Annotated in this window: 50 protein-coding genes; 19 read left to right on the plus strand and 31 right to left on the minus strand. The window is 62.8% G+C overall.

From position 1 onward, the window contains the following. The first annotated feature begins 413 nt into the window (after window positions 1-413). Window positions 414-1,301 (plus strand): threonine/homoserine exporter RhtA, encoded by an 888-nt coding sequence (gene rhtA, locus M5B42_RS08285; RefSeq protein ID WP_103494776.1) that lies wholly within the window; start codon window positions 414-416, stop codon window positions 1,299-1,301. Window positions 1,302-1,467: 166 nt separating this feature from the next. Then, window positions 1,468-1,791 (plus strand): hypothetical protein, encoded by a 324-nt coding sequence (locus M5B42_RS08290; RefSeq protein WP_103494777.1) that lies wholly within the window; start codon window positions 1,468-1,470, stop codon window positions 1,789-1,791. Here the strand turns inward: M5B42_RS08290 and M5B42_RS08295 are convergent. Beyond that, window positions 1,763-2,326, minus strand: coding sequence for a TetR/AcrR family transcriptional regulator (locus M5B42_RS08295; RefSeq protein ID WP_248745522.1), 564 nt, complete (start codon window positions 2,324-2,326; stop codon window positions 1,763-1,765). The two genes, M5B42_RS08290 and M5B42_RS08295, sit on opposite strands and share 29 nt — an antisense overlap. Window positions 2,327-2,418: 92 nt before the next feature. Here M5B42_RS08295 and M5B42_RS08300 point away from each other — a divergent pair, with 92 nt between their 5' ends. Beyond that, window positions 2,419-3,159: an SDR family oxidoreductase gene (locus M5B42_RS08300; protein WP_152736899.1), complete on the plus strand. Its 741-nt coding sequence runs from the start codon at window positions 2,419-2,421 to the stop codon at window positions 3,157-3,159. 39 nt (window positions 3,160-3,198) lie between these two features. Further along, on the plus strand, window positions 3,199-3,795 hold the full coding sequence (locus M5B42_RS08305; RefSeq protein WP_103494780.1) for a 2-hydroxychromene-2-carboxylate isomerase: 597 nt from the start codon (window positions 3,199-3,201) through the stop codon (window positions 3,793-3,795). A gap of 5 nt (window positions 3,796-3,800) precedes the next feature. Here M5B42_RS08305 and M5B42_RS08310 read toward each other — a convergent pair whose 3' ends face one another. Further along, the gene (locus tag M5B42_RS08310) at window positions 3,801-4,799 is read right to left on the minus strand and encodes a zinc-dependent alcohol dehydrogenase family protein (RefSeq protein ID WP_248745523.1); all 999 of its coding nucleotides are present in this window, start codon (window positions 4,797-4,799) and stop codon (window positions 3,801-3,803) included. A 101-nt stretch (window positions 4,800-4,900) separates the two neighbouring features. On the opposite strand from M5B42_RS08310, the gene M5B42_RS08315 reads away from it, so the two are divergent. Further along, window positions 4,901-5,800, plus strand: coding sequence for a LysR family transcriptional regulator (locus tag M5B42_RS08315; RefSeq protein ID WP_152736902.1), 900 nt, complete (start codon window positions 4,901-4,903; stop codon window positions 5,798-5,800). A 53-nt stretch (window positions 5,801-5,853) separates the two neighbouring features. On the opposite strand, the gene M5B42_RS08320 is transcribed toward M5B42_RS08315, so the two are convergent. The 4 genes from M5B42_RS08320 to M5B42_RS08335 all read right to left on the minus strand — a co-directional run bounded on the left by M5B42_RS08320 (window position 5,854) and on the right by M5B42_RS08335 (window position 10,122). After that, entirely contained in the window at window positions 5,854-7,662 is a 1,809-nt protein-coding gene (locus M5B42_RS08320) for an aminopeptidase P family protein (protein WP_248745524.1), read from the minus strand. Between the two features lie 46 nt (window positions 7,663-7,708). After that, complete coding sequence (locus M5B42_RS08325; RefSeq protein WP_248745525.1) at window positions 7,709-8,878, minus strand: aminotransferase class V-fold PLP-dependent enzyme; 1,170 nt, start codon at window positions 8,876-8,878, stop codon at window positions 7,709-7,711. A 242-nt stretch (window positions 8,879-9,120) separates the two neighbouring features. Beyond that, complete coding sequence (locus tag M5B42_RS08330) at window positions 9,121-9,747, minus strand: LysE family translocator (protein WP_248745526.1); 627 nt, start codon at window positions 9,745-9,747, stop codon at window positions 9,121-9,123. A gap of 105 nt (window positions 9,748-9,852) precedes the next feature. Continuing rightward, the gene (locus tag M5B42_RS08335; protein ID WP_103494786.1) at window positions 9,853-10,122 is read right to left on the minus strand and encodes a hypothetical protein; all 270 of its coding nucleotides are present in this window, start codon (window positions 10,120-10,122) and stop codon (window positions 9,853-9,855) included. A gap of 398 nt (window positions 10,123-10,520) precedes the next feature. Between M5B42_RS08335 and msuE the strand changes: the two genes are divergently transcribed. From msuE to M5B42_RS08355, 4 genes are read left to right on the plus strand one after another with little or no spacing between them, the layout of a single operon-like run. Continuing rightward, the gene (gene msuE, locus M5B42_RS08340; RefSeq protein ID WP_103494787.1) at window positions 10,521-11,084 is read left to right on the plus strand and encodes an FMN reductase; all 564 of its coding nucleotides are present in this window, start codon (window positions 10,521-10,523) and stop codon (window positions 11,082-11,084) included. A 9-nt stretch (window positions 11,085-11,093) separates the two neighbouring features. Further along, the gene (gene ssuD, locus M5B42_RS08345; protein ID WP_248745527.1) at window positions 11,094-12,242 is read left to right on the plus strand and encodes an FMNH2-dependent alkanesulfonate monooxygenase; all 1,149 of its coding nucleotides are present in this window, start codon (window positions 11,094-11,096) and stop codon (window positions 12,240-12,242) included. Between the two features lie 3 nt (window positions 12,243-12,245). Beyond that, a complete protein-coding gene (locus M5B42_RS08350) occupies window positions 12,246-13,433 on the plus strand; it encodes an acyl-CoA dehydrogenase family protein (RefSeq protein ID WP_103494789.1) in 1,188 nt (395 codons plus the stop codon). An 8-nt stretch (window positions 13,434-13,441) separates the two neighbouring features. Then, on the plus strand, window positions 13,442-14,545 hold the full coding sequence (locus M5B42_RS08355) for a sigma-54 dependent transcriptional regulator (RefSeq protein ID WP_248745528.1): 1,104 nt from the start codon (window positions 13,442-13,444) through the stop codon (window positions 14,543-14,545). Here M5B42_RS08355 and M5B42_RS08360 read toward each other — a convergent pair. Continuing rightward, window positions 14,542-14,907: an antibiotic biosynthesis monooxygenase gene (locus M5B42_RS08360; protein WP_103494824.1), complete on the minus strand. Its 366-nt coding sequence runs from the start codon at window positions 14,905-14,907 to the stop codon at window positions 14,542-14,544. The genes M5B42_RS08355 and M5B42_RS08360 overlap by 4 nt on opposite strands. 94 nt (window positions 14,908-15,001) lie before the next feature. Here M5B42_RS08360 and soxR point away from each other — a divergent pair, with 94 nt between their 5' ends. Then, window positions 15,002-15,463 (plus strand): redox-sensitive transcriptional activator SoxR, encoded by a 462-nt coding sequence (soxR, locus tag M5B42_RS08365; RefSeq protein WP_103494791.1) that lies wholly within the window; start codon window positions 15,002-15,004, stop codon window positions 15,461-15,463. Between the two features lie 13 nt (window positions 15,464-15,476). Here soxR and M5B42_RS08370 read toward each other — a convergent pair whose 3' ends face one another. From M5B42_RS08370 to sfnG, 4 genes are all read right to left on the minus strand, one after another. Further along, window positions 15,477-16,247, minus strand: a complete 771-nt coding sequence (locus tag M5B42_RS08370) for a MetQ/NlpA family ABC transporter substrate-binding protein (RefSeq protein WP_100943937.1) — start codon at window positions 16,245-16,247, stop codon at window positions 15,477-15,479. A 79-nt stretch (window positions 16,248-16,326) separates the two neighbouring features. Continuing rightward, a complete protein-coding gene (locus M5B42_RS08375; protein ID WP_248745529.1) occupies window positions 16,327-16,992 on the minus strand; it encodes a methionine ABC transporter permease in 666 nt (221 codons plus the stop codon). 4 nt (window positions 16,993-16,996) lie between these two features. Next, window positions 16,997-18,220: an SfnB family sulfur acquisition oxidoreductase gene (locus M5B42_RS08380; RefSeq protein WP_248745530.1), complete on the minus strand. Its 1,224-nt coding sequence runs from the start codon at window positions 18,218-18,220 to the stop codon at window positions 16,997-16,999. Between the two features lie 167 nt (window positions 18,221-18,387). Continuing rightward, window positions 18,388-19,488, minus strand: a complete 1,101-nt coding sequence (sfnG, locus tag M5B42_RS08385) for a dimethylsulfone monooxygenase SfnG (RefSeq protein ID WP_103494795.1) — start codon at window positions 19,486-19,488, stop codon at window positions 18,388-18,390. 402 nt (window positions 19,489-19,890) lie between these two features. On the opposite strand from sfnG, the gene M5B42_RS08390 reads away from it, so the two are divergent. Beyond that, window positions 19,891-21,132 carry an acyl-CoA dehydrogenase family protein gene (locus tag M5B42_RS08390; protein ID WP_248745531.1) on the plus strand — a complete coding sequence of 414 codons (1,242 nt, stop codon included), beginning with the start codon at window positions 19,891-19,893 and terminating at the stop codon, window positions 21,130-21,132. Between the two features lie 148 nt (window positions 21,133-21,280). After that, window positions 21,281-22,060 carry a TSUP family transporter gene (locus M5B42_RS08395; RefSeq protein WP_103494797.1) on the plus strand — a complete coding sequence of 260 codons (780 nt, stop codon included), beginning with the start codon at window positions 21,281-21,283 and terminating at the stop codon, window positions 22,058-22,060. Window positions 22,061-22,207: 147 nt separating this feature from the next. Here M5B42_RS08395 and nudC read toward each other — a convergent pair whose 3' ends face one another. The 8 genes from nudC to M5B42_RS08435 form a co-directional block, all read right to left on the minus strand. After that, window positions 22,208-23,038 carry an NAD(+) diphosphatase gene (nudC, locus tag M5B42_RS08400; RefSeq protein ID WP_103494798.1) on the minus strand — a complete coding sequence of 277 codons (831 nt, stop codon included), beginning with the start codon at window positions 23,036-23,038 and terminating at the stop codon, window positions 22,208-22,210. A gap of 17 nt (window positions 23,039-23,055) precedes the next feature. Continuing rightward, window positions 23,056-23,868, minus strand: coding sequence for a crotonase/enoyl-CoA hydratase family protein (locus M5B42_RS08405; protein WP_152736911.1), 813 nt, complete (start codon window positions 23,866-23,868; stop codon window positions 23,056-23,058). A gap of 264 nt (window positions 23,869-24,132) precedes the next feature. Then, window positions 24,133-24,957 carry an HAD family hydrolase gene (locus M5B42_RS08410; RefSeq protein WP_248745532.1) on the minus strand — a complete coding sequence of 275 codons (825 nt, stop codon included), beginning with the start codon at window positions 24,955-24,957 and terminating at the stop codon, window positions 24,133-24,135. Continuing rightward, a complete protein-coding gene (zwf, locus tag M5B42_RS08415) occupies window positions 24,954-26,477 on the minus strand; it encodes a glucose-6-phosphate dehydrogenase (RefSeq protein ID WP_248745533.1) in 1,524 nt (507 codons plus the stop codon). The genes M5B42_RS08410 and zwf overlap by 4 nt, the downstream gene beginning before the upstream one ends. Continuing rightward, the gene (gnd, locus tag M5B42_RS08420; protein WP_248745534.1) at window positions 26,474-27,454 is read right to left on the minus strand and encodes a phosphogluconate dehydrogenase (NAD(+)-dependent, decarboxylating); all 981 of its coding nucleotides are present in this window, start codon (window positions 27,452-27,454) and stop codon (window positions 26,474-26,476) included. Before gnd ends, zwf begins: the two co-directional genes overlap by 4 nt. 115 nt (window positions 27,455-27,569) lie before the next feature. Next, window positions 27,570-32,360: a hypothetical protein gene (locus M5B42_RS08425; RefSeq protein WP_248745535.1), complete on the minus strand. Its 4,791-nt coding sequence runs from the start codon at window positions 32,358-32,360 to the stop codon at window positions 27,570-27,572. A gap of 89 nt (window positions 32,361-32,449) precedes the next feature. Further along, window positions 32,450-37,285: a DUF6543 domain-containing protein gene (locus M5B42_RS08430; protein ID WP_248745536.1), complete on the minus strand. Its 4,836-nt coding sequence runs from the start codon at window positions 37,283-37,285 to the stop codon at window positions 32,450-32,452. A gap of 156 nt (window positions 37,286-37,441) precedes the next feature. Further along, window positions 37,442-37,933, minus strand: coding sequence for a GNAT family N-acetyltransferase (locus M5B42_RS08435; protein WP_248745537.1), 492 nt, complete (start codon window positions 37,931-37,933; stop codon window positions 37,442-37,444). 326 nt (window positions 37,934-38,259) lie between these two features. On the opposite strand from M5B42_RS08435, the gene M5B42_RS08440 reads away from it, so the two are divergent. After that, window positions 38,260-39,669, plus strand: coding sequence for a basic amino acid/polyamine antiporter (locus tag M5B42_RS08440; RefSeq protein ID WP_248745728.1), 1,410 nt, complete (start codon window positions 38,260-38,262; stop codon window positions 39,667-39,669). Window positions 39,670-39,742: 73 nt separating this feature from the next. On the opposite strand, the gene M5B42_RS08445 is transcribed toward M5B42_RS08440, so the two are convergent. Beyond that, entirely contained in the window at window positions 39,743-40,630 is an 888-nt protein-coding gene (locus M5B42_RS08445) for a universal stress protein (protein ID WP_248745538.1), read from the minus strand. Window positions 40,631-40,690: 60 nt separating this feature from the next. Beyond that, window positions 40,691-41,611 carry a universal stress protein gene (locus M5B42_RS08450; protein WP_248745539.1) on the minus strand — a complete coding sequence of 307 codons (921 nt, stop codon included), beginning with the start codon at window positions 41,609-41,611 and terminating at the stop codon, window positions 40,691-40,693. Between the two features lie 281 nt (window positions 41,612-41,892). On the opposite strand from M5B42_RS08450, the gene M5B42_RS08455 reads away from it, so the two are divergent. Then, window positions 41,893-42,966, plus strand: a complete 1,074-nt coding sequence (locus tag M5B42_RS08455) for an NAD(P)-dependent alcohol dehydrogenase (RefSeq protein ID WP_103494809.1) — start codon at window positions 41,893-41,895, stop codon at window positions 42,964-42,966. A gap of 54 nt (window positions 42,967-43,020) precedes the next feature. On the opposite strand, the gene M5B42_RS08460 is transcribed toward M5B42_RS08455, so the two are convergent. Then, window positions 43,021-43,923: a universal stress protein gene (locus tag M5B42_RS08460; protein ID WP_248745540.1), complete on the minus strand. Its 903-nt coding sequence runs from the start codon at window positions 43,921-43,923 to the stop codon at window positions 43,021-43,023. Window positions 43,924-44,101: 178 nt separating this feature from the next. On the opposite strand from M5B42_RS08460, the gene fnr reads away from it, so the two are divergent. Next, window positions 44,102-44,863 carry a fumarate/nitrate reduction transcriptional regulator Fnr gene (gene fnr / locus M5B42_RS08465; RefSeq protein WP_248745541.1) on the plus strand — a complete coding sequence of 254 codons (762 nt, stop codon included), beginning with the start codon at window positions 44,102-44,104 and terminating at the stop codon, window positions 44,861-44,863. 111 nt (window positions 44,864-44,974) lie between these two features. Continuing rightward, the gene (locus tag M5B42_RS08470; protein ID WP_248745542.1) at window positions 44,975-45,538 is read left to right on the plus strand and encodes a GNAT family N-acetyltransferase; all 564 of its coding nucleotides are present in this window, start codon (window positions 44,975-44,977) and stop codon (window positions 45,536-45,538) included. Window positions 45,539-45,595: 57 nt separating this feature from the next. Here the strand turns inward: M5B42_RS08470 and M5B42_RS08475 are convergent, their stop codons facing one another. From M5B42_RS08475 to M5B42_RS08500, 6 genes are all read right to left on the minus strand, one after another. Beyond that, window positions 45,596-46,510, minus strand: a complete 915-nt coding sequence (locus M5B42_RS08475; RefSeq protein ID WP_248745543.1) for a universal stress protein — start codon at window positions 46,508-46,510, stop codon at window positions 45,596-45,598. Between the two features lie 155 nt (window positions 46,511-46,665). Further along, on the minus strand, window positions 46,666-47,796 hold the full coding sequence (zapE, locus tag M5B42_RS08480; protein ID WP_248745544.1) for a cell division protein ZapE: 1,131 nt from the start codon (window positions 47,794-47,796) through the stop codon (window positions 46,666-46,668). A 50-nt stretch (window positions 47,797-47,846) separates the two neighbouring features. After that, on the minus strand, window positions 47,847-48,188 hold the full coding sequence (locus M5B42_RS08485; protein WP_040069438.1) for a nuclear transport factor 2 family protein: 342 nt from the start codon (window positions 48,186-48,188) through the stop codon (window positions 47,847-47,849). Between the two features lie 55 nt (window positions 48,189-48,243). Beyond that, a complete protein-coding gene (locus M5B42_RS08490; protein ID WP_248745545.1) occupies window positions 48,244-48,960 on the minus strand; it encodes a YafY family protein in 717 nt (238 codons plus the stop codon). Window positions 48,961-49,193: 233 nt separating this feature from the next. After that, window positions 49,194-49,835 (minus strand): hypothetical protein, encoded by a 642-nt coding sequence (locus M5B42_RS08495; RefSeq protein WP_248745546.1) that lies wholly within the window; start codon window positions 49,833-49,835, stop codon window positions 49,194-49,196. A 15-nt stretch (window positions 49,836-49,850) separates the two neighbouring features. Then, complete coding sequence (locus M5B42_RS08500; RefSeq protein WP_248745547.1) at window positions 49,851-50,624, minus strand: OmpA family protein; 774 nt, start codon at window positions 50,622-50,624, stop codon at window positions 49,851-49,853. A gap of 158 nt (window positions 50,625-50,782) precedes the next feature. Between M5B42_RS08500 and M5B42_RS08505 the strand changes: the two genes are divergently transcribed. After that, window positions 50,783-51,325 carry a GNAT family N-acetyltransferase gene (locus tag M5B42_RS08505; RefSeq protein ID WP_152736923.1) on the plus strand — a complete coding sequence of 181 codons (543 nt, stop codon included), beginning with the start codon at window positions 50,783-50,785 and terminating at the stop codon, window positions 51,323-51,325. Here the strand turns inward: M5B42_RS08505 and M5B42_RS08510 are convergent, their stop codons facing one another. After that, complete coding sequence (locus tag M5B42_RS08510) at window positions 51,326-52,252, minus strand: carbon-nitrogen hydrolase family protein (RefSeq protein ID WP_152736924.1); 927 nt, start codon at window positions 52,250-52,252, stop codon at window positions 51,326-51,328. A gap of 230 nt (window positions 52,253-52,482) precedes the next feature. On the opposite strand from M5B42_RS08510, the gene M5B42_RS08515 reads away from it, so the two are divergent. Then, window positions 52,483-53,484, plus strand: a complete 1,002-nt coding sequence (locus tag M5B42_RS08515; protein WP_152736925.1) for a FecR family protein — start codon at window positions 52,483-52,485, stop codon at window positions 53,482-53,484. A 128-nt stretch (window positions 53,485-53,612) separates the two neighbouring features. On the opposite strand, the gene M5B42_RS08520 is transcribed toward M5B42_RS08515, so the two are convergent. Continuing rightward, a complete protein-coding gene (locus tag M5B42_RS08520; RefSeq protein WP_248745548.1) occupies window positions 53,613-55,937 on the minus strand; it encodes an acylase in 2,325 nt (774 codons plus the stop codon). A gap of 320 nt (window positions 55,938-56,257) precedes the next feature. On the opposite strand from M5B42_RS08520, the gene M5B42_RS08525 reads away from it, so the two are divergent. Next, window positions 56,258-56,665: a fe2+ zn2+ uptake regulation protein gene (locus tag M5B42_RS08525; RefSeq protein ID WP_103494821.1), complete on the plus strand. Its 408-nt coding sequence runs from the start codon at window positions 56,258-56,260 to the stop codon at window positions 56,663-56,665. A 2-nt stretch (window positions 56,666-56,667) separates the two neighbouring features. On the opposite strand, the gene M5B42_RS08530 is transcribed toward M5B42_RS08525, so the two are convergent. Continuing rightward, entirely contained in the window at window positions 56,668-56,856 is a 189-nt protein-coding gene (locus M5B42_RS08530) for a hypothetical protein (protein ID WP_100943910.1), read from the minus strand. Window positions 56,857-57,185 lie beyond the last annotated feature (329 nt).

Here is a 57,185-nt window from a genome sequence, read left to right on the forward strand (position 1 = left end):
CAAAACCCTCAAAACCTTTGTAACTCATTGAATCTCAAAGGTTTTTCCGTTTCGACTGCGCCGGAAGTGGGGCGAATTATAGAGCCACAGGATTTCCCGTCAACGCTTATTTTCACTTTTCTGTCATAAGGGCCGGAAACGCCGTAAACAATAAGGTCTGCGGCGTTAGTACTGACGTCTTCGCGGGCAAGCCCTGCTCCTACAGTCCTCTGTCGTTCCCCAATTTTGTATACGACGCAAACCTGTAGGAGCAGGGCTTGCCCGCGAAGAGGCCCTTAAGCCTTGCTCCACCTATATGAACACCACAGCCAGCGAGCCAACCCAACAAAGTGAGCAATATATTGCTCAATGATGCGTTGTTCCGCATCATATACACCTGCCTCCCTTATATAGCCCCGGATGACACTCTCCCCATGACCCAGCAGTCCCGCAGCCTGGCCTCGACACTTTTCCCCGTCGGCCTGCTGCTTATCGCAATGGCCTCGATTCAATCCGGTGCCTCCCTGGCCAAAAGCATGTTCCCGATTGTCGGTGCCCAGGGCACCACAACCCTGCGCCTGGTATTTGCCAGCATCATCATGGTACTGGTCCTGCGCCCCTGGCGAGCCAAGTTCACCGCCAAATCCCTGCGCACCGTGATCATCTATGGCATCGCCCTGGGTGGCATGAACTTCCTCTTCTATATGTCCTTGAGAAGCGTGCCCCTGGGCATCGGCGTTGCACTGGAGTTCACCGGCCCCCTGGCAGTGGCGATCTACGCCTCACGCAGGGCCATCGACTTTCTCTGGATTGCCCTGGCAGTCAGTGGCCTGCTGCTGTTGATCCCCACCGGCGCCGCCAGCGCCAGCCTTGATCTGCTCGGCGTCAGCTATGCACTGGGAGCGGGTGTCTGCTGGGCGCTGTATATCCTCTATGGCCAGAAAGCCGGCCACGATAATGGCGTTCAAACCGCCGCGCTCGGCGTGGTGATTGCCGCCCTGTTCATCGCCCCGATCGGTATCGTCCACGCCGGTGCCGCGCTGCTCACCCCAGCCCTGATCCCGGCGGCCATCGGCGTTGCCATCCTCTCCACCGCCCTGCCCTACAGCCTCGAGATGGTCGCCCTGACGCGCCTGCCCGCGCGCACCTTCGGCACCTTGATGAGCATCGAACCCTCCTTCGGCGCATTGTCCGGGATGCTGTTCCTCCACGAGTACCTGTCCGTTGCCCAGTGGCTCGCCATCGCCTGCATTATCTGCGCCTCCGTCGGCGCTACCCTGACCCTGCGCAAGGAGTCCGCACCGCCCGTCGCGGTCGATTGAAACAGAGTGTGAGCCAGCGCTGGTATTTACCGCTCAAATAGGACATGTTTACGCCTAACTCAATGCCAGCCTTGGATATTTTGGACAGGGGCATCAAGGAAGAATCAGGCGGCACGAAAAAAGCCAAACCGGACGGATTGATCCGGGGGCAGAGATAGGGAAGGTAATGAAACGCTTCTTGATAGTCCTGGCAGTACTTGCCGTCGCGGGCTGCGCCGCGACCTCGAAACCGATGAAATACGGCAAGCGTGGCGTCCATATCAACTGTTCCGGGCTGACATCCTCCTGGGAAAAGTGCTACACCAAAGCCGCCGACTCCTGCAGCGATAGCGGCTATAAAGTGCTGGCCAAATCCGGCGACGCCGTGGAAGACCCGGGTGATTACCCGTTCGGCCTCAACCCCGCCGGCTATACCAGCCGCAGCATGATCATTATCTGCAAAAAGCCGTCCGCGCTGAGCCCTAAACCGCCCCTGCCAGTTGACGATTGATTTCATCATGGCTGGATTGCAACACCTGGCGCTGAATGTCCGGAGTCACCAGCATTCGCGCCACCACCAGTGCCCCCACGCACTGGGACAGAATCGACCAGGCCCGGCTTTCGCTGCCCAGTGCTTGTGCCCAGCGCTGCTGTAACCGATAGATCCAGTCTTCGGCCTGCTGGCGCACCGCCAGATCCGCCCTCGCGATTTCCGCCCCCAGCGCGGGCAAGGCACAACCATTCTCCGGCTGCTCGACATGGCTCATGCTCAGGTAGAGCTTCAGGCAACGCTTGAGCTGCGCCTGATCGGGCTCCCCCTCCCCGCCCAGCCGCACCAGGCTCTGGCTCAATTCCCGCTCGACAATTGAACTGAACAATTCGTCCTTGGACGAGAAATGGCCATAGAACGCCCCGCCACTGAGGCCGATGGCTTTCATCAGGCCGTCGACGCCGACGCCCGCAAAACCTTCCCGTTTTGCCGACAGCGCGCTGCTTTCGAGCAACCGCTCACGGGTTTGCTGCTTGTGACTGAGGGAATAACGCATGGTGCCGTTCCTGTTGACCGCCTTGACGATGGGTGAATCGTAGCATAACGTTCGTTTAGTTAACGACCGTTTACTAAAAGAGCGATCCACACATGACTACTGCAACCCAGAACAAGAAAGTCGTATTGGTCGTCGGTGCCGGCGACGCTACGGGCGGTGCCATCGCCAAACGTTTTGCCGCCGAAGGGTTTATCGCCTGCGTCACGCGGCGCAGTGCCGACAAGTTGCAACCCTTGGTGGAGGCCATCCAGCAGGCCGGCGGCGAAGCCCATGGGTTTGCCTGCGATGCGCGCAAGGAAGAGGATGTTATCGCCCTGATCGAACAGATCGAGAGCCAGATCGGCCCGATCGAAGCATTCGTCTTTAATATCGGCGCCAATGTGCCCTGCAGCATCCTTGAAGAAACCGCGCGCAAGTACTTCAAGATCTGGGAAATGGCCTGCTTCTCAGGGTTCCTCAATGCCCGTGAAGTCGCCAAGCGCATGGTCACCCGCAAACGCGGCACTATCCTGTTCACTGGTGCCACCGCCGGCCTGCGTGGGGCCGCCGGTTTCGCCGCGTTTGCCGGCGCCAAGCACGGTATCCGGGCCTTGGCCCAGAGCATGGCGCGGGAGTTGGGCCCGCTGAATATTCATGTGGCCCATGTGGTGGTCGACGGAGCCATCGACACCGACTTTATCCGCAGCAACTTCCCGGAAAAGTACGCCCTCAAGGATCAGGACGGCATTCTCGACCCCGCCCATATCGCCGAGAATTATTGGTACCTGCACAGCCAGCCCCGCGATGCCTGGACCTTCGAGCTCGATCTGCGTCCCTGGAATGAACGCTGGTAAGCTCAAGCCCACGACAATAACAACAAGGATGCTTTATCCATGAAAAAAACCGTCGAGTTCTACTTTGACCTGGGTAGCCCGGCCGCCTACCTGGCGTACACCCAGTTGCCCGGCCTCTGTGAACAGACCGGCAGCCAGCTGGTTTATCAGCCAATGCTCCTGGGCGGCGTGTTCAAGGCCACGGGTAATGCCTCTCCGGCCGAGATACCGGCCAAGGGGCGCTATATGATCCAGGACCTGGGGCGCTATGCTCGTCGTTACGGCGTCGCCTTCCTCTACAACCCGCACTTTCCGATCAATACCCTGATGCTGATGCGCGCGACCACTGGCGTGCAGCTGCGCGACCCGGAACGTTTTGTCGAGTTCGTCGACACCCTCTATCACGCCCTCTGGGTCGACGGACGCAACCTGAACGACCCGACCACCGTCGCCCGGGTGTTGGCTGAAAAGGGTTTCGACCCGCAGCGGGTCCTCGCGCTGACCCAGGACGAAGAGGTCAAGGCCGTCCTCAAGGCCAAGACCGAGCAGGCCCTGCAGCGCGGCGTATTTGGCGCGCCGAGCCTGTTTGTCGGCGATCAGCTGTTCTTCGGCCAGGACCGCCTCGACTTCGTCCGCGAAGCCTTGCTCCAGGACTGAATAACCTAGATCTCGATCACCAACCGACCTTGCGCCGCGCCGCCGGCCAGCAAGGTATAAGCCTCCTCGGCGGTTTGCAGGGTAAACCGCCGGGGATCGAGCAAAGGCTTCAATTGACCGGCCTCGATCAAGCGTGCGGCCTGTGCCAGTATCTGCCCGTGATGCTCGCGGCCGTGGCCGGTGAGCAATGGCAGCAGGGTAAACACCCCGGAGTAAGTGGCCCCGCGAAAGGACAACGGTGCCAGGCTGTGTTGCCCCCAACCAAGGCAGCTCAGGACATGCCCGTGATAGATCCGCGCCGCCTGGAACGACCGGTCCAGGGTTTCGCCGCCCACCGTGTCATAGACAATATCGAAGCCCTCGCCGGCGGTATGCAGCGCGACATATTCCTCCACGCCCTGCTGCCGATAATCGATAAAGGTCGCGCCAAAATTCTCGATCTGAGCCTGCTGCATGGCCGAACCGGTGGCGAAGACCCTGGCGCCGAACGCCTTGGCAATCTGCACCGCCACATGGCCGACCCCACCCGCTCCGCCATGAATCAACACTGACTGATCGGCGCCTACCCGGGCGCGATCGACCAAGCCCTCCCAGGCGGTAATCAGTACCAATGGCAATGCCGCGGCCTCGCGCATGCTCAGGTTGGCCGGCTTGCGCGCCAACAGTCGAGCATCGACCGCGGCAAACTCGGCCAGCGAACCCTGGGCACCGCCGATCCCGGTGGCCAACCCGTACACCTCATCCCCCACCGCCCAGCCGCTGACACCTTCGCCCAGGGCTTCAACCACCCCGGCCAGGTCCATGCCCAGGATTGCCGGCAACGGTTGACGGGCATGACCGGCCTGGCCAGCGCGGATCTTGGCATCCAGCGGGTTGATGCCGCTGGCCTTGATACGGACCAGCACCTGACCCGCCGCGGGTGCGGGGCGGTCGATGGAAACCAGGCGCAACGGCGCATTGGCGGCGTCGACCAGCAGAGCGTTCATTTCAAGGGAGTGGGACATGTCGGCGATCTCGATCAGTGGAAGTGAGAGCGATCATGCGCCCCGTCACTCATGCCGATAAGACGCGTTATTGTTATAGTGATCATGCCCTTTTGGCATGAATGAGGCGTCCCGTGGATAAACTCAATGCAATGGCCATTTTTGTCCGGGTCGTCGAGCGCGGCAGTTTTTCCGCCGTGGCCCGGGAACTGCGGACCAGCCAGCCGACCATCAGCAAAATCCTCAAGGCCCTGGAGGTCGAACTGGGCGGCAAGCTGATCGCCCGCAGCACCCGCCAGTTGTCACTGACCGATGAAGGCCAGCGCTACTACGCGCAATGCCGGCAGATCCTCGCCGCCGTGGACAATGCCGAACACAGTTTTCAGTCGGGCCGGGAACAGGTCGCCGGCAGCCTGCGCATCGGCTCCTCGGTGAGTTTCGGGCGTTTGCAGATCGCCAGTCGGCTGCCGGACTTCCTGGCGCGCTATCCGCAGTTGGAGATCGACCTGCAACTCAGCGACCAGAACCAAGACCTGGTCGAGGAAGGCCTGGATGTCAGTCTGCGCATCGGCGAACTGGGCGACAGCAACCTGATCGCCCGGCGCATCGGCGATACCCGGCGGATCACCGTCGCCAGCGCCGCGTACCTGGCGCGCCGGGGCGAACCGCAAACCCCGGAACAACTGAGCGAGCACAACTGCCTGCAATTCAATCTGCTGAGCAGCCAGAACCTCTGGTACTACGAAAAGGACGGGCAGCGCTACAGCGTGCGCATCAAGGGCAATGCCCAGAGCAACAATTCGGAGGCGATTAGGGAAATGGTGCTGGGCGGGCTCGGCATTGCGCTGTCGCCGGTGTGGCTGTTTGCCGAGGATCTGCAGGCGGGGCGGGTTATGGCGATTCTGCCCGACTATCAGACCCAGTCGCTGCCGATTCATGCGGTGTTTCCGGCCAATCGCCGACAGTCCGCCAGGGTCAAGGCGTTTGTCGACTATATGAGCGAAGCCCTGCTGAGCGATTGAACACAGTGCGATCCATTGCGGGAGCCGGCAAGCCGGCTCCTACAAAACCGTGATCAGATCGCGACGGTACGGGTGTTCAACCACTCCAGTGCCGCGCCATCGAGCAACGGGCTCAAGCGCTCGCGCACTTCGGCGTGATAAGCGTTGAACCAGTCACGCTCTTCCTGCGTCAACAACGACGGTTCCAGGCAACGGGTATCGATCGGGCACAGGGTCAGGGTTTCGAACTTGAGGAATTCGCCGAACTCGCTCTTGCCCGCCTCACGGTTCAGCACCAGGTTTTCGATACGCACACCCCAACGGCCCGGACGGTAGGTCCCAGGCTCGATGGAGGTGATCATCCCCGGCTGCATGGCGGTCTGCGGGGCCGGAACCGCCTGATAGGCGATCACCTGCGGACCTTCGTGCACATTGAGGAAGTAACCGACGCCATGGCCGGTGCCATGCCCGTAATCCACGCTTTCGGCCCAGATCGGCGCCCGGGCGATAGGATCCAGCAGCGGCGAAAGAATGCCACGGGGAAACTGCGCCCGGGACAAGGCAATCACGCCCTTCAGTACCCGAGTGCAATCGCGTTTCTGCTCAGCCGTCGGCGTGCCGACCGGCACCATCCGGGTGATGTCCGTGGTGCCGCCCAGGTATTGACCGCCGGAGTCGATCAGCAGCAGGCCGTCGCCCTCGATCAGCGCATGCTCCGCTTCAGTGGCGTGGTAGTGCGGCATCGCCCCATTGGAATTGAACGCGGCAATGGTATTGAAGCTCAGCGACACATAACCCGGACGCCGCGCCCGGGCTGCGCTCAGGCGTTCATCGATGGTCAGTTCGGTGACACGTTCACGGCCCAGCGCGGTTTCCAGCCAGGCAAAAAATTCACACAGGGCCGCGCCATCCTGCTCCATGGCCTGACGGATATGCACCGCGTCATCCAGGCTCTTGCGGGACTTGGCCAAGGTCGTCGGGTTGAGCCCCTCGACCAACTTCACATCCTCGGCAAGGTTGTCCAGCAAACCGACCGTCACGCGCGCCGGATCGACCAGCAGGCCCGCTCCCGCCGGAATGCCGGCCAGCGCCGCGCCGATTTCGCTGTAGTCGCGCAAGGTCACGCCATCGGCCTTGAGCACCTGCACCAACTCGGCACTCACCTTGCCCAGGGACACGAACAGCGTGGCCTGCTCCTGGTTCACCAGGGCAAAGGACACGAACACCGGGTTGAAGGACACATCGGCACCGCGCAGGTTGAACAACCAGGCGATATCATCCAGCGTGGCGATGAAATGCCAGTCGGCGCCACGGGTATTCAACTCCCGGCGCAACTGGGCGAGCTTCTCGCCACGGGAAACCGTCGCTTGCGGCGGCAGGTGCGGGTAGATCGGCTGGTCTGGTAGCACCTCGCGGTCTTCCCAGACCTGGTCGAGCAGATCGATGTCGGTGCGCAGCCGCGCGCCACGCGCCTGCAACTTGTCGCTCAGGGTTCGCGCCGAAGCCAAGGCCATGACGGCGCCATCCACCGCAACCACACCACCAGACGGCAACTGTTCGGCCAGCCAGTCCAAGGGACCGGGTTGCCCCGGCAACAATTTCATCAGCTCGATACCGCTACCGGCCAACTCCTTGGTCGCCTGCTCCCAGTACCGGCTGTCAGCCCAGACGCCGGCAAACTCCGGCGTCACGATCAAGGTGCCGACCGAGCCATGGAAACCAGACAGCCACTGCCGGCCCTGCCAATAGGCCGGCAGGTATTCCGACAAGTGCGGATCGGCCGACGGCACCAGCAAGGCCTGCACGCCTTCACGGCGCATCAGTTCGCGGGTGCGTGCCAGACGCTGGGGAACGGCTCCTTGACTCGGGGTCTGCGTGCTCATCATGTCTCCTGCTAACCACTTATTATTCAATTATCATCCGGCACACTCACGGCTGGGCAATCGCCCAGAACGGTGCCGGTGCACTCAGGCTTGCCTTGATCGCCTTGGCGGCGCGGTCGATGTCCTGCTCAGAGGTAAAACGCCCCAGGCTCAGGCGAATGGTCCGGCCGGCCAGGCGTGCATCGTGCCCCAGTGCCAGCAGCACATGGGACGGCGCCTGGCTCGCGGAGTTACAGGCCGACGTCGCCGAGTAGGCCAGGACCCGACCCAACGCCGCGCCGTCGAACTCGCCTTCGGCAAAGGTCAGACTCAGGGTATGGGGGATGCGTTCAGTCGGGCTGCCGTTCAGGCGCAGGCCCGGGACATCCGCCAGTTGCTCGAGCAAGCGCTGGCGCAGATGAGCGATGCTGGCGATTTCTTCTTCCAGGTGCTCGGTAGCCAGGGCAAAGGCACTGCCCATGCCGGCGATCTGATGGGTGGCCAGGGTGCCGGAGCGCAGGCCGCCTTCATGGCCGCCACCGTGGATCTGCGCGTGCAGCTTCTGCTGCGCGCGTGGGCCGACATACAAGGCACCGATGCCCTTGGGACCGTAGACCTTGTGGGCGGAAAACGACATCAGGTCCACCGGCAAGGCGGCCAGGTCGATTGCCACCTTGCCCGCGCCCTGGGCCGCGTCCACATGAAACAGCGCGCCCTGTTCACGGACCCGCTGGCCGATGGCCGCGATGTCATTGAGGGTACCCAGCTCATTGTTGACCAGCATCAGCGAGACCAGAAAGGTGTCCTCGCGCAGGACCTCACTGACCATCGCCGCGGTGATCAAGCCTTCGGCATTCGGCACCAGGTAGGTGACGGCGACACCGGCTTCCTGCAGTTGCCGGGCGGGATCGAGCACCGCCTTGTGTTCGATCTGGCTGGTGACCACATGCCCGCCGCTGACGCCACGGGCCTGGGCAACGCCCTTGAGGGCCAGGTTGTTCGATTCGGTGGCCCCGGAGGTCCAGACGATCTGCTCGGGGCTCGCCCCCACCAGGCTCGCCACCTGTTGCCGGGCCTGCTCGACCGTCTGCCGGGCGCGCTGGCCGAAGGCATGGGAGCTGGACGCCGGGTTGCCGAAATTGCCGGAAAAGCCGAGACACTCGACCATCACCCGGATCACCCGCTCATCCACCGGCGTGGTAGCGGCATAGTCGAAATACAGAGGAAGTTCATTCATGGCAAAAAGACTCATAAAGCGTGTCCCGCGGATCGATCTCTTGCTGATCACCCACCCTGGTGGTTGGGCGGACAGCTATACCCGATGGAAAACGATTAAAGAAAGATAACTTTCATTTAAAAGTGCGTAGGAACGCTCCTGAAATCCAGCTTACAGGCCCAAGGAAGGTGTTGCGAGTGTCAATCCTGCTGGAACAAGCGGCCCGCTTCAACGGGGGGGCACAGGAAACACACAAGGACGAGTCAACGCAGCAGTTGCCGCGCACTCTCATGCAACATCGGATACAACGAAATCACCAACAGCAGCGCCATACCGATATTGAACAGCCGCAGCCAGCGCGGGTCACGCAGCACATTGCGCAACAGGCTGCCACAGGCCGCCCAGAGACTGACGCTGGGCGCGTTGATCAGGGCGAACACCGCCGCGATCACCCATACATTGCTGGAATAGCCCTGCAATGGCGTGTAGGTGCTGATCGCGCCGACCGCCATCACCCAGGCCTTGGGATTGACCCACTGAAATGCCGCTGCGTTCCAGAACCCGAATGGGCGGCCCGGCCCCTGCTCCGACTCGCTGACCGGGCCGGAGCCGGCGATCTTCCAGGCGAGGTACAGCAGATAGGCCCCACCGATATAACGCAATACCGAGTAGAGCACGGGATAAGCCTCGAATACCGCGCCAAGACCAAGACCCACCGCCAGTACCAGGACAAAAAAGCCGCAGGAAATACCCAGGATATGGGGAATGGAACGGTTGAAACCAAAGTTGACGCCGGACGCCAGCAACATCGCGTTGTTAGGGCCGGGGGTCACTGAAGTCACCAGGGCGAAAAGAGCAAAGCCCAGCAGCAGGTCCAGCGAAAGGGTCATAAATAGCGTCCAGCCACAAGCTCAGTCAGGGACTCAGCCTATCCCACCGACTTGGCGGAACTCACGCACAGTTGGCAAAAACTTGGACCGATACAGTTTTACCTTTCAGCTCTGTGGACTGTGTCTGTTACTGCCGCGATCGGCGCTGATCTCGCCCTGGCCATCAAAACCCTGCACCTTCCGCGGCTGCCCCATCAGTTGCGCCTTCTCCCGCTGGTACTCATCGAAGGACAGCCCGCGACGGTTCAGGGCTTCCAGCGCCAACTCCCGACTCTCTTCAGCGCTATAGGGCCGCAGTTCAGGAGACGAATGACTGGCACAGCCGGCCAGCAACGAAAGACCGAGCAACAGCAAGAGCATGGATGAATGTTTCATGGCGCAACTCCCAAGAACCTGGCGTGAGGCAATAGACACAGGCTACCGGGCGCGCCGACAGGGCAAAAATCACCCGTCTCGATAGTCGCTATCGATCGCCTCGGTCGTTCCGGGATCGGGCACCACATATTCCTTAACGAACTATAAATATGGAAATACGTTCGTTTACGGAATATTAAAAAACCCTTACAACGGTTCTCACACCTTATCCACTGTTGCCCGGGCAACTGTTCGCCCACCAACAGTCGATCAACAAAACAGTCCGCCAGCCAGCACCCGGCACCTCGCTTACCCCGCCAGGTGCCTGCAAACAGGGGATCTGGGCGCTTGGTACAGCTCTTGCTGATGCCCTGTCACTGACCCTGCTCGCTGAGCAACTGTTTGAAAAGGAACTGATCATGTCTCGCGCACTGAAAGTCGTTGCCCTGTCCGGCGGTACCTACCGCCCTTCCCGCACCCTGGTGCTGACCCAGGCCATACTGGCCGAACTGACGCAGCAACTGCCCATCGAAAGCCACCTGATCGAGCTGGGCGATATCGCCCGCCCCCTAGGCTCGGCGCTGTCCCGCAGCGAACTGAGCGCCGAGGTTGAAGCCGAACTGCAGGCCATTGAGAACGCCGACCTGCTGATCGTCGCCGCGCCGGTCTATCGCGGTTCCTATCCGGGCCTGCTCAAGCACCTGTTCGACCTGATCGACCTCAACGCCCTGATCGACACCCCGGTGCTGCTGGCCGCCACCGGCGGCAGCGAACGCCATGCCCTGGTCCTCGATCACCAGTTGCGCCCGCTGTTCAGTTTCTTCCAGGCCCTGACCCTGCCCATCGGTGTCTACGCCACCGAGGCCGACTTCGCCAACTACCAGATCACCAGTGAGCCCTTGAGGGCGCGCATCCGCCTGGCTGCCGACCGCGCCACCGCCCTGTTCGGCGTACACGCCAAACCCCTGCTGAAAATCGCCTGAGGCACTGTCATGGATGTTTTCTGGTTTCTCCCGACCCACGGCGATGGCCATTACCTGGGCACCACCCAGGGCGCGCGCCCGGTCACCCTCAACTACCTGAAACAAGTGGCCCAGGCCGCCGACAACCTCGGCTACCACGGCGTGCTGATTCCCACCGGACGTTCCTGCGAGGACTCCTGGGTCATCGCCTCGGCCCTGGTACCGCTGACCGAGCGCCTGCGTTACCTGGTGGCGATCCGTCCCGGGATCATCTCGCCGACGGTTTCGGCGCGCATGGCCGCGACCCTCGACCGCTTGTCCAACGGCCGTTTGCTGATCAACGTGGTGACCGGCGGCGATCCCGACGAGAACCGTGGCGACGGCAGCTTTCTCGACCATGGCGAACGCTACGAAGTGACCGACGAATTCCTCCAGATCTGGCGCCGGGTATTGCAAGGCGAGGCGGTGGACTTCGAAGGCAAGCACCTGCGGGTGCAGAACGCCAAGGCGCTCTACCCGCCGGTACAGAAACCTTATCCGCCGCTGTATTTCGGCGGCTCGTCCGACGCCGCCCACGACCTGGCCGCCGATCAGGTCGATGTCTACCTGACCTGGGGTGAACCGCCGGCCGCCGTGGCGGCGAAGCTGGCCGATGTGCGTGAGCGCGCCGCTCGCAAGGGTCGCACCGTGCGCTTCGGCATTCGCCTGCATGTCATCGTCCGGGAAACTGCGGAAGATGCCTGGAAAGCCGCGGACAAACTGATCGAACATATCAGTGACGAAACCATCGCCGTCGCGCAGAAATCCTTCTCGCGTTTCGACTCCGAAGGCCAGCGGCGTATGGCCGCGTTGCATGACGGACGGCGTGACAACCTGGAGATCGCGCCGAACCTGTGGGCCGGTGTCGGCCTGGTCCGTGGCGGTGCCGGGACGGCCCTGGTCGGCAATCCACAGCAGGTGGCCGAGCGCATCAAGGAATACGCCGACCTGGGGATCGAGAGCTTCATCTTCTCCGGCTACCCGCACCTGGAAGAAGCCTATCGCTTCGCCGAGCTGGTGTTCCCGTTGCTGCCCGAGCCCTACGCCAGCCTGGCCGGACGCGGCATCACCAACCTGACCGGGCCGTTTGGCGAAATGATCGCCAACGATGTGTTGCCAACCCAAGCCACAGGATCCTGAACCGTGACTGCCCAGCCACGCAACGCCCTGTTGACCCCTCTGCAAACCGCCCGGCAACTGGCCGCCGATTTTGCCCTGACCGCCGTCGAGCGCGACGAACGCGGCGGCACGCCAAAAGCCGAACGTGACGCCTTGCGCCACAGCGGCCTGCTGGCCCTGAGCATCCCCACCCAGTACGGCGGCCTCGGCGGCCGTTGGAGCGAGACACTGGACGTGGTCCGCGAATTCGCCAAGGTCGACAGCTCGATTGCCCATGTCTTCGGCTTCCATCACCTGATGCTGGCCACCGTGCGCCTGTTCTCCCGTCCCGAACAATGGCAACCCTGGTTCGAACAGACCGCACGCAAGAACTGGTTCTGGGGCAATGCCCTCAATCCCCTGGACACCCGCACGGTGGTGCGCAACCTCGGCGGCTGGCGCGAATTCTCCGGCAAGAAAAGCTTCTGCTCCGGCGCCAGCGACTCGCAGATGCTGATCGCCTCGGCAGTGGACGAAAGCGCCGGCGGCAAGTTGCTGATCGCCGCCATTCCCAGCGGGCGCAGTGGCATCACCCTGCATGACGACTGGCACAACATGGGCCAGCGCCAGACCGACAGCGGCAGCGCCAGCTTCGAGCGGGTGCGGGTCGAGGAATCCGAACTGCTGCTCGACCCCGGCCCCTTGAGCACACCTTTCGCCTGCCTGCGGCCCCTGATCGCGCAACTGACCCTGACCCATATGTTCCTCGGCATTGCCGAAGGGGCTTTCGAAGAGGCTCGGCAATACACCCTCGAAGAAACCCGGCCCTGGTTCAAATCCACAGCCCGGGATATTCGCCAGGACCCTTACGTGCTCAACCACTACGGCGACTTCTGGGTCGCCCTCGAAGGTGTCCGCCTGCTGGTGGAGCGCGCCGCCGGGTTGCTGGACCAGGCCTGGGCCAAGGGCCAGAACCTCAGCGGCGAGGAGCGCGGCAACCTGGCCATCGCCATCGCCACGGCCAAGGTCGCCGCCAACCGCGAAGGCCTGGCCCTGTGCAGCAAGTTGTTCGAAGTCACCGGTGCCCGCTCGACCCATGCCTCCCTGCGCCTGGACCGCCATTGGCGCAACCTGCGGACCCAGAGCCTGCACGACCCGCTGGACTACAAACTCCAGGAACTCGGCGACTGGGCTTTGAACCAGACGCTGCCGATCCCCACTTTTTATTCCTAGAGAAGCCTATGCAGCTGCTAACGTTACCGCCCTCGCCGGCCCTGGCCACCTCCATCCGCGCCACCGCCCAGGTCTTCGAAGACCCCAAGTCCCAGGCCCTGCTCGCCCACCTGCAACAAGTGGCGCCGAGCGAAGCCAGCGTGCTGATCATCGGTGAAACCGGCACCGGCAAGGAGCTGGTGGCCCGGCATATCCATAACCTCAGCGCCCGGCGTAACCGCCCGTTTGTCGCGGTCAACTGCGGGGCCTTCTCCGAATCCCTGGTGGAAGCCGAGCTGTTCGGCCATGAAAAAGGCGCATTTACCGGCGCCCTCAGCGCCAAGGCCGGCTGGTTCGAAGAGGCCGACGGCGGCACCCTGTTCCTCGACGAGATCGGCGACCTGCCGATGCCGATCCAGGTCAAGCTGCTGCGGGTCCTGCAGGAACGCGAAGTGGTGCGCCTGGGCTCGCGTAAAAGCATCCCGATCAATGTGCGGGTGCTGGCGGCCACCAATGTGCAGCTGGAAAAAGCCATCAACGCCGGGCACTTTCGCGAAGACCTGTATTACCGCCTCAACGTCGTCAGCCTGGAGCTCAGCCCCCTGCGCGAACGCCCCGGCGATATCCTGCCGCTGACCCGGCACTTTATCGAGAGCTACAGCCAGCGCCTGGGTTATGGCGATATCCGCATCAGCCCCGGTGCCGAACAGAAGCTCAGGAGCTACGGCTGGCCGGGCAATATCCGTGAGCTGGAAAACGTCATTCATCACACCTTGCTGATCTGCCATGACGGCGTGATCGAGCGCGACGACCTGCGTCTGTCGAACCTGCGCATCGAGCGCCAGGACGACAGCGGCAGCGCTCTCGATGACTCGGTCGAGGCCTTGCTCAACCGGGCTTTTCAGAAACTCTTCGAGGAGCAGGCCGGCGCGTTGCATGAAAAGGTCGAGGATGCGTTGCTACGCGCCGCCTACCGTTTCAGCCACTACAACCAGGTGCACACCGCCGCCCTGCTGGGCCTGAGCCGCAATGTGACACGCACGCGGCTGATCAAGATCGGCGAGTTGGCGGTGAACAAGCGCCGGGCAGGCGAAAACGTCCAGGGTGACCGGATGTTGCAACTGTCCATCTAGCCCACCAGGGCACACTGCAAGGCGTCGTCCTGGCTGCGCTCGATGCTGCGCAGCACCTGGAACGAATCGAAGCTCACCGCCTTGGCGTGGTGGGCGCGGATCAGTGCCCAGAAATCCTCTTCGCCGCTTTCGAAACGGGCAAATGCCGCTTCGCCATCTTCCCTGGAACGCCATTGCAGTGTGTTGAGCACACGCCGACCGTCGTCGCTGGCCTGCACCGTGCCGCTGATAAAGCCACCCTCGACCCGGGCCAGTCGCTCGGTCTGCCTGGACAAGGCAGAGACCAGCGCCTCCAGTTGGACAGGCTCGATCTCGAACTGGATCAATTGAGTAAAACTGCGATTTTGTTCTGTCGACGGCATGAAAAGGTTCCCCGTGAAGTCAGACAGGATCTTGTGATCCGAGGCCACGCAGGGTAAAACCTCCAGTTAACTCAAGGTCAAGAGATTTCTCGCCATGGCAACACCAAAACCCCTGCCCACGGACAAGGCCCTGACGGTCGGCCAACTGGCGGCCCGCAGCGGCGTGGCGGTGACCGCCCTGCACTTCTATGAATCCAAAGGCCTGATCCAGAGCTATCGCAATGCCGGTAACCAGCGTCGTTATCCGCGCGAGGTGTTGCGCCGGGTCTCCCTGATCAAGGTCGCCCAGCGCCTGGGTATTCCGTTGGCGGAGATTCACCAGGCCTTGCAGAGCCTGCCCGAAGGCCGCACGCCGACGGCCGAAGACTGGAAGCGCCTGTCGGAAAACTGGAGGAGCGGACTGGACGAACGCATCGCCCAGTTGACCCGGTTGCGGGACAAGCTCAACGGTTGTATCGGCTGCGGTTGCCTGTCGATGGAGAACTGCCCGCTGCGCAACTATGGCGATATGTTGGGTGCCCATGGGACAGGCGCGCGGCTGCTGGAGCCGCGGTGAGCCTGTCCATGGTTCAGAACCCCGGGGCGATCTGACCCTTGTAGCGGGTCAGGATAAACTGCCGCACGGCATCGGAATTCAGCGCCTTGGCCAGTTTCTGGATACGCGGGTCATTGATATTGTCCGGCCGCGCCACCAGGAACTCGACATACAGGTCCTTGCCCTTCTCGACGATCAACGCGCTATGGGTGTCGATCCCGGCTTCCAGCGCGTAGTTGGCAAACACGAACGCCAGATCCACCTGGCTCACCGACCGGGCCAGCATCGCCCCTTCCAGTTCGCGGATCTTCAGGTGCTTGGGGTTCTCGACGATATCGTGCTGGGTCGCCAGGGTATTGCTCGGGTCCTTGAGCTTGATCAAACCCGCTTCGTGCAGCAGCACCAAGGCCCGCCCGGTGTTCACCGGATCATTGGGAATCGACACCGAGGCGCCGTCCTTCAGTTCGGAGATGTTCTTGATCTTGGTCGAGTAAGCCCCGAACGGCTCGATATGCACGCCGACCACCGGCACCAGGTTGGTGTGGCGGGTCTTGTTGTAGTCATCAAGGAACGGCCGGTACTGGTAGTAGTTGGCATCCAGGTTCTTCAGCGCCAACTGCTGGTTGGGCTGGATAAAGTCATTGAACACCTTGATTTCCAGATCGACGCCTTCCTTGGCCAGTTCCGGTTTGACGAACTCGAGGATCTCCGCGTGGGGCACCGGGGTGGCGCCGACAATCAGTTTTTCATTGGCGTGAACCGCCAGGGACATCAGGGCAGCCAGGATGGCCAGGGTCTTTTTCATGCTGTGCTCCAGAGAGGCAAAAGGGGCCGGCGTGTGGCGGACGTTGGGCCTGGGTTGTTCAGGGTTATGGGTAATGAATTCAACGATGGCTGTAGCGGGCCACCAGACGATCACCGGTCATTTGCAGGCCCTGGACCAGGACCAGCAGCAGGATCACGGTGACCACCATCACATCGGTCTGGAAACGCTGGTAGCCGTAGCGGATCGCCAGGTCCCCCAGTCCGCCGCCGCCGATCACTCCGGCCATGGCGGTGTAGTCCACCAGCACGATGGCGGTCACCGTCACCGCCGCCAGCAAACCCGCGCGGGCTTCGGGTAACAGGGTGTGGCGGATCACCTGCCAGGTGCTGGCGCCCATGGCCTGGGTCGCCTCGACCACGCCACGGTCGACTTCGCGCAAGGCGGTTTCCACCAGCCGGGCGAAGAACGGCGTGCAACCCACCACCAGCGGCGGGATGGTCCCCGGCACCCCGAGGGACGTGCCCACCAGCAAGGTGGTCAGGGGAATCAGCACGATCAGCAGGATGATGAACGGCAGCGAACGCAGGATATTCACCAGCACCGACAAGGTGCGGTACACCAGCAGGGTTTCATGCAACTGGCGCTTGCCGGTGAGAAACAGCAGCACCCCCAGGGGCAGGCCCAGCAGTACGGTGAAACCCAGGGCCGCCGCGAGCATGCTCAGGGTGTCGAGGCAGGCCTGGGCGATGTCCGCCCAGTAGATATTTTTCAACCATTCAGCCATGGACTCAGGACCAGTCGTGACGCGGTGGCTTGATGCCGTTGAGCAACCAGTTGCCGACCACGTGGTACTTCCAGCGCACCGGGTCGTGCAGGGTGTGAACCCGGGCATTGCGCCAGTGGCGATCGAAGTTGTGCTTTTTCAAGGTCGAACGGGTGCCGCCCAGTTCGAAGAGCTTGTTGCTGGCCTCGATGGCAATCTCGGTGGTCAGCACCTTGGCCTTGGCCACCGCCAGCGAGGCCCGGGCGACATTGCCTTCATCGGGGGCCGGACGCGCGGCATCCAGGGCCTTGCCGGCTCGTTCGAGCAAGGCTTCGGCGGCTTCGAGGCGGATCTCCAGGCCGCCGATCTGAATGATGGTCAGGGGGTCTTCGCTGGCCTTGTCCACCCCGGAGTCGATCCACGGACGGGCGTATTCGCGTACAAAAGCCACGGTATCGCGTAGAGCCGCGCGGGCAATGCCGGCATCGATGGCGGCGGTGGTCAGTTGGGCGAAAGGCCCGGCCAGGGTCGGGCTTTCGTAGGAGCGATACGTGGGGAACAGGTTGAAGGCCGGCACCTTCAGATCCTCGGCCAGCACCGTGCCGCTGGAAGTGGTGCGCTGGCCGATGCTGTCCCAGTCATCGACGATCACCAGGCCCGGCGTACCGCGCTGAACAAACGCCAGTTGGCCTTTCTGCTCTTCGTCCAGGGCCAGTACCGCCAGCCAGTGGGCGTACAACGAGCCGGTGCAGTAGCCCTTGCGAGCGTTGATCACATGCCCGTCGCCGTGACGACGAATCGTCGCCTGGATGTCCTGGACATTCTTGCCGCCGGTTTCCGACAGGGCATTGGCAAATCGATGGCCCTGCAGGGCCAGGGCGAAGAAATGCGCTTGCTGCTCGGGGGTGCCTTGCAGGCGGATGTCTTCCAGCAGGCAGTAGTGGTTCTGCGGGATCTGCCCCAGGGACGGATCGGCCGCCGAGATGATCGCAATCACTTCGGCCAATACCGCATAGGAAACCTGAGCGCCGCCGAATTCGCGCGGCACGCTGATGCCCCAGAGACCACTGTTGGAATAGCGATCCACCACTTCGGCGGGCACCTGGCGGGTGCGATCACGCTCTGCGTCGTGCTCCAGCAGATAAGCGGCAACGCCGTGGGCAACCGCGAGCGCTTCGGCCTCGTCACGGATCAGGTGGGCATTGGGGGAATGGATCGGGTAAACGGCGGATTCAGGCAAGGACGACATGGAACGCTCTCGGGCGAATAATGTTGCCTGGGTTATTGCAGCTTCTGTGCCTGAATTATTATTTGTTGATTTTCATAGGGTTATGGCGTTTACCCAGCAATAGCGCGGCGCACGCAGAAGAACACAATGCCGCTTCACTGTTGCTGGGTGAACACCTGGACGAGACCTCAGGCCAGCGCTTCCTCCGCCCTTGCGACCTTCTTCGCTTCCAGCTCCCGCACCAGCGGCAACACCCGTTTGCCGAAGTACTCCACCTCTTCCTGGAAGTGCAGGAATCCCGCCAGCACCAGGTCCACGCCCACGGCTTTCAAGGCAACGATCCGTTCGGCGATCTGCTGCGGCGTGCCGATCAGGTTGGTCTTGAAGCCGTCGTTGTATTGCACCAGGTCCTCGAAGCTGGACTTGGCCCAGTTACCTTCGCCTTCCGGCGACGACTTGCCCGCCTGTTTCGCCGCATCGCCAAAGGCGCCGACGGCCTCGGGGTCGGCCTTGTCGATGATTTCCGCCAGCACCGCACGGGCCTCTTCCTCGGTGTCGCGGGCGATGACAAAGGCGTTCACCCCGACTTTTACCGAGTGGCCGTTGGCGGCCGCCTTGGCGCGAATATCATCGACCTGGGCCTTGATCCCTTCGGGCGTGTTGCCGTTGGTGAAATACCAATCCGAGACCCGCGCCGCCATATCCCGCGCCGCCCGGGAACTGCCGCCCTGAAAAATCTCCGGGTGTGGTTGGCTGAGGGGCTTGGGTTTGAGGCTGTAGTCGTTGAAACGGTAGAAATCGCCCTTGAAGGTGAACTGCTCTTCGGTCCAGATGCCTTTCAGCGCACGGATGAACTCTTCGGAGCGGCGATAGCGCTCGTCGTGTTCCAGCCAGTGTTCGCCGATGGCGTGGAACTCACCGCGAAACCAGCCGCTGACGATATTGACGGCGATCCGGCCGCCGGTGAGTTGATCGATGGTCGCCAGCTGCTTGGCCGCCAGCGCCGGCTGCCAGGGGCCGGGCAGGATCGCGGCAATCACCTTCAGCCTGGTGGTCGCGGCCAGCAGGGCATGGCTGAAGGCGACCGACTCATGCTGGTATTCGGCGCCGTAGCCAGCGGTGAAACGGATCTGGGTCAGGCCGTATTCGAACCCGGCCTCTTCCGCCAACTGCGCCAGCTTGCGGTTGTAGTCGATATCCCAACGGGTGCGCTGTTCGATCTTGCTGACCACCAGCCCACCGCTGACATTGGGCACCCAGTAGGCGAATTTTACGGCTTGCTGACTCATGGTATCTGACCTCGGACCGGGGAATGTCAGAGGGTCAGAGCAGCAAGCGTGCCAGTGACCGGGAACCCTCCTGGCAGAAAGAGGCCTCAGTGGAGGAAGTGTTTATGCGGGAGCGACGTTTATGTGGAAGCGGAGCTTGCCCGCGAAGGCGTACTCAAGGCCGCCAAGAGCTTCGCGGGCAAGCTCCTCTCCCACAAAAGCGCGCTACCCACACGGGATCGATACACCCCGGGCGCTGTGGCCTGGCGGACGATTTGTTGAAGCGCTGTGCATCAGGCAACAGTTGTCCCTCACCCGCCCACGGCAACCGCCCGCGCCACCGGGCCTGGCGCTCTCGGCATGGACCCTGCAACCGCTCCTGGCAATCGCATTTTTCTCTGCCTGCCCTCAAGGAGCTGTCCCATGACCGAACACCAGGTGATCAACCCGCTGTCCCTTGGCGTCGACTACGAATCCCTGGCCGAACGCTTTCGGCCGATCTTCGCCCGTATCGCCGCCGGGGCGCTGGAACGGGAGCAATCGAGCAACCTGCCCCACGAGCCGATCCAGTGGCTCAAGCAGGCCGGTTTCGGCGCCGTGCGGGTGCCGCTGGAATATGGCGGTGGCGGTGCTTCCCTGCCCCAGCTGTTCCAATTGCTGATCGAACTGGCCGAAGCCGACTCCAACGTGCCCCAGGCCTTGCGCGGACATTTCGCCTTTGCCGAGGACCGCTTGAATGCCGCGCCCGGGCCGAATCGCGACCTGTGGTTCAAGCGCTTCGTCGACGGCGATATCGTCGGCTGCGCCTGGACCGAAATCGGCAACGTGGTGATTGGCGATGTCGGCACCCAAGTCACTCCGGATGGCGAACACTGGCGCCTCAATGGCGAGAAGTTCTACAGCACCGGGAGCATTTTTGCCGACTGGATCGACGTCTACGCCCGCCGCAGCGACACCGGTGGCAATGTCATCGCCGCCGTGCGCGCACGCCAGCCGGGGGTCGAACACAGCGACGACTGGGATGGTTTCGGCCAGCGCACCACCGGCAGCGGGACCTCGCGTTTTATCGATGCCCCGGTGGAAGCCGGGCATGTGATCGACTTCGCCACCCGCTTCAAATACCAGACCGCGTTCTATCAGTTGGTGTTGCTGGCGACCCTCGCCGGGATCGGCCGGGCGGCGTTGAAGGATGTGGCGCATCAGGTCCGCGAGCGCAAACGGATCTACAGCCATGGCAATGCCCCCCATGTCAGTGGCGACGCCCAGGTGCAGCAGGTGGTGGGCGAAGTCGCCGCCCTGGTGTATGCCGCCGAAGCCAGTGCGGTGCGGGCCGCGCATCCGGCGCAACGGGCTTATATTGCCCGGTTCGGTGCTGACACCGAGGCTGAACGGCAAGCCAATGTGGACGCGGAAATCGAATCGGCCACGGCCCAGGTGGTGGTGTCCGAGTTGATCCAGCGGGCCACCAGTGAATTGTTCAATGCCCTGGGTGCTTCGGATGTCCGCCAGGGCAAGGCGCTGGACCGGCATTGGCGCAATGCGCGGACGGTGTCGTCGCACAATCCGGCGATCTACAAGGCAAGGATTGTCGGGGATTGGCGGATCAACGGCACTGAGCCGCCCTATGATTGGCAGATCGGTAACGGCCCGCAATCAAAGTCATAGTCAACATTTGTGGTGCCTGGTCCACCGCCGCGAAGGCGTCAGAACAAGCACCCCATGGGATAAGGTCGCAGCAACATTCGGTAATGGGTAAGATGACGGCCTTTCGGCGCGGCCCTGCCGCGCCACCTGCCGATAGTAAGCCGACCCCATGCCTTTCGATCTCAGCGTAGACCTGACCACCCTCGCCATTCTCACCGTCGTTGCCTTTATCGCCGGATTTATCGACGCCATCGCCGGCGGCGGCGGGCTGCTCACCACCCCGGCCCTGCTCACCGCGGGGCTACCGCCGCATCTGGTGCTGGGCACCAACAAACTCAGTTCGACCTTCGGCTCCGCCACCGCCGGTTTCACCTTCTATCGGCGCAAGCTGTTTCAGCCAGGGCAATGGAAACTGGCGATTCTCGGCACCTTCGTCGGCGCGCTGATCGGTGCCGTGACCGCGCACTTCATGCCCGCCGAATGGCTGAACAAGATGCTCCCGGTGATCGTCTTCGCCTGCGGCCTGTACCTGTTGTTCGGCGGCACGCCCAAGGCGCCGCTGGACAGCAACGCGCCGATCAAGAAGAAACGGCAATTGCCCCAGGGCCTCGCCCTGGGCTTCTATGACGGCGTGGCCGGTCCCGGCACCGGTGCCTTCTGGACCGTCAGCAGCCTGCTGCTCTACCCCATCGACCTGGTCAAGGCCAGCGGCGTGGCCCGCAGCCTGAACTTCGTCAGCAATGCCGCCGCACTCTCGGTGTTCGTGTTTTCCGGCCAGGTGGACTGGGTGATCGGCCTGTGCATGGGCATATCGGTGATGGTCGGTGCCTTCTTCGGTGCCCGCACCGCCATCAGCGGCGGCGCGAAGTTTATCCGCCCGGTGTTTATCACCGTGGTCCTCGGCCTGACCGTACGCCTGGCCTGGCAACACTGGTTCAGCGTGGCCTGAATCCAGAGAACACCCCATAACCTGTACAAACCGGCTTGCTGGCGATAGCGATTTTCCAGGCGACGATGATGTCGGCTATCAGATCCCATCGCCAGCAAACCGGCTCCTACAAGGACGGTGCATGGCCATGAATTGAACGGTGTAAGGCTAGACCGGCAGCAACGGTTCCGCATACCCCAGGCGCCTGGCCAGGTACAGGTCGATCAGGTAACGGGCGATTGAACGCGAAGCCGGCAACGGCGGCATATCGTGGATGCTGAACCATTGCGCGTCCTCGATCTCATCCGCCTGGGGAACAATCTCGCCACCGGCATACTCGGCGTGAAACCCCAGCATCATCGAGTGCGGGAACGGCCAGCACTGGCTGCCCATGTACTGGATATTCTTCACCTCGACCTGCACTTCCTCGCGCACTTCCCGAATCAGGCATTCCTCCGCCGACTCACCCGGCTCGGCGAAACCGGCCAGGGTACTGTAGACCCCGGGCACAAAACGCGGCGAACGGGCCAGCAGCACTTCGTCGCCCCGGGTCACCAGCACGATCATGCTCGGCGAAATCCGCGGGTAACTGCGCAAGTCACAGGACTGGCAGAACATCGCCCGCTCCAGAGGCACCTGGGTCATGGCCTGGCCGCAACTGCCGCAGAAGCGGTGCTCGCGGGCCCAGGTCGCGATCTGCGCGGCATAACCGAGCATGCGATAGAGCGTGTGATCGCCCTCGAGCATGAATGTCCGCAGGCCCTGCCAGCGACCGCCCGGCAGTTCGAAGCCGGACTTCAACTCCAGCAGATAGACCGGCTCGCCGTCCAGATGCCCGATGCCATGCTCGGCCAACAGCGACAGGTCCTGGCGCTTGAGCCACTCGCGAGGAAACAGCACCCCATTGTCGTCCAGCAGAAAACCGGCGGGGCTATGCACCACGGCCCAGCCGCCGGTCTGCTCGATATCCAGTACTGCGGTTGTCCAGCGTTGAGTCATCGGGAGAGTCCTAGGCGTCAATCAGGGAATTCGGCTTTCTGCTTGCTCATGTGCGCGGCGATGGCGACGCGCAAGTCAGTGGATTGCAACATGGCGGCGTTCCAGGTGGCAACGTATTCCAGACCGTCATCGATCCGATGGTCGCGCATATAGCTGACCATCGCCTTGGTTCCGGTGACGGCAATCGGCGATTTAGCGGCAATTTCCCGGGCAATGCCCAGCACACCGTCGAGCAAGGCCGCCTGATCGGGGTAGACGCGATTGACCAGGCCGATGCGGATCGCTTCGTCGGCACCGAAGTGGCGACCGGTATACGCCAGCTCGCGGAGCATGCCGTCGCCGATGATACGGGGCAAACGTTGCAGAGTGCCGACATCGGCGGCCATGCCGATATCCACTTCCTTGATGGAAAACTGCACGTCCTCGGCACAGTAGCGCATGTCACAGGCGGCGATCAGGTCGACGGCACCGCCCAGGCAGTAACCCTGGATCGCCGCCAGGACCGGCTTGCGGCAGTTGTCGACAGCATTGAAGGATGCTTGCAACTCCTGGATCTTGCGCCGTAGCAGGCGGGCGTTGCGGCCGACATCCTTGCCCAGTTCGTTGGCCACCGAGGCCAGCATCATCAGGTCGATCCCGGAGGAGAAGTGTTTGCCGTTGCCGCTGATGACCACCACGCGCACGGCGTCGGTGTCTTCGATCCACTGGAAGATCTCGATGATTTCGCTCCAGAAGGCGGCGTTCATCGAGTTGATCTTTTCCGGGCGATTGATCCGGACATGGGCGATGTTGTCTACCAGTTCGACGTGGAAGGCTTGGTATTCGGACATGACGGGCATCCTTGGCAGGGCGAAAAGAGATTCGTCACTATAGCAAGGGCCCGCGTCGGGCTATAGGAAGCGGATATGCCAAAAGCCGGACGATGCATTGTCAGTCCAGGGTGAATGGCCGCCTGCGGCGGTTCGTCGGAACGCCGCCCGGACCAAGCCCTGCTCCTACAGGTTTTTTGTCATACGCAAAAACCGGAATCGACGCAAACATTGTAGGAGCAGGGCTTGCCCGCGAACCGCCATGGGCGGCCATCCACCGCGGATTTATCGGCTGACCAGAATAAACCGCTCGATGGCCTGCGCCGCGCCATCCTCGCTATTGCTGCCGGTCACCACATCCGCCTGACGCTTGACCACCTCCTCCGCCTGCCCCATGGCAATCGCCAACCCCGCCCGGTGGAACATCGCCGGGTCGTTGCCGCCATCGCCGATGGCCGCCGTCTGCTCCAGCGGCACGCCGAGGTATTTCGCCAACGTCAGCAACGCCTCGCCCTTGTTCGCCTGCATCGCGGTGATATCCAGATAGGAACGCTGTGATCGACTGGCCAGCGCCTGCTCCGCCACCAACGGCTGCAACACCGACTCCAGGTCAATCAGCAATTGTCCGTTGCCACTGGCGCCGACAATCTTGTCGATACGGTCGAGGTACGCCGTGAAGTCGTCCACCACCGTCGGCGCATAACCCAGTGCATGCTGTTCCCGAGGGACCATGGTGCCGTGGGGGTTACGCAGCAGCCAATGGTTGTCGGCAAACACCCAGACCTCAACCTCCTCATGCCGCGACAACAACTCCAGGGTGATCACCGCCGCCTCGCGGGGGATGTAATGCGTCACCAGATAACTGCCGTCGGGGTTGACCAGCGTGCCGCCATTGAACGCCGCAGTGGGAATATCCACCCCCAGCGCCTCGATCTGCTGGCGCATGGCCCGCGGCGGGCGTCCGGTGGCGAGGCTGAAAAACACCCCCGCCGCGCGCAACGCCTCCACGGCCTCGACCGTGCGCGGACTGAGGCTGTGATCAGGCCCCAACAAGGTGCCGTCCATATCGCTGAGCAGCAAACGGATCGGATACCGCACCACCGCCTTCATCCGAGGCTGCGCCAGACACGGCCGTCACGGGCCAGCAACTCGTCGGCGGCTTCGGGACCGTTTTCCCCGGCCTTGTAGCCCTGCACCTGATCGTCCTCGCCCCAGGCATCGAGGAACGGCTGCACCGCCCGCCAGCCGTTCTCGATATTGTCGGCGCGCTGGAACAGCGTCTGGTCGCCGGTCAGGCAATCGTAGATCAGGGTTTCATAGCCGGTGGACGGCTGCATCTCGAAGAAGTCCTTGTAGGCAAAACCCAGCTCGACATTGGTCATTTCCAGTGCCGGCCCCGGACGCTTGGCCAACAGGTCGAACCACATGCCTTCGTTGGGCTGGATCTGGATCTTCAGGTAGGTCGGCTGCAGGCGCTCGACCTCGGTGTCGCGGAACTGCGCATAGGGCGCCGGCTTGAAGCAGATGGCGATTTCCGTGTTGCGCACGTTCATGCGCTTGCCGGTGCGCAGATAGAACGGCACGCCGACCCAGCGCCAGTTGTCGATCATCACCTTGAGCGCGACATAGGTCTCGGTGTTGCTATCGGGCGCCACGTTGCTTTCTTCACGATAACCGGGCACGGCCTTGCCGCCCAGTTCGCCGGCCTGGTACTGGCCGCGCACCGAATTGGCCCGGGCCTCCTCGACCGTCCAGGGACGGATCGCGCCGACCACCTTGGCCTTTTCACCGCGTACCGCATCGGCACCGAACGCCGCCGGTGGCTCCATCGCCACCATCGCCAGCAACTGGAACAGGTGATTGGGCACCATGTCCCGCAGGGCGCCGGTGTGTTCGTAGAAACTGCCACGGGTCTCGACGCCGACGGTCTCGGCGGCGGTGATCTGCACATGGTCGATGTAATGGTTGTTCCAGAACGCTTCGAACAGACCGCTGGAGAAACGGCTGACCAGGATGTTTTGCACGGTTTCCTTGCCCAGGTAATGGTCGATGCGATAGATCTGCTTCTCGCTCATCACCTTGAGCAGGCGGGCGTTCAAGGCTTCGGCGGTGGCCAGGTCGGAACCGAAGGGTTTTTCGATCACCACCCGGCGAAACACCCCGTCGCTTTCCTCCAGCAAGCCGGCCGCGCCCAGGCGCCGCGCCACTTCGCTGAAGAAGCGCGGCGCGGTGGCCAGGTAGAACATCGCATTGCCCGTGCCGCTGGCGATGATTTTCTCGCCCAGGGCGACATAGGTCGCGTCGTCGAGGAAGTCGCCCTGCACGTAACTGATGTGTTTGGCCAGGCGCTTCCAGAGTTCGGCATCCAGCGCGGTCTCCGCGCCTTCCCCGGTCTTGGCCGCGACTTCGGCGCGACTGAAGTCCTCGAGTTTCTTGGCGAAATCGGCATCGCTGATGGCGTTGTGATCGACCCCGACGATATGCAGATTATCGCCCAGCAGACCATCGCGGGTCAGGTTGTAGAGCGCCGGCATCAACAAGCGCTTGACCAGGTCCCCATGGGCACCGAACAGAAACAGCGTGGTCGGCGGCGGGGGCTCTACCTTGCGCTTGCTACGGGAGGCATTCATTTTTTCGGGGTCTCCACATGGCCGCCGAAACCGAAGCGCATGGCCGACAGCAGTTTGTCACCATAGGTGCTTTGCTGGCGGGAGCGGAAGCGGGCAAACAGCGAATTGGACAGCACCGGGACCGGCACCGCTTGTTCCATGGCCGCCTCGATGGTCCAGCGCCCTTCGCCGCTGTCGGCCACCGCGCCGCTGTAACCGTCGAGTTTCGGGTCACTGGCCAGGGCATCGGCGGTCAGGTCCAGCAGCCAGGACGAAACCACGCTGCCGCGCCGCCAGACTTCGGCGATATCCCCCAGGTTCAGGTCGAAACGCTGGTCCTCGGGCAGGCTCGGCGAGTTCTTGGTCTTGAGGATGTCGAAGCCCTCGGCGAAGGCCTGCATCATGCCGTACTCGATGCCGTTGTGGATCATCTTGACGAAGTGCCCGGAGCCCGGCGGGCCGGCATGGATATAACCGCGCTCGGCGCGGTCGTCGGCGCTGACCCGGTCGCGGGTGCGGGGAATGCTGCCGATCCCGGGGGCCAGGCTGGCGAACAACGGATCGAGGCGTTCGACCACCTTGGCGTCACCGCCGATCATCATGCAGTAACCGCGCTCCAGGCCCCAGACCCCACCGGAAGTGCCGACGTCGATATAGTCGATGCCCTTTTGCTCCAGCTCCTGGCCGCGACGGATATCGTCCTTGTAGAAAGTATTGCCGCCGTCGATGATCACATCGCCGGCGTCCAGCAGTTTACTCAGCTCGGCAATGGTGTCCTCGGTCGGCGCACCGGCCGGCAGCATCACCCAGACCGCGCGCGGTTTATCCAGGCCGGCCACCAGTGCCGACAGGTCGGCGACGCCGCTGGCGCCCTCTTTAGCCAGGGTGCTGACGAAGTCGGTATTGCGGTCATACACCACTGTCTGATGGCCATCAAGCATCAGGCGCCGCGCGATATTGCCGCCCATGCGGCCCAGTCCGATGATTCCCAGTTGCATGCAGGGTACTCCCGATATCGATGAAAAAGCTCTGACACACCTTAGCCCAGCGGCAGGCGGATGTCTGTCTCGATATCGGTCGGGACACTGATTGCAGACGCCAAGCGGCCTGTTTTCAAGCGGCTCTATCCACTTCGCCAGTATTGAAAAACAGCGCCTGGGCCACAGGCTTGTCGAGGATCTGGCCCCGGTGGATATCCAGCGTCAACTGCGCCCGGCCGCCCTGCCCGGCCTCGATCCTCGCCGCCGCCCGTTGCCGGGCCGTGGCCTGGGCCTTGCTGCCCAGGCGCCGTTGCGCAAGGGGCTTGAGATGCGCGCTGACAAACCCGGCATCCGCCGTGGTGGCTGCCGGGTAATGGAAATGCGCGTACCACAGGGGACGGCCATCCTTGTGGCTGACCACATACTCTTGCAGGAAACCACCCTGTTCCTGCGCCTGTCGCCCGCCGGCGCGGTGAATATCCACCTGGTCCTGCTCTTTCAGATACTGCAGACGCGCCAACTGCGGGGGGTTGCGTTTGATCGCGGCGATACGCGCCTGACGCCCTTCGGCGATCAGCCCGGCGGCTTCGCGGCGCAAGCTGTCCTTGAGCGTTTGAGCGGTTTTCATGGGCGCCGATGTCCCGCCGCTCTCAGTGAGGGCCTGTTGGATATCGTCCGCCAAGGCGTTCAGTTTCTGCGCCTTCAGCTCCAGGATACCTTGCAGGTCGCGGGGGTCCTTGGAGGTTCCGGTCAACGCCATCACCTGGCGAATCAAGGCCTCGACACCCTCGCGCTCGGCCTGACCCTGGGTCACCAGCCGGGACAGTCCGACCTTGCGCGGGATCGGCGGCGCCGGCTCGGCCTTCACTTCCTCCCAGAAGGTGTCCTGGGCATCCTCCTTGTTCTCCTTGAAGGCCGACACCAGTGCGCCGTTGGGATCGGTGATCTCAACGATCTCATCCTCCTGTTCGGGCGTACGCTCGCGTACCCGGCCGACAAACACTTCACGGTTGCGGGTGCGGATAAACTTCTTGCGCGTGCCGCCAGCCACCGGAGCGGGCCTGGGCACGGGATCGGGTTCGGCCGGCGCGGTCTCTTCCCATAATTCGAACAGTCTGTTCAGCGCCCCTTCACGCAACTGCGCCAGCAGCCCCGACAGGCGCGTGGCGTATTCGAACAGGCGCTGTTGCGGCATCAGGCCCTGCAAATAATTCAGCAAGTCGTGGGTCTCATCGTAGCGATTGACGGCCGTCAGCAAGGCATCGATACGGTCCTGGCGCGGATCTTCGGCACTCAGGCGATTGATGGTGTTGGTCACGTACCGGGTTTGCTCGGCGCTGTGCTTGATGGCCGCGAAAATCTGATCGTCCATTTGCAAGGTGATCTGCAAGGGCAGTTCGTCCAGGGTCAAGGCCAGCAGGGTCGACAGTTGCACCGCCTGCCAATCCAAGGGTGTGAACGGCTGCACCGGCGCCTGCTGCAGTGCGGCGGCTTGCGCCGGCCCCGGTTCGGGAAGCGCCCGCAACTCATCGAGCGCGGCATATTCCCGGGTGCTCCAGAGGATCTGCTTGTCGGTGATCTCGACATTGTTCTTCAGGTTGGCGACGACCTGGGCATAACGGGCATCCGAGTCGGCGGCGATCATCTCGTTGATCTCCCGGGCACTCAGGCTGCCTTCGCGGCCCACCGCCAGGGACAGGTTCAACAATGTCCGGCAATTGCGCACGCTGTCGGCCAAGGCGGCCACCAGCGTCGCCGATTTGGGCACCACCTGGCGATTGTCATTGAACGCCTTGATAAGGCGGATCTTTTCTTCGAGGGCCACCTGCAAGCCCTCCAGCTTGCCCAGGTATTCGCGACGTTTGTCACTGCGCTGTCGGTCGCTGAAGTTCTTCGCGGTCTTGCCCTCGCTCATGGTCTCAAGACGCTTGCGCAGTATTTCGGCCTCGTTCAACAGGGTGCCGATGCGCGCCGAAGCCTGGGTCATTTGCTCGTGCAGCGCGCTGGCCCGGTCGCGCAGCTTGCGCTGCAGGCGCGCCTGCACGGTTTCGCGGCCGCTGCCACCGCGCAGGCGCAGACGCAGATCGAAGCGCCAGCGACCTTGCTCATCGCGCTCCAGAAACGGCCCCGGAACGCCCGAAGCATCGACCACACGGGGACCGTCATCACTCCACGCGACCTGATACAGGGCATTCTCGATCAGCGCGTGCCAGCCCGTGTCCCCGGGGCCCCCGAGATGCACCAGTCCCTTGTTCGGACCGCTTGCGGAAACCGAACCAAGGCTATCGAGTCGCGGCGGCGTGTCGAAGCCCCTGACACTGAACTTCTCCAGGGCTTTGCGCGAGGCCATCGACAGGGCCTGGCGCGGATTCGACCAGGACAAGTCGAAAGGCAGTGGTGGCGAATCGTCGGAAGTCGGAGGCGCTGTGATCCGCTCAAGCGACACCTCCCCCTCGATCGCCAAGGGCTCGCGCTGATCCGCCGACTCCGGGGTGGTAAACGACTCCGGCAACGGCTCGCGCTCATCCGCCGTCACCTCATGCAACAGAACCGCCGCCAGGTTGCTCAGCATATCGGCCCAGCCCTGGGCCCGGGCATCCTCGTCGTCGCCCTGCAACCCCGGCAGGTCCTGGCGAATACCCCGGTAGAGCATGATCAACCAGCTGGCCTGGGTCAACGGGCCGCTGGCAAACATCAGCATTGAGCTGAACAGTTGCCATCCGCTGTCCTTCAAGCGCGCCCAACGTTTTTCCGCATTCGACCACAACTGCATATCGGCCTGGCGGATCACCGCGTTGATGCAGGCATGAAACAGATGGTGGACATAGTCCTCGGCGACTTCCTCGTCGCCCAGGGTTGCCGGTGCCGCCGGTGCCGGCAACGGCGCGGCTTCATCACCCGGCAGGACCGAGCCGAGATGGGGCTGACGGAAACCGCCGTTGGCATACACCGCACGTCGATTGGCGGGGAGCCCGGCCAACACACTGTCCTGCAAGGCTCCCGATTGCCCGACTGCCTCCAGCAGCGCCGGCCGGCAGACATACTCGCCCAGGGGCGGGTCGAACAGCGGACGGTAAAGCAGATGCGGGCCCCGGCGGGTATCCCGGGGTTCGATAAGAAACATGCCCGCAGCCTTGTCCGGGCTCGCCCCAGGACTGGCCAGAAAGGCCAGCGGCCGGAGCACGATCGGCAGGCCGTCGACCTGGCGATCACGGGCGTCGAACGCCAACATCGCCCTGACCAGCCGATAGCCCATTTCGGTCATACCCTGTTCGCCTCGGAGCTTGAGCTCCAATGCCGCCAAGGGCAGTTGGGCCTGGATCTGGTGAAAAAAGCGTTGCTGGCGGAACACCGCATACCGCGTATCGTCCAACAGTCGCTGCCGCAGGTAGGCCGGGTAGCCGGCACCGATATCCACCTCGGTGATCAGTTCCAGCAGATAGTCGGCCGTCATCCAATCCGGCAGCGGCACATCAGCGGCGAGCCGGACACGCATCCGCGTCGCGCCGAAACGAAAATCATCGAGGTTTTCCAGCGCCAGTTCGGGCAGCGTCAACTGGACTTCCTCGAACTCACCCAGCACGTCCGGCAACAGCGGCTTGCGCCGGTACTTCTCCAGCGTCAGGAGGATGTCCTGCATGCGGATCTCCGGCATCCGCGGATGCCGCCGCGCCATGGCCGCCCTCAGCGCCTGTCGGCTAAAGCGCGACAGCGAAGCCACCTCGTCGAAAATACTGTGGGACGATGACTTGCCCAGTGCCGCGACCAAGGTCGATAACAGCCCGGCATAACCGCGCCGGTCCGCCTCTGCGGCGTTCAGCAGCCACAGCGGCGCCGCCTCGCGCACCCGCCGTTGCAGAGGGGTGAGCGGCGCGGGTGCGGGCGTAGCAAACCAGTCTCCCGGATCGGTGATGCGCTCGACGCGCGCCGACCAGGACTCGCCCGCTCCCTGCGTAACGCCGCGCGGCAAACGCTCCAGCGCGCGCAACTGGTTTTCCAGCAAGGCCCCGGCCAGGTTGTCGAAGACATTCAGCTGCGAGGGGATCAGGTCGACCTTCCCGGGGTCCGGCACCTGACCACGCAATAGCGTCCAGAGCTCATCGACTGGCTGCAAGCGCTGTACATCATGACCCGGGCGGAGCAGGAAATAGGCAAAGTCCGAGGCTGACAGCTGGCGGGCGAAAACCACCGCGACGGGCGTGACGCCAAGCCGTTGCCGCCGACCCTTGGCATGCAACAGATAAGCCGCCAGGGCATTCTTGCCCAGCAGGCTGTCACGGATCGACTGGTCTTCGCTGACCAGCGCCTTGGGCAACCTCTGGCTAGCCTGGAGCGCCTGGCTATTGGGCATGCTGCCGGTGCCGTACATCGAAACGAACAGCAGGTTCGAGAGGGCCGCGCAACGGCTGGGAATCTCCGGCGCGTGCCGATCCCAACCAGGCACCCAGGCGTCCGAGCCCGGGACCTTGCCCGCCCAGTCGGGCACCGGTTCATTCCAGAACGCAACCAGTTGTGCCTTGAAGACTTCGAGCAGGGCATCGCCCCAATCATCAAGCGTCGCGCCCAACCGTTTCAGGTCCACCGTCGTGACCGCAACCTCCACCGGCGAGCCGGGTGCCCGGCTCACCAGTATCGAATCGGGAGCGTCATAACGCGGGCTCCAGCCTTCGCTGAAGCGCCGCAACAGGACTTCGGACAAGCCGCTGTATCGATAGCGGGAGGCCGGCTCCCGCTCTCCGAGCCAGAGGGTTTCAGCCTGGATCCGTTGCCCCTGAACCCTGAGGTCGGGAGCCTGTTGGTCCAGCGCCGCCTGCACCAGCGAGTCCACCACCGACGACAGTGTCGGTCGAGCGGCGAAAAGCGTGCGGGCGGTGTTTCGGTAGTGTTGAAGTGAAGTCTCCAGCGAGGTCGGCAGGGAGATCATGAGGCCGCAATCCTTGACATGGGAAAGCGGCCAGCTAACAGGAACCGGTCAGCCCTCGCGCGGTAGCGGGCTATACCGCGTCACGCGGTTCAATCAATCGGGTTCGCCGGCACCGGGAAAAAATACTGTTGCGCCGCCGCCAGGTCGATCCGGCTGCGATAGATCTGCAACGCCACGTTGGCACTGCCACCCTTCCCCGTCTGGATCTTCTTGAAGGCCTTTTCCTGCTCCAGCGACTGGTACTTGCCGCCGAGCTTGCGCTGCTCGAGGGTTTTCAAGTGGGCGGCACCGAAGGCCGAGTCGAGTGCCGACAGGCTCGGGTAATGAAAGTGCGCGTACCACAGCGGCTTGCCGTCCTTGTCGAGCAAAGCATACTCCTGCAGGAAATCATTCTTGCCGAGCGGGATCCGCTCGCCTTCCTTGCGGATGCTCACTTCGCCCAGCCCCAACAGGTAGTCGATACGCGGCATTTCCGGTGGATTGGCCTTGATCGCGAGGATCCGTGCGTACTGCCCGGAAGCCCGCAATCTCGGGGCCGCGTCACGCAGTTGCCGCACCACCGCCAGGGCGTTCCTGACCCGCTCCGGATTGCGCGGCGGCGTTTGCGCCACGCCGAGGAGCTTGTCGATCTCCGTGGCCTGGTGCTCCATCGCCTCGGCCTGCAAGCGCAGGATGTCCTCCTGCGCCCTGGGCGCATTGGAGCGCACGGCCTGGCGCATGACCCGATCGATCGCCGACGCTTCGTCGTTGAGCAGTTGGCGCGCGTTGGACACCCGTTTTTCCAGTCCGACCTCGGGCCTGATCACCGCCGGCCTGGCCGGTTTGTCCGGGGCGACGACCGCTTCCCAGAGCCCATCAGCGGTATTTTTCCGATAGGTCTCGATCACCTGCCCATAGACATCGCTGACCTGCACGGTCTCTTCGCCATCCGCCGACGCCGGTGCCTGGACCTCACCGGACAACAGTTGCCGGTGGCGCGTACGGATGACTTTTCTCGTGGTCTTCTTGGCCGATGGGCCAGCAACAGGCATCGGCGGCAGCTCCCAATCATCCTGGCCCAGCAACAGGCGCAGATCTTCCCGGGTCTCCTGCCCGAGTGCCTTCAGTGCCGCGAGCACCTGGTCGAGTTTTTCCGTGGGCAAGCGACGACTGACCAAGGTCGCCAGATAGAACTCGAGCTTTTCCTGTAGATCACTGGATTGCTCGACAACCGACTCCAGCAGCTCGATACGCTCGCCGGCCAACAATTTGACCTCATCAAGGGCATCGAGAGAGGAGTAATAGGACACATACGAGCGATGGATCTGATCCCAGATGTCCTCAAACATTTCCTGCCCGAGATGCTCGGGCGTCAGCTCGCCCAGGGCAAAACGGTTCTTCAACTGCGCAATCTTCCAGGCGCGGACTTCCACCTCGATGGAGCCCCAGCCGACCGTTTTAATCAGCCGCTGATAGTTTTCCCGGCCGTCGCGTATCTGTCTCAGTTGATCGAGCCAGTCCTTCTGCCAAAGGGCCCAGTCGACCGCCTTATCAGTGGCCGTGGCATCACGCTCCCACTCGGCCTGGACCAAAGCCGGTGCCAACTGCTCTGCTTCAGGCAGTTGGGAAGCCCTCGAATAGGGCATACCCAGTCGTTCCAACAACCAGGTTTGCTGGGCATGGAGCAAGGTCTGCAGTCCCATCACCCCATTGTCCAGCGCATTGATCTGAAAGGGCCGCGCTGCCTTGATCAGCCGGGTATCGGTCATCAACTTTTTGCTCAGGTCCAGCTGTTGGCGGTAGTTCTGCAGATTTTCCTCCAGCAAGACGGTCATCTCGCCAAGCAGTGCGGTTCGACGTTCGTAGGTGACCCGCTTGGCCGTCTCGCCCTCGGTCGCCAGCCTCCAGCGCTTGACACTGCTGCTGATCGACGGCTCGCTATCCTTGGTCTGCTGGTTGAGAGCTATCAGTGTCTCGCGCGCCTCGACGAGGTTTTGCCCTCCACCGGCCTGGGCCCGCTTGGGAGGACTGCCACCGCGTAAACGCATATCCAGGCTCCAGCGCCCCTGTTCGTCGCTGCGCACCCAGGGTCCGGCATTGCCGTGCTCGTCTACGACTCTGATGCCCTCCTCGTCGGCCTCCCAGGCCACCTCGTAAAGATCACCCTGGATCAAGGCGCACCATTTGCCCTTGCCGGCATTCTCGATATGGACCAATCCCCGAGCCGGCCCCGAGTCCGCCACGCGACCCAGTTCGGTCAAGGCCGATGCCGGCTTGTCAAACGCACGCAGACGATAGGCGCGGACCCGCCTCATCAGCGAATCGGGGATTGGCCAACCCGACATCGACCACGCACTCAGTTCGGCACGGGGCAAGTCGGGCGCCCGCGCGATGGTCGGCGCGGGCAACGCTTCCGCGCGCGGCGGCGCAGGCCTGGGCAACGGTGGCGCCTCGGTTTCACCCGGGGCGGAAGCGGCGCGATAGTGCAGCAGCAAGGCCGCGAGATTGAACAACAGGTCCGCCGCTCCCGCCGACTGTTCCGCCCGATTGTCGCTGTCCAGTGCCCGTAGATCGTCGTGACCGATCTTCAGGACCACCAGCCAGCCGAGCACCTCCACCAGACGCCCGACATAAGGCAGCAGGCCGGCAAACGGTAGTTGGGTGATGCCCAGCAGCACCCGCCAGGCGCCCTCCTTCCAGTCCGCCCAGCGCTGCTCGGCATTCGACACCGACTGCCGGTCGGCCTGCTCGACCTGCGCCTTGACCATGGCGGCGAAGATCGCCGGCAGATAGTCACCTTCGATGATGCCCTCGGCGAGCGTTGCGGGGACGGGCCTGGACGGTGCCGGCGCGAACTCGTCGCCGCCGAGGAATTGCTCGATATGCGCTGCATCGAAACCGCCATGGTCATAACGCTGTCGTGCCGTTTCGCTCATCCAGGTCAAGACGCTGCGCTGCAGATCGCCGGGCTGGCGGATCGCGGCGAGCAACGCCTGGCGGGTTTCGAATTGGCGCAGCGGTTGTTGCAGGAACAACGGGCGGTACAGGATCAACGGGCCGCGGCTCATATCCCGTGGACCGATCAGGAACATCGCCTGCACCTCGTCCGCCTGCCAGTCGTCCCTGGCCTTGAACGCCAGGGGCCGCAGGACGATTTCCACGGTATCGACAAAGCGCCCCGGACCCGCCGGTTGGACCAGCGCCTGCACGTAACGAAAGCCGTCGAGGCTGAAACCCGACGCCCCCTTGATCTTCAACTCCAGGGCCTGGAGCGGCAAACGCACCCGCCACTGCGCAACGAACAATGCCTCGCGCCGCCGGGCCTCGGCGACATCAGTGATCAAATGCTCCTTGAGCAGGTCCGGGTAAGCCTGGCCAATGTCGGCGCGGGTCACCAGGCCGCGCAGGTAATCCGCAGTCATCCACTGCGGGACGGGCTCCGGCAACCCGCGCACCTCGATGCGAATCCGCATACCGGTATGGCGCATGCCCCCCAGGTTGGCCAGCGCCAGTTCCACCAGCGTCATATCGACCGGCACCGTGACCTGTGCCTGTTGCGGGTCAAGGGTCTGGGTAGCGCTATAGTCGAGTTTGTCGATAGTGAGCTTGATTGCATTCGGGTCGATGACACGGGTCCCGGGATAGTCCTGGAGCATCAGCGCCTGCAATCGCCGCGCGGCGAATTCATTGAGGGTGCCGATATCTTCGAGGAAATGCCGGCCTCCAGACTCACACTGCTGACGTGCCAGTTCCCGCAGCAAAGCGCTGTAGCTTGAACGATCGGCAAGCGAGGCCCCCAGTAGCCAGTCGGGCAGCGATTCGCTGGTCAGCCCCAGGGCCGCCGGGCCGCAGCGCTCCTGCCTGAGCACCTGGAAACGACTGGCATCCTGGGTCCTCGCGGGCACGGCGAACCACTTGCCCGGATCGGTAATATCGTCCACCCAACGCTGAAGGTGCGCCCGGGCCTCCCAGTCGCCCGGCGGCGTCGCGCTCAGCGCCTGCAATTGATATTCGAGCAAGCCTTTTGCCAGGCTGTCGCCGATCACTTCGGCCGGTTCATTCCAGCGCCAGACGAGGGACTCCCTTATTTCCAGATTGCGCCCGGCGGTCCGGCTGCCGATCAGCATCGCGACCAGCTCGGCACTGTCCATCTTGCCCTGGCGCAGGCCGCCCTCTCCCGGATGGAAATAGAGCGGATAGGGCAATGGCTGTAGATTTTCTTCATAGCGCAGGAAGTCGATCACCGGAAACAGCTCCGGGTAGCGTCGGCCCTGGGCATCCACGCTGAAGACCCGGGTTTCGAAGGCGCGAATATCCAGAGTCGGGCTTTCGCCCTGCGCATCGCCAGGCGCATAACCCATGTAGAACGGCAAGCGACTCAGGTCGGGAAGCCCTCTGCGGCCAGGCGTCTGTCCCGGAACGAGCAAGCGTCCGATCGCCGCCGCCAGCCGCGCCCAGCGGCTCGGCCCGTGCCCCTCCGGCGACTGATTCCAGCGCTCGATCAGTTGCTGCTTCAGGTTCTCCAGCAGCCGTGATCGCGCCGCCTGGTCCAGGCGCTTGAGCAGCCCGTCGAGATCGATCGCCAGGGGTTTCCGCGCGGCCGGTGGCTGCTCGCGCCAGAGCAGGTTATGGGTTTCCAGGCGCGGGCTCCTGGAAGCCCCCCAGACCGGAACCCGCAAGGCGAAGCGCTCGACCATGACCTCGCTGAGGCTGTAATAGTTATGCCCTGCCGGGGCACCGTCGATACCCTGGGCCAAGACCCAATAGGGCACGGCGAGGCGTACCCGCTCGGCCGACAGTTCGAATTCGCCATAGTGCTCGTCCAACACCGCCTGAACCAGCGGTGTCGCGACCGAGAGCAAACTGGGGCGATCGGCGAAAAGTGCCTTGGCGACCGAAGTCGGATCCATCGGTTGACTGTCCGGAACCGGCGACTGCGTTGACATGGTTGACGTCCTCGTTCGAATGATAGGAACGAGTCGTTACCGGGTGCATCGGTTTGCCGGCCACGACTCCAGGAGGATTCAAACCTCCCGGCAGGCATCGTGTGCGGTAGATGGATAGGCCCTCTCCGGCAGAGGGCCATGGGTGGTGCAACGGGACTAGAGGGACTTGTTCCAGAACAGCATCTGGCCGTGTTCCGGATCGAGCTGCGCCCCGCTGAAACCGAATTTCTTGTAGGAGGCCCGGGCCACGCCGTTGCCTTCCAGCACCTCCAGGGTGATCTTGCAGCAGCCGCGCTGACGGGCGATGTCCTCGACCTTCTGCAGCATCTTCTGGCTCAGTCCGAGGCCGCGAAACTTGCTCACCACCGAGACATCATGCACGTTCACCAGGGGCCGGCAGGCAAAGGTGGAAAAGCCTTCGAAGCAGTTCACCAGCCCGGCCGGCTCACCGCCGACAAAGGCCAGTACGCTGAAGGCGTGGGGCCGCTTGGCCAGTTCGCCGGGCAGCTGTTGCAGCACATCCGGCGCGAGGCCCTGGCCGCCGCCCATCGGGTCTTCGGCATAGTGATTGAGCACCAGTCCAATCGCCTCGGCGTGTACCGGGTTGGTGTAACTCGCTTGCAATACCAGTATGTCTGCAACGTCCATGTCAGTCCTCGGCGAAACCATTAAAGGGAGCTCTTGCGTGTCAGGAGCCCCGATTGTAACCATGCCCGAGGCGGGGAAAGGAAGAAAATTCATGCATCGACCTCTGCTACAGGAGACAGCCACGCCTATCCATTCAAGTCTTGATAAAAATCAACAGCCCCAGGGCCCCATGCGCAGACATTCACCCCATGCGTTCAGACCGTACCGCCTTTGCTGATCGGTGCACCCGAACGTCCCGTCCCGACCCTGGAGGTGTCATCATGGCAACGCCCTTGCAACAGAGCTCATCCCCCGGCACGACCACACCCTCATTGAAACCGGCGACGCTGGCACAATCGGCGCGCCTGTCCCTGAGCCTGTTGATCGCCCTGGTAGTGGGCTCCATCATCGGTAGCGGCGCCTACAGCCTGCCGCAGAACATGGCCGCCGGTGCCGGTGCCGGCGCGATCCTGATTGGCTGGCTGGTCACCGGGGTCGGCATGCTGTCCCTGGCCCTGGTCTACCAGATGCTGTCCAACCGCAAGCCGGAACTGGACAACGGCGTCTTCGCCTACGCCAAGGCCCTGGGCGGCGACTTCGTCGGCTTCAACTCGGCCTGGGGCTACTGGATCAGCGCCTGGATCGGCAACGTCGGCTACCTGGTCATCCTGTTCGCCGCCGCCAGCTATTTTTTCCCGGCCTTCGGCGACGGTAACAACAAGGTGGCGATCATTGCCGCCTCGCTGCTGCTCTGGGCGATGCACTTCATGATCCTGCGTGGCATACGCACCGCGGCGCGGGCCAATGCCATCACCACCATCGCCAAGATCGTGCCGATCCTGGTGTTTGTCGGCTGCGCCGCGCTCGCCTTTCATCCTGACACCTTCGTTGCAGGTTTCTGGGGAGCACCGGCCCTGGGCTCGATTCTCGACCAGGTCAAGAGCACCATGCTGGTCACCGTCTGGGTCTTTATCGGTATCGAAGGCGCCAATGTCTATTCCGCCCGGGCGGCGGAACGGGTCAACGTCGGCCGGGCCACTATCATTGGCTTTGCCATTACCTTGTTGTTGCTGATTTCGGTCTCGCTGCTGTCGCTGGGCATCCTCGGCCAGCCCGAACTGGCGGCCATGAAAAACCCCTCCACCGCCGGTGTGCTGCAAGCCATCGCCGGCCCCTGGGGCGGCATGATGATCAGCCTCGGCTTGATGGTTTCCGTGGGCGGCGCCCTGCTGGCCTGGACCCTGCTCTCGGCCGAGTCGCTGTTCAGCCCGGCCAAGACCAGTGTGATGCCAAAGGTCCTGTCCAAGGAAAACGGCCAGGGCGTACCGGCCAATGCACTGTGGGTCACCAACGGTTGCATTCAGCTGTTCCTGATCCTCACGTTGTATGCCAATGCCACCTACCTGGCACTGATCTCCCTGGCCACCTCGATGATCCTGCTGCCCTATCTGTTCAGCGGCCTCTATGCGCTCAAGGTCAGTTGGCTGGACCGTGGCCAGGCCGGGCGCGACAGCCTCAGCGGCCGCGACCTGGCGATTTCCCTGGTGGCCAGCGTCTACTGCTTCTGGCTGTTGTACGCGGCCGGTCCCAAGTACCTGCTGCTCAGTGCCCTGCTCTACGCCCCCGGCTCGCTGATCTACCTGCTGACCCCGGGGCGCAAGCCGCTCAACGGTTTCGCCAAGGGCCTGCTGGTGCTGATCTGGCTGGCGGCGGCGGTGGCCGCCTGGATGCTCTGGCAGGGTCTGCTGAGCCTCTGACACGCTCGGCCCCGACGTTATGAAAAAGCCCCTTGCCGGTTACCGGCAAGGGGCTTTTCAGTTAACCCCGGGTTCAGTCGGGCCTGACCGTCAGTACACTGCATTCGGGAATCAGCAGGATCCGCTCGGTGGTATCGCCGATCAGCTTGCCCAGGCCCTTGGGCTGGACCGCCCCCATCACCACCACATCGATCCCATTGGCCTGCACGTAGTCGGCGATCACCCCCACCGGCATGCCCATCAGGAAATGTCGGCGCTCGGCCGGCACGCCATAGTCGTCCGCCAACCGGGTGAACGGCTCCAGCAGCGCGGCACGCAGCTCATCGATCCAGACCACGGTGACACTGGGGTCGGCCATAAACGCCGGCGACAAGTCGTAGGCATACAACAAGTGCAGTTCGGCGTCACATTGTAGCGCCAGGGCTTCGGCCTCACGGATGATCTTGCGGTTGAACTCGGTGATGCCTTCGTCCCCCGTGGAGGTGTCGACAGCCGCCACTACCCGCCGGGGCAATGCCGAGGCGATCTGGTTGACCAGGTGCACCGGCACCGGACTTTCCTGCAATAGCTGCCAATCCAGCGGGGTGGTAAAGACCCGCCTGAGCAGCGGCTCCAGGTAGACGTCCTTGATCAGCAGGTCGGGTTTGATCTCGCGGGCGTGAACCAGGATGTCGCGCAAGGGCTGGGTGGTCCACAGCGCTTCGGTGGTCAGTTGCAGGCCACTACCGCGCAAACTTTCGGTCGCCCCCTCCAGCCAGGCCCGGTATTTATCCGTGTACGCCGCACGGGCCTGTTCATCCATGCCCGATTCGATCAGGTGGATACGCGGCGGTGGCTGGACCAGCGCGGTGATATGCAAGGCCGCGCCGCTGGCCGCCGCCAGCGCGGCGGCACGCTTGGCGGCCGGGGAATGGGGCAGGTGCTGATCGGTGATCAGCAGCAGGCGCTGGTATTGACTCATGACACACCTCCATGGGGCAGGACGTTCGGAGCGCCGGACAGCCGCTCGCTGTTCATCGATTTACTGGGCGAAATCCGGCAGTTCGACAGGCTTGATCACCAGCAGGCTGCAGGGGGGTTGATACAACAGGCTTTCGGTGGTGCTGCCCAACAGCTTGTTGAGCGAGCGGTGGGTCACGGTACCGATGACCAGCACATCAAAGACGTCCTGGCCGACAAACTCGACGATGGCCTTTCCCGGCGTGCCGACAATGAAATGCCGGTTGTCCTTGTGCAGGGCATGTTTGTCGGCCAGGTGCAGGAATTTGGCCTTGCGCTCGTCATAGCTGGGGCTGACCGAAACGGGCACCTTGCCGATGCCGATATCGGCGAGATACAGGGCCGTCCAGTCATAGACCCCGAGCAGGTGCAGCGGGCACTTGCAGTGCGTGGCGAAGCGGGCGGCCTGGTCGATGATCCGGTCGTTGAGTTCCCGCGTCGCGACGTCATCGCGCAACACATCGACGCAGGCCAGTACCTTGCGCGGTATGGGCAGGCCCTGGGCGGTGACCAGGTGGATCGGCGCCCGGCTGTCACACAGCAAACGCCAGTCCAGTGGGGTGAAGAAAACCCGCTTGAGGGCCGATTCCTGATGGGCATCCTTGATCAGCAGATCCGGATGCTGCGAACGCACGTAACCGGACAAGGCACTCAGCGACGGCTGGTCCCACTTGACCTCGGTCGTCACCTCGATCCCCTCGCCGCGCATGGCCTCGGCCTCCTGTTCCAGCCATTGGCGATAGCGCTGCAGATAGGCCTCGCGAATCTCCGCCTGCCGGTCGGCGTCAAGCAGATCGAGCTGCTGCAACCCATCGAGATAGACGAAGGCCACCAGGGTCAGCGTGGCGTTCATGGCCTTGGCCAGCGCCAGGGCCCGGTCAAAGGCCGGGCTGTGGGTCATTTCGGACGGAGCAACCAGGAGCAAACGTGGACGTGAAGACAAGGGACACCTCCAAGGCACGCCCTGTCGAGCGCACCGGGTAGCGGGCGACGACTTCACGAGACAAGTATTGAAGGGGGTCACCCGAAGAGAATCGGTCATCTCCGATTCTGCGGTGCCCGCCCGGCCGGCCCTTGATTTACATCAAGTGCCGATGGTTTGCCCGCGTGCTCACCAATGATCGCCACCCGCCGGCAAGCCCGGCTTGATCTGTATCAAACCGCCGCAAGCACATTGTCGCAGCATGCTGTTTCAATCCGATCCTGCTCATGGAGAGTGAAATCATGGCGATGATGAAAGCGGCGGTATTTGTTGAAAAAAACCGGATCGTGCTACAGGACAAGCCGGTCCCGTCCATCGGCCCCCTGGATGCGCTGATCCGTATCACCACCACCACGATCTGCGGCACCGACGTGCATATCCTCAAGGGCGAATACCCAGTGGCGCCGGGGCTGATCATCGGCCATGAACCGGTGGGCATCATCGAGAAGCTCGGCTCGGCGGTCAGTGGCTTCCACGAAGGCCAGCGGGTCATCGCCGGCGCCATCACCCCCAGCGGTCACAGCTACGCCTGCCTGTGCGGTTGCTCGTCCCAGGACGGCCCGGACACCGCCCACGGATTCAAGGCCACCGGCGGCTGGAAGTTCGGCAACCTGATCGATGGCTGCCAGGCCGAGTACGTGCGGGTCCCCGACGCCATGGCCAACCTCAGCCCGGTGCCGGATGGCCTGAGCGACGAAGAAGTGCTGATGTGTCCGGACATCATGTCCACCGGTTTCAGCGGCGCCGAACGGGCCGGGATCCAGATCGGCGACAGCGTGGTGGTCTTCGCCCTCGGCCCCATCGGCCTGTGCGCCGTGGCCGGGGCCAAGCTCAAGGGCGCGAGCACCATCATCGGCGTCGACTCGATCAAGGCCCGCCAGGACATGGCCCGCCGCCTGGGCGCGACCCATATCGTCGACTTCACCCAGGGCGATCCGGTCGAGCAGATCATGGCCCTGACCCGCGGCCGGGGCGTCGACGCCGCCATCGAGGCCCTGGGCACCCAGACCACGTTCGAATCCGCCCTGCGGGTCCTGCGCCCGGGCGGCTGTCTTTCGAGCCTGGGGGTCTACTCCTCCGACCTGCGGATTCCGCTGGATGCCTTCAATGCCGGGCTGGGGGACAAGCAGATCATCACCACCCTCTGCCCCGGCGGCAAGGAACGCATGCGCCGGCTTATGGACGTGGTGGCCGCCGGCAGCGTCGACCTCAAGCCGCTGGTCACCCACCGCTTCAAACTGGACGATATCGAGGCGGCCTATGAGCTGTTCGCCCACCAGCGCGACGGTGTGATGAAAATCGCGATCACCCCGTGAACAATAGTGCCCGCCGGCCGGATCGCTCCGGTCGGCGGGCACCGGATTGAACGCTCAGAGCGAGTCGGTACCGAGGGTCAGCACGGAACAGGGTGGCTGCGACAGCAGCGACTCGGCAAAGCTGCCCAGCCAGGGAAAGGCATCGGCCTGGGAGCGACCGATGACCAGGGTGTCCACTTCGCGTTCGCGCACAAACTCCTCCACCCGCTGGATTGCCTGCCCCAGCAGGAAATGGCGGCGGCGGCCGGGTACCTGATGCGCCCTGGCCAAGTCGTCGAAAGCCTGGCTACGCAATTTCTGCAGGGCCGCCGCGGCATCCGAATCCCACGGGTACTCCTGCATCAGCTCATAACCGGCGAGAATATCGCAGGCGTGCAGCAGTTCCAGGTCCGCGTCGCAGATCATCGCCAGTTCGCTGGCCAGGTGAATCACCTGATCGTCGCGAGTCGTCTCGCCGTCGCCGACATTCTCCAGGGCCACCGCCGCGACGAAATTCTTCGGCCGTGGCGGCGCATCGTGCCGGACCAGCATCACCGGCTTGCTGCACTGGCGCACCAGGTGCCAGTCGGTGGGACCGAGCAACGCGCATTTGAGCTGCGACTCGACCTGCAGGTCCTTGACCACCAGGTCGACCTCGATGTCCTTGACGTAGTCGCGAATGGCCGCATGGGGATGTTGCGACCAGACCACGTCGTAGCTCACCTCCAGGCCCTGGTTGGTGAGGCTGTGGGACAGTTCGGCGAGTTTTTCACGCTTTTTGTCCAGGTAACCTTCCCGGGCCAGGGTGCCGGCGCCGTGATTGAACAGGGTCATTGCCGCGATGGACTCGACAAAATCGAAGAGCACCAGGTGCACAGCCGCCTTGCTGGCGCGTGCCAGGGTGGCCGCGCGATGCAGGGCGGGGGTCGCCCGGCAGTGGGTATCGGTAATCAGCAGAATACGTTGATAGTCGCTCATGACGGGGGCTCCAAGGAGGAACAATGGACAATCGATCCTGTAGCTTCACCCTGCTTATAAAACGCCCGCTTGATTTATCTCAAACAACCCGCTACACCTGCTAGGCTCGTCTGACGGCCCCTGTTTTATCGGTGTTTCTACCCGATTTGGACGCCCTCTTCCCGACATAGAGGCCACCATGAACGATCACGACAAACTCGCACTCAATCTCAAGCCCTTGGGACTGAAGTCCGCCTGTGCCAGTTGCAGCGTGCTGGAACTGTGCCTGCCGCTGGGTTTGAACGATTCCGAGGTCAAACGCCTGGACGACCTGATCGTCCAGCGCGTCAAGATCAAGAAAGGCAACACCCTCTACCGCCAGGGTGATCCGCTGCATGCCCTGTACGCGGTACGCCTGGGCTTTTTCAAGACCACCCTGACCTCGGAAGATGGCCGCGAGCAGGTCACCGGCTTCCAGATGACCGGGGAAATGCTCGGTATGGATGCCATCAGCGAAGACCGCCACGCCTGCAATGCCGTGGCGCTGGAGGACAGCGAAGTCTGCCCGATCCACTTCTCCCAGCTGGAGCGCTTGTCCCGGGACCTGCCCTCCCTGCAGCACAACCTGAACAAACTGATGAGCCGGGAAATCGTCAGGGACCACAGTTTGCTGCTGATGATGGGCAATATGAACTCGGACGAGCGCCTGGCGGCGTTCTTCCTCAATCTCTCGCAACGCTTGTCCCTGCGTGGTTACTCGCCATACAGCTTCATCCTGCGCATGCGCCGCGAAGAAATCGGCTCCTACCTGGGGCTGCGCCTGGAAACCATCAGCCGCGGGATCGCCCGGCTGCGGGAGCTGAACCTGTTGGAAGTGCACGCACGGGAAGTGAAAATCCTTGACCCGGTGGGCCTGAAAGCCCTGATCGCCGGCTGCGGCCACCACGGTAACCCGTTGTAACCAGGCAGTTGTGCCCGTGTTTGACTTGAATCAAGCGCGGGCACCCGCCATGGCGTAGAAACAGAACACCGATACCGGCCCACGACCGTACCTGTTCGAGGAGTTCTGATCATGCCCGACCTCAATAGCCCCATCCTGAACCTGCCCGACTTTTCCTCGGTGACAGGCGAACACTGGATCGAAAGCCTGCAGGACGGTACCCACGTCCTGATCCGGCCCTTGCGTGTCGAGGACCGTGAGCGGGAAAAGGCCTTTATCCAGCGACTGTCCCCGGAATCCCGTCACCAGCGCTTTCTCGGTGAAATCGTCGATCCCAGCCCCGTCCTGATGAACCAGTTGATGAATGTCGACACCCACAACCGCGTCGCCTACGTGGCTCTTGCCCATGACAATGGCCAACTGCGTGAAGTGGGGATCAGCCGCTATGCCGCCTCGGGTGCCGAGAATGAATGCGAGTGCGCCATTACCGTTGCCGACGACTGGCAACATCGCGGCCTGGGCACGGTCCTGATGAAACACCTGATCGAAGCCGCGCGGCGCAATCATTTCACCCGGATGTATTCCATCGACAGCGCCTCCAACGTGCACATGCGCCAACTGGCCGACACCCTGCACTTCAGCCGCGAACGCGACCCCGACGATGCCACCCAGGTCATTCATCGGCTGTCGCTGTAAAGCCTCCCGCTCCACCATGGCGCGGCCCGTTGTTCGCGGCTCGCGCCAGATCCCCCTTCAGACAAGACGTTCCGGGCTCAGGGCCAGCAGGCTGCAAGTGCTGCGATAGAGGATATTTTCCGCCGTGCTGCCGAGGATGCCGTCCAGGCCGTGGGAATGGCGGGTGCCCATCACCATCACATCCACCCCGTTGTGCTCGACGAACTGGCCAAGGGTGTCGATAACCGATCCCGTGAGGAAATGCCGCTGGTTCTTGCCGACCCCGTTGCGCTCCGCCAGGGCCTTGAACCCCTGCTGCTCATCGGCACGGCTGGCCATTTCCAGGCCCTCGGCCATCGGCAAGGTGCCCCAGCCCATCTCGTGGACATAGGAGCGGGACTTGTCATGCACATGCACCAGGCTGAACGTCGCCGCGCATTGCCGGGCAAACGCCTGCCCGGCCTGGACCAGCGTGTCGTTGAAGCACTCCTCGGCCCTTTCCCTCCCCAGATCCACCGCCACCAGAACATGACGCGGCAATGGATGGCTGCAACCCGCCACCAGATGTACCGGGACCGGACAATCACGTAGCAACTGCCAGTCCAGCGGGGTGGCGAACAGCCGCTTGAGCCCCGATTCCAGGTGGACATCCTTGATCAGCAGGTCGATATTCAGATCACGGACGTACTCGATGATCGGTTGCAGCGGATGATGACGCCAGAAAATATTGCAACTCACATCCAGGCCACGGCCCCGCAGGCGATCCGTCTCATGGTGCAGCCAGCGGCGATGCAGGTCCAGGTAGCCCTCGCGGGCCTGGGTCATGGCTTTCTGGTCGAATAGCGTGGCCACATCAAGGGTCGGCACATAATCGAAGGCCAGGATATGCAAGGCGGCCCCCGTGGACAGGGCCAGCTCGGTGGCCCGCTCGAAGGCGGGGCTGCGGTTCATCTCGGCGGGAGCCAGCAAAAGAATACGATGGTAGTCGGACATGGCGCACCTCTGGGGCAACAGGTTCCCCGCCCACAGTGGCAATGGTTGAAGAGCACCGGGCAAATCTCGCCGTCATCGGGAGATCGGGACATTGCATGCATGATGGCGCCCCCCGGCTGCACAGGCTTGATTTACATCAAGGCGCACCGGCAGCTTTATTCGGCACCGGCAGATCCCTGGCCGAAACGCTGCAACTGCATCTCGCGCAAACGACTGAGGGTGCGGCGAAACGGGAATGCCAGGTAGCCTTCGGTGTACAACGCCTCCAACGGCACCTGGGTGGCGATGTACAGCGGCACCTTGCGGTCGTAACACTCGTCCACCAGGGCGATAAAGCGCCGTACGCTATCGTCATGGACCGACAGCTGCGGTAACTCACGGTCACCGGCATCGACGCGGCGCGCCGCGTCCTCGGTGCCGCGGGCGATCCGCCCGGGACGCTGGCGGGCACTGAGGTTGGGCACCTCACTCAAGAAAATCGCCGTGTAACGATCACACAGCGCCATGAAATCCATGGCCGCCAGGGGCTGCTCGCACAGCTCGGCATAGCGGCACCAGAGCACCGTCGGCGAGGCCCGCACCACCGCCAGGGTCCGATACCCCATGGCGACCGGTTCAGCGGACAGCGGCTGCCCGGCGGTCAGCACCTTGAATGCTTCGACCAACTCCGCCGACTGCCCCTCGGGGTCGACCCAGTAACGCTGCACGCCGGCACCCGGATGCAGGCGGTGGTCCTCGCCGCCGTCGACATCCACCACCTCCATATGCTGCTCGATGGCGGCAATCGCCGGCAGGAAACGCTCGCGATTGAAGCCATCGGCATAGAGCTGTCGCGGTGGCTGGTTGGAGGTGGCAACGATCACCACGCCCTCGTCGAACATCACCTGGAACAGCCTTCCGAGGATGATCGCGTCGCCGATATCGCTGACGAACAGCTCATCGAAGCACAGCACGCGGACCTCCCCGGCCAGCTCACGGGCCAGGGCCCGCAGCGGGTCGGCGATACCGCTGAGCTGGAACGAGCGCTGGTGGACCCAGCCCATGAAGTGATGGAAATGCTGGCGCCGCGACGGCACGCGCAAGGTCTGGTGGAATTGATCCATCAGCCAGGTCTTGCCGCGCCCGACCGGCCCCCAGAGGTAAACGCCCTTGGGCACCAGGCCCTGGTGCAACGCCTCGTGGCAGCGCTGCAAGGCCTGCACCGCCTGCCATTGGGCCTGGTCGTGGAGAAAGCCGCGCTGCTCGACGGCAGCGCGGTAGGCACTCAGGGGAGAATCGGCAGTCATGGCGTCGGGCAGGCTCGCAACCGGGAAGCCGTGCAGTATGCCAGCTTGTCCTAGAGGGAAATATCCAACCGCGCGATCTTGCCCTGCTCATTGAGCCGGAACACGTAGCGCAGCTCCACCGAGCCGCCGGGAAAAGTCCCCGAGACCAACTGCTTGACCAGCACCTTGCCAGTGCGTTGCGCGACGTCGAGGACTTCGACCCGGGGTTGGTATTTACGCGCCGTCTCATCCATCCATTGGGCGATGGCGAGGGTGCCGACGCGATGATGGCCTTCATCGAAGACGTTCGCGTCTTCGGCGAAGAAACTCGCCACCGCCGAACTGTCGCGGGCATTGGCAGCGCTGATATAGGCCTCGATGGCCGGGGCGAGCACCGAAGTTTGAGTGGTCATGCTGTTCACAGCTCCTTGCTGGTAGAAGGTAGAGCCATCCTAGAACAGGGCTCCGTCAGTTCTTGTCAGGAGTGAAGCGCTCGTGTTCGTCCTGGTCGAACAGCTTGCGCCATTGCCTTAGCAGGTCACTGCGCCGGCCCGGATAACGTTCGCCCTGCTCCCGGGCCGTGGCGATGCGGTCGGTGCGAAAGGTCCGGAAGGCCTGGCGCAACTCACACCAGGCGACCACCACCCGCGCCTCGTTCATAAAGCCCAGGGCCAGGGGCCAGATCAGCCGCTGGCTGGGCACCCTGTTCACATCGGCGTAGTCGATGTGCAACTTGGCCTGGTCACGGATGGCCTGACGAAACACATTCAACGGCACCGCATTGTCCGGGTAGCCACAGCCCCGCGGCCCCGGCAGCAGGGTCGGATTGCGCAGCGCCTCCTGGGCGGCCGGCGCCAGCACCGCGGCGATCTTGGCCAGGGCATCGGAAGCGGCCTTGCTCAGCACCTCGTCACCCCGTTGATCGACATATTGCAGGCCGAGGACGATGGCCTCGGTTTCATCGGCATTGAGCATCAGCGGTGGCAGGAACAAACCGCTGCGCAGGACGTAGCCGACGCCCGCCTCGCCCTGGATCGGCGCACCGAGGGCGGTGAGTTCGGCAATATCGCGATAGACCGTGCGCTCGGAAATCTCCAGCTCGCAGGCCAGGGCCGCGGCGGTGGCCGGGCGGCTTTTGGCGCGCAATACCTGGAGCAAGGTGAGTAAACGCGAAGTGCGGGACACGGTGGACGACCTCTGGCCGGATCAAGGGCCGCAGCTTAGCAGAGCCCCCTGTCAGAAATTGTCAGTAGCGCAGCGGCCTGGATGAAGTCGGCGCGCTGGCATTGCAGAGCAAGGCCAGATACCCGAATTTTGAAGCGAAAACGGTCTTGCAGCGAACGGGCTTGCCCGCTCGCCACAAGACCGCGTTCACCCCTCAGGTGTTCTTAACCACCGGGCGACCGGGCATCGGGGCCTCAATCTTCAGACGTATCGACTTCACCCAGTCTCACCCGCTTGGCAAACTCGGTCTCGATACCTTGCGCCAGTATCCGCGCCTGACCTCGCCAATCCTCGCGCTCGACCCGTCCCGGAAAGCTGAAGTAATGCTCGATCCAGTGCACCTGCGGCTCCGTCCACTGGGCAATCTGGGAAAACCGGTAAATGCCCAGCTCGTGCAGCACGGCTTCATTTTTATGGCCTACCCCGGAAATCAACTTCAGGTTATCGAGGGGGCCGGTGGGTTGCTCCATGACCAGCGGACGACTGCCCACTCCGGCGGCATCGGTGGCCGCCGCCCGGGTTCCTGGTTGCGAGCCCGTGGTGCTGGTGGCGGCATCGGCCGCCAGCATCGAGCGAATCCAGGCACTGAACCAGCAACCGACCAGGTAAGCCGCAAACAGCAGCAAGGCCATTTCCAGCCACAAGCCGGCGCGCCCCGGTAACAACTTGAGCACGGCAACCACTATGCCGATGGCAAAGATCCATAACGCCCCATGCAACCAGCCGGCGACCCAGCGGACATGGCGCTCGGTCTGAGTGACGATCCAGCCCACCAGCAAACCGAGAACCCCGGCCACCAGCATCCAGCCCCAATACTGTTCAAGTAAATAACTCATGATGGTTGCTCCTGGTTATTTAGCGTCAGTCGGGGCGGGCACAGGGTTGTCATCCGTTACTTTTATTTCTATCCGACGATTTTGTGCCTGGCCTTCCGGCGTATCGTTGGACGCCACCGGATCAGCCTCGCCAAATCCCGCAGCCTTCAGATGTTCCCGGGTAACGCCATGTTTGGCCAGATAACTGACCACGGCGTCGGCCCGGCGCTTGGACAGTCCCAGGTTGAAGGCGGCGTTGCCGGTATTGTCGGTATAACCATCGACTTCAAACTGCTCGTCGGGACACTGTTTGGCCGTGGCCACCAGTGCATCCAGCGCCGTTTGCGAAGCCGGTGACAAGATGTCCTGGGCGGTGTCGAACAGCACTTTGTATTGATTCAGGGCCGCATCGAACTGTTGCTCGCAGGCCTTGGCATCAATAATGCCGACTGAACTCGGTGGATTGGCCTGGGACTCATCGACAACAGGCGGCGTCGGTGCCACCGGCGCGGGAGGGACAACTTCGGGAGGAGTGCCGATCTCACTATCGGCCGGTTTCACCGGCTGGTCGGCCAGGGTACCGACAACCTGTCTGACACCATACGTCTGATCCGCCGCGTTGCGGTTTTGTGATGTTGCATTGGGCAGGGTCACGTCACGTCCGGCGACAACAATGGGAGCGCTATCGGTTGCACTCCCCACGCGGGTCTGCAAATCCTGTTCGACTTCAGGCGTTGTTATCCAAAGAGCGGCCAACCACAGCAAAGCGAGTAACGGCAAACCCCACCACCAGTTTTTCGAGCGAGCCATTTGTCTTCTCCTTAACGTAGAAAAACTAACGGACTGCGAAAAATGCTGTAGCAGGTGATATTCAAGTGTAGGTAATAGTGGCGGACCGTCAATATAACGGCAATTTCCATCCAATGTGTCAAACTAATGTCCCACTCGACAAGGAAGCCGAAACCCTTATGAACACTCCCGAACTCCGTACCGAACGACTACGGCTACGACCCTTGCAACAGGATGATGCCGCCGCCATCCAGCAACTCTTTCCCCACTGGGAAGTGGTGCGGTTTCTCAACGCCCGGGTGCCCTGGCCTTATCCCGAAGATGGCGCCCTGAGCTATCTGCGCGACGTCGCCCTGCCCGCTGTCGAACGCGGCGTGGAATGGCACTGGTCGATCCGCCTGCGCGCGGCCCCGGAACAGATGATCGGCGCCATCAGCCTGATGGACGAAGCCGACAACAACCGCGGCTTCTGGCTCGCTCCCCAATGGCAGGGCCAGGGCCTGATCGGCGAAGCCAGTACCGCCGTCACCGCGTATTGGTTCGAGACCCTCGGCCGCGAGCGGATGCGCGTGCCCAAGGCCGCCTCCAACCTGGCCTCGCGGCGGGTCTCGGAACGTGAGGGCATGCGCCTGCTGCACAGCGAGGAACGGGATTTCGTCAGCGGGCGTTTACCCTGTGATATCTGGGAAATCACCCGCGAAGAGTGGCAGCGGTTGCGCTGATCAGTCCTGGATAAAACGCACGCCTGGCTTGGCTCGCTCATCGACCTGCAACTCGAACACATCCGGGCGGGCATAGTGGCCGGTGACGTCAAAATCATAACGGGCGCGGACCAGCTGCTCGGTGTCGATCTGCGCGGTCAGCAGGCCGGCCTCGCCGACCAACGGCCCGGCCAGCACCTCGCCCATGGGCCCGACAATCAGGCTGCCACCGTTGATCAGCGGACGTTCCGCCGGCCAATTGACCACCTCCACGCCCAGTGCCTGCGGCGAAGGCTGGACCTGGCAGGCGCTGATCACAAAGCAGCGGCCTTCACAGGCGATATGGCGCATCGTCACCTGCCACATCTCCCGCTCATCCACCGTCGGCGCGCACCAGACCTCAACGCCCTTGGCGTACATGGCCGTGCGCAGCAGCGGCATATAGTTTTCCCAACAGACCGCCGAACCGATCCGCCCGGCCTTGCCTTCCACCACCGGCAACGTCGAACCATCGCCCTTGCCCCAGATCAGCCGCTCGGTACCGGTGGGCATCAGCTTGCGGTGTTTGGCCACCAGCCCGCCCTGGGGTTCGAAGAACAACACCGTGCAATACAAGGTAGAACCCGCGCGTTCGATGACCCCGAGCACCAGGCTCGCCCCGGTGCGAGCGGACAACTGCGCCAGCGCGTCGGTTTCGGCGCCCGGGACATCGATGGCATTGGCGTGATAACGGGCGAAGGCCTCACGGCCCTCGGGCAGCCGATAACCCAACTGGGTGCCGAAGGTTTCGCCCTTGGGATAGCCACCCAACAGGGCTTCGGGCATCACCACCAGGCAGGCGCCGGACTCGATGATCGCGCGCTCATAGCCGAGGATCTGTTCCAGGGTGTCACCCTTGCCCCCCGGCAAGGAACCGATTTGCAACGCGGCAACGATGGACTTGGGCATGACGTGAACTCCATGAAAGTGTGCTGCCGATTGTCATGCCGGCCGACATCATGAATAAAGCCACCTTCGGAACTGAATGATATTAACCAAATAAATATCGAACCCGGACGTCTCAACCTGTTCCAGGATCCTCGAAGCACAGTGCGCGCTATCAAATTGATCTGTTTGCCATCCACTGTTCTCGACAGAGACTGCCGAGGGTTAGAATGGCCGAAACCAGGGAAGAATTCATGAGCGAACCGATCCTTTCAGAAGCCGAGTACGACGCCATCACCGACGCTGCCGCGCATTGGTGCATGCGGCTGCATGAAGAGGATTGCACCAGCGCCGAACGCGAAGCCTTCGCCGCCTGGCTCAAGGCCGACCCGCTGCATGCCGTCGAATACGAGGCCATGCTGGAAATCTGGGACGTGGCCGATCAACTACCGCCGACGGCCGTGCCCCAGGTGGTGGCCCTGATAGCGAAGCGCCGTCGCTGGCAAGGCTACGCCATGGCCGCGACCATCAGCCTGCTGGCCGTGCCCGTCGTCGGCTACCTGGGTTGGAGCCTCGGTTGGATTCCCAATGCCTACCAGAGCTTCGAAACTTCGAACCAGTTGCGCCAGGTCACCCTGGCCGATGGCAGCCAGGTGGAATTGAACCTGGGAACGCGGCTGACCTACAGCAACTACAAGGATCAGCGTCGGGTGACCTTGAAAAAGGGCGAAGCCTATTTCGAGGTGCGCCACGACGCCGAGCACCCCTTCGTGGTGAAGGCCGCCGAGGGTCAGGTACGGGTCACCGGAACCCAGTTCAACGTGTGGATGTATCAGGATCAGGTTCGCGTGACCTTGCTGCAAGGCTCGGTGCTGGTCAGCAGCAATACCACCCACCCTGGTGACGGTTATCGCCTGGACCCGGGCATGCAGGCGCGCTACAAATCCGGCGACCATGAGCCGCAGATCAGCCAGACCTATGCGCAAGACGCCAACCTGGCCTGGCGCGATGGCAAACTGGTCCTCGATAACCTGATGCTGAGCGATGCCCTGCCGTTGATCAACCGCTACCTTGAGCGCCCGGCGCTGCTGGCCGACAAGAACACCGGGACGATTCGCATCGGCGGGATCTACAGCACCGGGGAAGTGCAGCGGTTGCTGACCTCCCTGCCCAAGGTGCTGCCGGTGTACCTGACGCAGAACAAGGAAGGCCAGGCGGTGATCAACGCGATCCCGCAGGATACCCCGAAGGGCTGACGGGATCTTGAAAGCACCGTGAAACCTGTAGGAGCTTGGCTTGCCAGCGAAGCTTTTGCCGCCCTGAAGGACGCCATCGCCGGCAAGCCGGTTCCTACAAGGGACCGCGTTCAGCCTCACCACGAATGTTACTTCTGCGGTTCGCGAATCACCTGCGCCTGATACTCGGCATCCGCCCTGATCTGCTGTTCGGTGAACGGCAACACACTCCATTGCTTCTTCGAGAACGCTTCGGTCTGGTCGCGGAAATGCGGCGATGCCGGATCAGTAGACAGCGAAAACGCCAGCAACCCCAGTGCCTGAGGCCCCTTGTCGTCAAAACTCACCACCTGCAGATAGCTGGTGCCACCGACGACTTCGCGCTTGCCGCCCTCCCCCGGCACACTCTGAATCGCGTTGTACACGCCCAGGGTCGCCGGGCCGCCATGCACCGGCACCGGCTGCCCGCCCCGGCTGACCTGCTGCACATCGCCCCAGTGACTGGCGGCCGTCAGTCCCGCCGCCTTCACCTGTTCCAGCGACGCCAGCATCGCTCCGTGCAGCGCCCTGGCCACCTTGATCTGCTCGAAGGCCAGGCCGCGCGGGGTGTGCTGCGGATCAGCCGGATCAAACCTGACCCGCCAGAAATTCTCGCCTTCGGACAAGTGCGCCATGATGTTCTGGAAATGCACCATGCCCAGCCCGCTTTGCAGGTTCGCATGAGCGTCCCAGTCCTTGAGGCTGGCGCACACCGGCGCCAACGTCGTGGCATCGCTGCCCAGGTCGCCGGCGCAGAAGCGCAGCAGGTCCGGCAGCACCAATCCGGCCAGGTACACCTGATCGTCCATCACCATCGCCTGCAGGTCCGCAACCTTGATCGCCGCGGGCCGATCCAGCCGTGCCAGGCGCTCAAGGGCAAAGCGCGCCCGTGGCCCGAGGGGCTCGCCCTCACGACTGACCAGCGGCGAAAAGCCCGTGAGCGGCGCCCGCGGATTGACCATCCAGGCCGAATCGTTGGAGTTCTGCAGATAGTCGCCGCGTTCCAGTTGCGGCAACTGGTCCGCCGGGAAGATACCCTTCTGCGCGGCATTCGCCGCCACGTTCCAGGCACAGGCGGCGCGCGAGCCGTCGAGCACCACCAGCGGCCCGCTGCCATGGGGATCGCCGCACAAGGCCAGCTTGGCCGCATCCACGTAAGGCACCACCGACAGGTTCAGGTACAGCGCCTTCCCCTGGTCATCCACCGCCAGGGTGTTGACCCAGGGAATGCCCTGAATCCGCTGCACCGATGCCTGCAACGCCTGAAGGTTGTCGGCATGGTTCATCGCATACCACTGCTGCAACACCCGGTCGTTGTCCTGGTTGGCATCGCGCAGGCTGAACGCCACGTCACGGTTCCAGTCGAGCTTGCCGGGCCATTGCACCACCGGCCCGAACACCGAGCTGTAGAGCACCCGTTCAACGGTCCTGGTGCTGCCATCGGCCTGCTTGACCTCGACCTTGACCAGGCGCTTGTCCAGCGCCGTGGATTGTCCGTCGAGCAGGTAACGGGTCGGATCCTTGGGATCGAGTTGCAGCCGATACAGGGTGAAATGCCTGGACGTGTCCACCGTGTGGGTCCAGGCCAGGTGCCGGTTGAAACCGATATTGATCATCGGCAGACCCGGCAAGGCCGCCCCCATCACGTCAAGCTGACCGGGAATGGTCAGGTGCATCTGGTAGAAACGCAGGCCACCGACCCAAGGGAAATGCGGGTTGCCGAGCAACAGGCCACGGCCGTTGAACGAACGCTCGCCGCCGACCGCCAGCGCATTGCTGCCGCGGTCCAGGGCGAAACGCTGCAGGCGTTCGGCCGCCAGCTGGAACGACGCACTCGACACCTGGGCAGTCTGCCGCGGTGGTGTGGCGGCGGCCAGGGCTTCGGCGAACTGCCCGACACCGCCTTCGACCAGCAGGCGCCGGGTCAACCTGACCAGGTCCTGCGGCGTGATCGGCCGCACCCACTGCCCTCGGCACTGCTCCGGCAAGCCCCCGGCCTGGCGCTCGCCGAGCTGGCGGTTGTAACCGGCGACATAACCCTCGATCAATTGCGTGACCTGCGGGGTTTGCGCCTGCCAGAAAGCCGCCACCGCCTCGGGCGTATTGAGCCAGTTGAAAAACAGGTCGCTGGTGAGGTTGTCACGCCGTTCGACGGTCATCTGTTCGGGGCCGAAGTAGCGCGAGCGCTGGCCGTTGACCGTGACGATTTCGTTGGCCAGCAGGCACAGATTGTCCTGGGCATAGGCATAGCCGATGCCGTAGCCCAGCCCGCGCTCGTCGCTGGCGCGAATATGCGGCACGCCAAAGGTGGTACGACGGATCTCGGCGTTCAGCTCGCGACTCGCGTCGCCAGCCTCGCGGGCCTGGCCGTGGCTGCCCAGGCCGATCAACAACGTCGCCAGGCACAGCCTGGATAGCGAACGGGTAATAATCACACTGACTCCTGATGGAATATCGAACACCAGGCGACCGCATGCGCAACAGCGAACGGCAACCCGGAAAAGCGGCCACCGAGGGAAATAAACAAGGGACGGCCGATGCCTGCCCATGAAAGACGAGTCTGAATATGAAAATTTAGGGATATACAGGCGTCTGAACATGAAACTTGAAGGATATCCAGGTGCTATCACCTGTCTGCGACTTGATACCGACAAATTTTCTACATTCGAGGCTTCATGATTTATCCGTCTCGCTCGTCCTTATCAAGGAGAGCCGACATCACATTCCTGATCAGGCTCTGAAAAGGAGTTTTTGCATGTACGACCAGCACAGGTCAACGGACGGTAATTCTTTGCAACGCGATCCTTCCTACAGCTCGGGCGCCATGTTGGCCAAACCTGCCGAACGCAGTGGTAATAACCGCATCCGTCAGTTGCTCAAACACTTCGGTTTGCGCACCAGCCTGATCCGACTCAAAGTCATCGACGCCCTGCTGAGCGCCGACGAGGATCAGCGCCGGCTGGGTGTGCGCGGGGTTCACAGTCATTTGCTGGAATTGGGCATTCCCCTGTCCTTTCTCAGCGTGCGCGAGGTGCTCAAGCGCCTGTGCAGCGAGGGCGTCGTGGTGCTCAACGCGGACAAGAGCTACAGCCTGCACCCGGATGCGACCGCGGCCCTGGAGTTACAGGACTCCATGCCGCAGAGCGCGCAGATCGGCGACTGAGTTCAGGGCTTGACCTTGCGCCGCATCACACCGTTGATCACCACCACGAGCACCGCCACGCCAATGGCGATGTACTGGAACAGCTTCTCGCTGATGACCCCGGTGTTTTGCAGATAGGACAGGCCGAACATGATCCCCAGTACCACCAGGGAAATCAGAATCGAGTACTTCAGACGCTGCGATTGAGTCATTACCTATTCCTGAATAGTTAAAACTTGAAACGACAAATGTATCCGACTTGTATCTGAATCCATACCAAAACCCTACAAAGGCCGATGAATGAAACGACGCAAACGGGGTCCCATAGTATATCCGGGGAAAGGTTTTATCTTCCCGGCTTCACCCATGAGGATTTATCCATGTTTCGTCGAATCACGATGTTGATTCCCCTGCTGATCATCTTGTCTCTGAGCGGTTGCTTCATTTTTCCCCGTGGCGGAGGCTGGCACGATCATGACCATCGTTACTATGATGGGGGTGGCTACTACCGTCGCTGATCGCTCTTGTCGGGGACGGTGAT

It is taken from the genome of Pseudomonas sp. MWU12-2037 (genome assembly GCF_023242345.1).
In the GTDB taxonomy this organism is placed as follows: domain Bacteria; phylum Pseudomonadota; class Gammaproteobacteria; order Pseudomonadales; family Pseudomonadaceae; genus Aquipseudomonas; species Aquipseudomonas gingeri_D.

Excerpts from the sequence above, each read along its gene's own strand:
- zapE (WP_248745544.1), bottom strand. The coding sequence starts at position 47,796 with ATGACTGCCGATTCTCCCCTGAGTGCCTACCGCGCTGCCGTCGAGCAG.
- M5B42_RS08305 (WP_103494780.1), top strand. The coding sequence starts at position 3,199 with ATGAAAAAAACCGTCGAGTTCTACTTTGACCTGGGTAGCCCGGCCGCC.
- M5B42_RS08500 (WP_248745547.1), bottom strand. The coding sequence starts at position 50,624 with ATGGCTCGCTCGAAAAACTGGTGGTGGGGTTTGCCGTTACTCGCTTTG.
- M5B42_RS08470 (WP_248745542.1), top strand. The coding sequence starts at position 44,975 with ATGCCCGACCTCAATAGCCCCATCCTGAACCTGCCCGACTTTTCCTCG.
- M5B42_RS08290 (WP_103494777.1), top strand. The coding sequence starts at position 1,468 with ATGAAACGCTTCTTGATAGTCCTGGCAGTACTTGCCGTCGCGGGCTGC.
- M5B42_RS08320 (WP_248745524.1), bottom strand. The coding sequence starts at position 7,662 with ATGAGCACGCAGACCCCGAGTCAAGGAGCCGTTCCCCAGCGTCTGGCA.
- M5B42_RS08505 (WP_152736923.1), top strand. The coding sequence starts at position 50,783 with ATGAACACTCCCGAACTCCGTACCGAACGACTACGGCTACGACCCTTG.
- M5B42_RS08325 (WP_248745525.1), bottom strand. The coding sequence starts at position 8,878 with ATGAATGAACTTCCTCTGTATTTCGACTATGCCGCTACCACGCCGGTG.
- M5B42_RS08530 (WP_100943910.1), bottom strand. The coding sequence starts at position 56,856 with ATGACTCAATCGCAGCGTCTGAAGTACTCGATTCTGATTTCCCTGGTG.
- M5B42_RS08300 (WP_152736899.1), top strand. The coding sequence starts at position 2,419 with ATGACTACTGCAACCCAGAACAAGAAAGTCGTATTGGTCGTCGGTGCC.
- ssuD (WP_248745527.1), top strand. The coding sequence starts at position 11,094 with ATGGATGTTTTCTGGTTTCTCCCGACCCACGGCGATGGCCATTACCTG.
- zwf (WP_248745533.1), bottom strand. The coding sequence starts at position 26,477 with ATGAATGCCTCCCGTAGCAAGCGCAAGGTAGAGCCCCCGCCGCCGACC.
- M5B42_RS08485 (WP_040069438.1), bottom strand. The coding sequence starts at position 48,188 with ATGACCACTCAAACTTCGGTGCTCGCCCCGGCCATCGAGGCCTATATC.
- M5B42_RS08435 (WP_248745537.1), bottom strand. The coding sequence starts at position 37,933 with ATGGACGTTGCAGACATACTGGTATTGCAAGCGAGTTACACCAACCCG.
- M5B42_RS08310 (WP_248745523.1), bottom strand. The coding sequence starts at position 4,799 with ATGTCCCACTCCCTTGAAATGAACGCTCTGCTGGTCGACGCCGCCAAT.
- M5B42_RS08390 (WP_248745531.1), top strand. The coding sequence starts at position 19,891 with ATGACCGAACACCAGGTGATCAACCCGCTGTCCCTTGGCGTCGACTAC.
- gnd (WP_248745534.1), bottom strand. The coding sequence starts at position 27,454 with ATGCAACTGGGAATCATCGGACTGGGCCGCATGGGCGGCAATATCGCG.
- M5B42_RS08475 (WP_248745543.1), bottom strand. The coding sequence starts at position 46,510 with ATGTCCGACTACCATCGTATTCTTTTGCTGGCTCCCGCCGAGATGAAC.
- M5B42_RS08410 (WP_248745532.1), bottom strand. The coding sequence starts at position 24,957 with ATGAAGGCGGTGGTGCGGTATCCGATCCGTTTGCTGCTCAGCGATATG.
- M5B42_RS08295 (WP_248745522.1), bottom strand. The coding sequence starts at position 2,326 with ATGCGTTATTCCCTCAGTCACAAGCAGCAAACCCGTGAGCGGTTGCTC.
- M5B42_RS08425 (WP_248745535.1), bottom strand. The coding sequence starts at position 32,360 with ATGATCTCCCTGCCGACCTCGCTGGAGACTTCACTTCAACACTACCGA.
- msuE (WP_103494787.1), top strand. The coding sequence starts at position 10,521 with ATGTCTCGCGCACTGAAAGTCGTTGCCCTGTCCGGCGGTACCTACCGC.
- M5B42_RS08355 (WP_248745528.1), top strand. The coding sequence starts at position 13,442 with ATGCAGCTGCTAACGTTACCGCCCTCGCCGGCCCTGGCCACCTCCATC.
- M5B42_RS08510 (WP_152736924.1), bottom strand. The coding sequence starts at position 52,252 with ATGCCCAAGTCCATCGTTGCCGCGTTGCAAATCGGTTCCTTGCCGGGG.
- M5B42_RS08395 (WP_103494797.1), top strand. The coding sequence starts at position 21,281 with ATGCCTTTCGATCTCAGCGTAGACCTGACCACCCTCGCCATTCTCACC.
- M5B42_RS08335 (WP_103494786.1), bottom strand. The coding sequence starts at position 10,122 with ATGAAACATTCATCCATGCTCTTGCTGTTGCTCGGTCTTTCGTTGCTG.
- M5B42_RS08360 (WP_103494824.1), bottom strand. The coding sequence starts at position 14,907 with ATGCCGTCGACAGAACAAAATCGCAGTTTTACTCAATTGATCCAGTTC.
- M5B42_RS08380 (WP_248745530.1), bottom strand. The coding sequence starts at position 18,220 with ATGTCGTCCTTGCCTGAATCCGCCGTTTACCCGATCCATTCCCCCAAT.
- nudC (WP_103494798.1), bottom strand. The coding sequence starts at position 23,038 with ATGACTCAACGCTGGACAACCGCAGTACTGGATATCGAGCAGACCGGC.
- M5B42_RS08445 (WP_248745538.1), bottom strand. The coding sequence starts at position 40,630 with ATGAGTCAATACCAGCGCCTGCTGCTGATCACCGATCAGCACCTGCCC.
- M5B42_RS08455 (WP_103494809.1), top strand. The coding sequence starts at position 41,893 with ATGGCGATGATGAAAGCGGCGGTATTTGTTGAAAAAAACCGGATCGTG.
- M5B42_RS08430 (WP_248745536.1), bottom strand. The coding sequence starts at position 37,285 with ATGTCAACGCAGTCGCCGGTTCCGGACAGTCAACCGATGGATCCGACT.
- M5B42_RS08525 (WP_103494821.1), top strand. The coding sequence starts at position 56,258 with ATGTACGACCAGCACAGGTCAACGGACGGTAATTCTTTGCAACGCGAT.
- M5B42_RS08330 (WP_248745526.1), bottom strand. The coding sequence starts at position 9,747 with ATGACCCTTTCGCTGGACCTGCTGCTGGGCTTTGCTCTTTTCGCCCTG.
- M5B42_RS08315 (WP_152736902.1), top strand. The coding sequence starts at position 4,901 with ATGAGGCGTCCCGTGGATAAACTCAATGCAATGGCCATTTTTGTCCGG.
- rhtA (WP_103494776.1), top strand. The coding sequence starts at position 414 with ATGACCCAGCAGTCCCGCAGCCTGGCCTCGACACTTTTCCCCGTCGGC.
- M5B42_RS08405 (WP_152736911.1), bottom strand. The coding sequence starts at position 23,868 with ATGTCCGAATACCAAGCCTTCCACGTCGAACTGGTAGACAACATCGCC.
- M5B42_RS08515 (WP_152736925.1), top strand. The coding sequence starts at position 52,483 with ATGAGCGAACCGATCCTTTCAGAAGCCGAGTACGACGCCATCACCGAC.
- soxR (WP_103494791.1), top strand. The coding sequence starts at position 15,002 with ATGGCAACACCAAAACCCCTGCCCACGGACAAGGCCCTGACGGTCGGC.
- M5B42_RS08495 (WP_248745546.1), bottom strand. The coding sequence starts at position 49,835 with ATGAGTTATTTACTTGAACAGTATTGGGGCTGGATGCTGGTGGCCGGG.
- M5B42_RS08375 (WP_248745529.1), bottom strand. The coding sequence starts at position 16,992 with ATGGCTGAATGGTTGAAAAATATCTACTGGGCGGACATCGCCCAGGCC.
- fnr (WP_248745541.1), top strand. The coding sequence starts at position 44,102 with ATGAACGATCACGACAAACTCGCACTCAATCTCAAGCCCTTGGGACTG.
- sfnG (WP_103494795.1), bottom strand. The coding sequence starts at position 19,488 with ATGAGTCAGCAAGCCGTAAAATTCGCCTACTGGGTGCCCAATGTCAGC.
- M5B42_RS08460 (WP_248745540.1), bottom strand. The coding sequence starts at position 43,923 with ATGAGCGACTATCAACGTATTCTGCTGATTACCGATACCCACTGCCGG.
- M5B42_RS08370 (WP_100943937.1), bottom strand. The coding sequence starts at position 16,247 with ATGAAAAAGACCCTGGCCATCCTGGCTGCCCTGATGTCCCTGGCGGTT.